Raw genomic sequence first — 57,671 nt, 5'->3', positions numbered from 1 at the left:
TACACAGGGCAAGATTATAAAGGAAATTTCTCATCAGCGCCTTTGTTGAATGATATCTCTGCCATTCAGGCTTTATATGGTGCCAATACTGAAACCCGTAAAAGCGACACAGTATATGGCTTTAATTCCAATACTGACCGTGATTTTATGACAGCAACAGATGCTGATAGCAAACTGGTATTCAGTGTCTGGGATGCGGGTGGAGAAGATACATTTGATTTCTCCGGTTTTACCCAAAATCAGCGCATTAACCTGAATGAAGGTACTTTCTCTGATGTAGGCGGCTTGAAAGGTAACGTTTCTATTGCGCGTGGTGTTGTCATTGAAAATGCGATTGGCGGCAGTGGTGACGATATCATTGTTGGTAACAGTGCAGACAATACTCTGAAAGGCGGGGCCGGAAATGACGTCATTTATGGCGGTTTAGGTGGTGATCATCTTTGGGGTGGGGCAGGCAAGGACACGTTTGTCTATTTGGATGGCAAAGAATCCCTAAAAGACAACCCGGACTGGATCCATGATTTTGTGTCTGGCGAAGACAAAATCGACTTGTCTCAATTTAACTTCGGGGACAAAGGGGATCTTAAATTTGTTGATTCATTCTCAGGTAAGGCAGGTGAAGTTTTACTGGCTTATAACGAATCAACAGATATAACGGATATGTCTATCAGTCTTGGCGGAGAGTTAGCTGACAATGATTTTCTGGTGAAAATTATTGGTCAGCCATCGCCTGAAACTGATTTCATTGTTTAGTCACATTCATTTTAATAAAACAAACTGCTGCCTTTTGTTCAGGCGGCAGCTTTTTATAGGAGGGGCAATGTTACAACGACATTTAGTTTCCTTCAATGCGTTGTTTGCTTTGTTGAAATCTTGCACGTTATCCATAATGTTATCTTTGTTTTTGATTGGAGGATGTATGGCCAGTAGTTTGAATCTCCCTAAACCGGCTGAACTGACAGGATTGTGGCAGATATCGGATAAACATCAGGTGTGCGACGTTGAACTCACGGATACACGTTTGCCAGAAGGGTCTATCTGGGCGCTGAAAAGTGATGCTTGTCTGACAAAACTGGTAGGAAATACTGTGGCAGGCTGGCGACCAGCTCCTGATGGCATCACTTTGACAGACGCGGACGGTAATAGCCGAGCCTTTTTTGGTCAGGAATCTGAGCAATGGGTGGCATACCTTGTTGATGGCAGGGAACTTGTCATGACACTCAAGAAAAAAATGTAATTGTGATAAAGAAAGTGATATTCAAAAAATAATATAAAGATAAAAACATAATTAAACCATTTTTCTTTTGATAATGAAGGGATTTCTGTGAAATTACACCAGCCAAAAGATGAAATGACGGATGTTATCCGTGCACGCAGCAAAGTATTCTGGACGATTGGTTTGTTTACAGCGTTTATTAACTTACTGATGCTGGTTCCCTCCATTTATATGCTTCAGATATATGATCGAGTGCTGCCATCCGGTAACGAGATGACCTTGCTGATGTTAACGCTGATTACGCTTGGTATGTATGCCATCATCGGTGGACTGGAATATATCCGAAGTATGGTAGTGATCCGAGTCGGCAGCCAGTTTGATATGTGCCTGAACCAGCGTGTTTATACCGCGTCATATGAATCTAATCTGAAAAATGGCTCTACGGATGCGGGGCAGATGCTGAATGATTTATCAACAATTCGTCAATTTCTGACAGGCAGTGCATTATTTGCCTTTTTTGATGCCCCTTGGTTCCCTGTTTACCTCGGTGTCATTTTTCTGTTCAGTCCATATTTAGGGTTGTTGGCGCTAATTGGGGCACTGATTTTGATAGCATTGGCGGTATTAAATCAATGGTTATCTCAGTCTCCGCTGGCGGAAGCAAACCAGCTCTCTTTACGTTCCGCTAATCTGGCCAGTACCAACTTACGTAATGCCGAAGTCATTGAAGCATTGGGTATGTTGCCTACATTACGTCGGCGTTGGTTTGGTCTGCATGAGCGTTTTCTCAATTTCCAGCGCATTGCCAGTGAACGGGCGGTATCCATTACTGCAATTACTAAAACAGTACGTATGGCTTTGCAGTCATTAATTCTTGGTCTCGGAGGATGGCTGGCAATTGAAGGCAATATCACGCCGGGTATGATGATTGCTGGCTCAATTTTGATGGGACGGGCATTGTCTCCGATTGAACAACTTATTCAGGCATGGAAAAGCTGGAGTTCTGCCCGTCTGTCATGGCAGCGACTGGATAAGTTACTGCAAGCACAACCAAAGCGTGAAAGTGGTATGACATTACCCGTACCCAAAGGTGCGTTGTTGTTAGAGAAAGTGTTTGCCACTCCTCCCGGTAAAACTAAAGCAGCTCAACCAATTGAAAAGAATCAGAAAGTTTTGCAAGACATTAATTTTTCTCTGGAAGCCGGGGATGTTCTGGGAGTCATTGGCCCCAGTGCATCAGGAAAATCCACTCTGGCCCGTTTGCTGGTGGGCGTTTGGCCTGCTCAAGAAGGAGTAGTGAGACTTGATGGTGCAGATATTTACCAATGGAACAAGGATGAACTGGGCGCTTCCATTGGTTATTTACCGCAGGATATCGAACTATTTGCCGGGACAATTGCGGAGAATATCGCACGTTTTAATGACCTCGAACCGGAAAAAGTCATTGAAGCGGCGCAGAAAGCAGGCGTACATGATCTGGTGCTTAATCTTGAGCAAGGTTATGACACCGTCATCGGTGCGGGAGGAATGGGGTTGTCTGGTGGACAAAAACAGAGGATTGGGTTGGCACGGGCATTGTACGGTAATCCATCGTTAATTGTATTGGATGAGCCTAATTCCAATCTGGATGATATCGGTGAAAAGGCACTGAGCGGTGCGATTGGAGAATTACGGGAACAGGGAAAAACAGTTGTGGTCATTACCCACCGCCCGGCATTGCTTTCCCAAACGAATAAGGTCTTATTGTTAGTACAAGGGAAAATGAAACTATTTGGCCCATCTCAGCAAGTTATGGCGGCATTAGCACAGTCAAAGGTTGCTGAGCGTACAGCATCATGACCTGCCATCTTTTTCATAGCATTAATACAGTTTCAGTATGGTTTCAACATAGTTTTAGCCACTGGCCGGGGAAAAACTTGTCTGGGAGTAAAGATGTCCTATCAGACCAAAATTGTTCAGACTGATATAAAGAGTACACAAGATGATGAGCCAGGATTATTACCGCTGAATGCAAATCACTATCTGCGGCTAGGCTGGTTGATTATCGGCATTGGCATACTGGGATTTTTCATCTGGGCTGCATTTGCTCCGCTTGATAAAGGGGTTGCTTCTTCTGGCATTGTCGTGGTGGATGGTAATCGTAAAACGGTGCAGTCCCCGACTAATGGCATCATCAGGCAGATCCTGGTGACAGAAGGAGAGCATGTCCGTGCAGGCCAGGTATTGGTTCAGCTCAGTCAAGTTCAAGTGAATGCTCAGATTGATTCTTTGACACAACAGTTACATACCACATTGGCCACTGAGGCGCGATTACTGGCGGAACAACAGGAGTTGGATACGCTGGTTTTTCCACCTGATTTACTGGCGCAGCGCTCAGAACCACGGTCTGACAATATTCTGGCGTTGCAGAAACAGCTTTTCATGTCACGTCGGGAAATGTTGAGAAGTGATCTGGCGGGAATACAGCAGGCAGAGGAAGGATTGATTTTCCAGATCAAAGGGCTGCGGGAAGCAATGGCAAATAAACAGCGCCAGCAAGCTTCGCTTAAAGAACAAATGACTAACCTGAGTCCGTTGACGGAAGAAGGCTATTTTCCCCGTAACCGTTATCTAGAACTGCAACGTAACCAAATTGAGTTAAGTGGCAGTATGGCTGAGATGGCCGGGCGAATTGGACAGCTTGAGAAACAGCAACAGGAAACGCATCAGCGCATGATTCAACGGCAGGCAGATTATCAACGTGAAGTACGCAGCCAGCTTGCAGATATTCAGGTTCAGGCCAATGAGCTAAAAAATAAACTGGAAACAGCGCAGTTTGATCTATCCCACACTTCTATTACGGCCTCTGTTGAGGGAACCGTTGTGGGGTTGAAAGTGTTTACTCAGGGAGGCGTTGTGGCATCGGGGGAGAAACTGATGGAAATCTTGCCTGATCAGAGTGCGTTGGAAATTGAGGCACGTTTGATGGTGCACCTGATTGATAAAGTGGATATCGGGCAGGATGTTGATCTGATGTTTACTGCATTGAACCAGAACAGTACACCTAAAGTGACTGGAAAACTATTGGTCATTTCTGCCGATCGTTTAGTCGATGATGTGACCAGAGAATCTTATTACCAAATCCGGGTAAGGGTTACGCCAGAAGGTATGGAAAAACTTGCTGATCTACATATCAAACCGGGTATGCCAGTTGAAGTTTTTGTCAAAACAGGGTCACGCTCATTGCTGAGCTATTTATTTAAGCCATTGGTGGACAGAGCATCTACGTCGCTGATTGAGGAGTAATGGGCATGTTCAGGAATCATCGAATAGCGGAGAAATCTTATGCACGATTCTCCTTGTTGATGAGCTTGTTTTTGATCATTGTGCTGACAATGTTGTGTTCTGGCCCGGCTAAAGCACTTTCTTTGACTGAAGCTTATGTGTTGGCACTGCAACATGACCCAACATTTCAGGCCGCGATCAAAGAACTGGAAGCAGGACAGGAAGAAAAAACGCTTGGTCGGGCAGAATTGTTACCCAAGTTGTCAATTAGCTACCAGAATGCCCCGAAGAATTGGCAGAAAGTGGAAACCAATGTTTCAGAGTGGCGGAGTAATGGGGCTAAAGAGCGTTATGATCGTCAGTACGACAGCTACAGCGGTGCGCTGGTCCTGACCCAACCATTATTCGATGCCGAAGCATGGGCACGTTATCAGACCCGTAAGGTTTATGCGTTGATGAGTGATGCCCGTTTTCGGGCTGACAGCCAGCAACTGGTTGTGAGAGTGGTGAACAGTTATGTGGCTGTCGCTCATGCGCAGGACAAACTGACACAGGTTGTTCAGCAGCGGATGGCTTATGAAAAGCAACTGGAACTTAACCAAAAGTTGTTTGCTTCCGGTGAAGGCACCCGTACTGATGTAGCGGAAACTCAAGCTCGTTATAGTCAGGTACAGGCTGATGCGTTAACTGTGCAGGATGAGTTGGATGCTGCGATCCGTGATTTGCAGTTATTAGTAGGTATTCCGTTACCGACAGACGTACCTGTCATACGTTTATCTGATGCTAAACACTTCAAAGCAATAAAGCTGGAATTTGAACATTATGCCGATTGGGAGCAGATAGCATTACGCCAGAATTCCCAATTAGCGGTTGCCCGCCGGAAAATTGATGTGGCGTATCATGATATTGAACGCAGTCGATCAGGGTTCCTGCCAAAACTGGAGTTATACGCTTCTCATAGTGAGAATAAATCCAGCAATGATAGCAGTGTTAATCAGAAATACCGGACAGATTCTGTCGGAGTGCGTGTTTCCATGAATCTTTATAACGGCAATGCGACATCAGCATTGGTGCGCCAGTCGGCGGCTAATTATAACAAGAGCAAATTTGAAATGGATGCACAAGCCGGGGAAATACTGAATGCACTGCGACGTTATTATAATGGATGCATCAATGGTCAGAAGCGAATACGTGCTTATGAAGTGGCGGTGGAAGCGGCAGAATTGCAGGTTCAAGCCACGCAAAAAAGCGTTTTATTGGGGCAGCGGGTAAACGTGGATATATTGAATGCGGAGCAGCAACTTTATACTGCCCGTCGTGAGCTTTCCCAGGCAAAATATGACTATATGAAATCCTGGATTGGTTTGTTGAATGAGTCCGGCCAGTTAAATAGTGAACACATTAAGTTAATTTCAAATTATTTTGGTTGAGTGATTTGGTCATCTCTGACTTAGATATGAATTAGCCTAATTACGGGGCAGCCTAAGTTGTTGCAAATTACCGTTCAGCGATAAATTAGTTTTTAGCGAAGCAACTTCACGGCAGATATAAGCCATTTCTTTGTCAGAGGCTAATTTGTTGCGCCATTTCTCTGGCTGAGCGTCCAAATGTTGGAATAAATTGTCTAATGAGCCTGCTTGTTGCAACAATGCAACGGCTGTTTTTGGGCCAATCCCCTGAACGCCTGGGATCTTGCTGCTACTGACACCCACCAGCCCCCAATAATCGGGAAGCTGAACAGGAGAAACGCCAAATTCCTGTTGTACAAAAGGCAAATCCAGCCAACGCTTCTGGAAGTAGTCACGGATTTGGATGTTGGGTGATAGTAGCTGGCAATAACCTTTATCCGTGGAAACAATGGTCACCTGATGCCCTGTAGCTGCAACTTTGGTTGCCAGTGTTGCAGCTAAATCGTCCGCTTCATGCCCTTCAGCATGCCAGCAAGCGACGCCTTGAATATCAAATGCTTGCTTAATCAGTGGCATTTCTTGCCGTAAGTCTTCTGGCATAGCAGAACGTCCAGCCTTGTAATTAGGCAGTCGCTGGTGGCGCCAGCTATGGTGTCTGTCATCTTCATCAAATACAGCTACAGCATGGGTCGGAGAAGAATGAGAAATTAATTGCTTCAACGCATGTTCACAAGCGGCAATGCAAGGGCTTCCCTGCACGGCATGGATACGTCGAATCAAATTCAGGGCATCTACAATCAAAAGGTGTATCATGATCTCTAACTATATACTCCATCCGTGGTGTTATTCCGTGGCGACTGCCTCATTGGATTGTTTATCTGATGATCTTATAACATGGTTCATAAGCTGTGCCACCTGGAAGTTTCATGCGATCTTGTTTCACAAAATTTTCCAACAGATTATCCATTCGGCGCATAATTTCTGCATCACCGTGAATTTTGAACACCCCACGTTTTTCAATGGCTTGAATTCCGATCTCTTTCACATTGCCTGCGACAATACCGGAAAATACACGTCTCAGAGCAGCCACTAGTCTTTCAGTTGACTGATTTGGATGTAAATTCTGATTTGCCATATTTTCATGAGTGGGTTCAAACGGAAACTGCAAATCGTGAGAGATTTTTATTGACCAGTTAAAGCTATAAGCATCTCCGGTTGAACGACGGCTTTCTTTAACCTGTGGCATGGCTGTTTTCATCACTTTGGCAACTTCTGATGGGTTTTCCATAATAATGCGATAGTGATTACGGGCCTGTTCACCCAGTGTATTGACGATAAATTCATCCAGGACATGAAAATAATCAGTACTTTCTTTTGGCCCTGTTAATACCAGAGGTAATACCTGATTCTGATTTTCAGGATGCATCAAAATCCCCAGTAGATAAAGCAGTTCTTCTGCTGTTCCAACGCCTCCCGGAAAGATAATAATGCCGTGAGCGATACGAACGAAGGCTTCCAACCGTTTTTCGATATCCGGCATGATAATCAGTTCATTAACCAGTGGATTGGGTGGCTCGGCTGCGATAATTGAAGGCTCTGTAATACCGATGAAACGGCTGTTTTTATAACGCTGTTGCGCATGTCCGACAGCAGCCCCTTTCATCGGTGCTTCCATTGCACCCGCGCCACAACCAGTACACACATTCAGCTCGCGTAAGCCTAATTCGTTACCTACCTTGCGGGCATATGAGTATTCTTTTTCACTGATGGAATGCCCACCCCAACAAACGATCATGTTGGGATCTTCTGCAAGAGGCAGAGCTTTCGCATTGCGCAGAATAGAGAAAACGGTATTAGTAATGTGTATACCATTTTTCAGATTCAGAGAGTCTGCTTTTTGGGCATCAACAAGTTGAGCGTGAACAAACAGAATATCCCGCAATACTGCGAATAAATTTGCTCGTAAGGATCGAATGATCTTACCATCAACAAATGCTTCTTCTGGCGGATTAACCAGCTCCAGTTTGACTCCTCGCTCTCTGCGCAAGACGTTAATATCAAAATCTTTATACTTTGACAGTAATTCTTTACCGTTGTCAGTCTGACTGCCGGAGTTGAGTACGGCCAGTGAACAATTACGGAAAAGACGGTATAGATCGCTGCTTGCGGTGCGTTTCAATGTATCAACTTCAAGCTGAGAGAGTAAATCCATTGACCCTAACGGGCTGACATATGTAATCAAGAAGAGCTCCTTTATACCCCAATGAGGTTTCCTGAATAATGATTTTACCCTGAAATCTGTTGGGTGCTAATTGAACACTTAAATCAGCCCGTTAGGGAATTAGATGGCATTAGGATAAATGCTATCTGTGCTCATTCAATTACTGACGGGCTAATCTTTCGGTTGTTGGTACAAATGTGTCGTTACTCCGCCATGGGTTAATATCCAATCCACCACGACGAGTATAACGTGCATAAACAGTGAGTTTTTCCGGGCTACACAATTCGATTAAGTCGTTGAAAATACGTTCAACACATTGTTCATGAAACTCATTGTGATGACGGAATGAAACCAGATAACGTAATAATTTTTCCTGATCGATTTTTGGGCCTTTATAGCGAATTTGTACTGAACCCCAATCAGGTTGATTTGTGATCAGACAATTTGATTTCAGTAAATGGCTGACCAGAATTTCTTCAACGACAGGCCCGGTTGCTGCATTGTTAAGATAATCGCGATTGAACTCATAATCATCAATTTCAATATCCTGATTATCAATACATTTACCTTCAAAATCGATAATTGGCTGCTGATTGAAGCCATGCAAAGGATGCAAAACAACGTCAATATCACCTTTAGCGCAAGCGGATAAATCTTTTTGCAGGGTCTTTTGCACTGTATCCCAATCACTAAAGCGGGTTTGGTTAAAACTATTCAGATAAAGTTTAAAACTTTTGGATTCGATAAGATTTTCGCTGGCCGCATTCAGGCTAACGTGACCAATGGCGACTTGAGGAACACCCCGTGAATTGAGCCAGGATAGCTCGTACATTGTCCAGATATCAGCCCCGTGAAATGGGAGGTTATCGGGAAACAATCCAAGCGGCTCACGGTTCATACTACGAGGAACGGCTTGTAATAATGATGGTTCATAAGTATCGCAATAGGAAGTGGGTTTTCCGAGAGTAAGTTCGGTGAGGGCCTGATTATTTTGATACAAAGACATAAGATTCCTTAAAGATAATTACCCTGCATGTAAGAGCTATCGGGTAGAGATTATTGTTGTTCAAATAGCTTGTAGTGTATCAAGGAATGTTGATGATTCGTATTTTTATTGTGCATTAATCATTACTTACCGTATGTCACTTGAAGGGGACTCAGTCCGGCTCTTGTGATCTGATTCATCATCAAATCATTAAGCGGACTGAGTTATGTCAATAATCAAATATCAAAAATCAGTTTGTTCTTGGTTGTTCCATATATTCCTGAAGAGAACCATCAAAGGCAATTCTCCCTTTGTCGACTTTGATAACCCGCTCTGCAAGTTTAAAGATACGTGGATCATGGCTTATCATGAGTACTGTTTTACCATGAACGATATTATTCAGTGCTTCTGCAAAGTTATTTATTTTACTATTATCCAGATAAGTGGTCGGTTCATCAAAGAGCAGTATTTCCGGCGTCTTAAGGTACAGACGCGCTAAACCAACAACTTGCCTTTCACCACCTGACAAAGAAGAGCCTTTTTCATCAATATGTGAATCCAGACCATCTTTCAGTTTACCTAATAGTTCACTGCCACCCGCTTTAATTAACGCAGAAACCATATCTTCTCTGGTTGATTCTGTATTGGCGATGTGCAGATTATCGTATAACGTGCCCTTTATAATCTGAGTCTGTTGTGACATCACACCAAATTTTTGCAACCAACGCTGATTGTCGGGGTTATCCAGAACTTCACCAAAAATTGAAACATAACCGTCAGTTAATGGGGTTAAACCAGTCACAATATCAAATATCGTACTTTTACCCTGACCGTTATCACCAACAATAAGGATACGTTCACCTTTTTGTATAGAGATGTTCATATCTCTGAACAAAGTATCTCTGTCGTTATAGGAAAACGTATTGATGTTGATATCAATAGTATCAGGGCTGTAATTGCCTGCTGATTTATTGTGTCTTTTGGGAGTTGGCTTATAAGAACCTAATAATTCGAAAATCCTGTCTAACAGCGACTTGAGTGAAGCAAATTTATTTAAGTGATTGCTGTATCTCTTAATCGAATCAGACATTAATTGCTCGTAGGTAAAAGCAGCAACAAAGTTACCGGGATTGATCGTTCCATCCATCAATAACAAGCCACCATACCAAAGTACGGCAATTGTTGATGCTAACTGTGCAAAAAAGCCAAGCGGAACAGATAAGGACATAAATAACCCTGTGATCCTCTCGACGTTTTTTACTTTAGTATTGGCATCATTAATTCTCTTTTTTTCTGACTCTTCAGAATTAAAAATTTTGACAGATTTGATCCAAGAAAGAGACTCTTGTATCACCCCGGTTAATCGTGAGTTATAGATTTGGAGAATTCTTTCATAAACTGCGACTCGATTAGTGATCGGTTTGCTGATCAAGGTAGTCAGACAAACCATCATAAATGCCAAAATGGCTAATTTAATATCAATCAGAGCCATGGCAATAAATGGGCCAATTATAGATAGCGTGTCATAGAGAAATTCGCTATATAAATCTCTGACCCTATCCGATACGAGATAAGTATCGTTTTTTATTCTGAATGCCAGATTCGCTGAGTGAAATTTTCTGGTTATATGGTAGGGAAAAGAGAGGAAAGAATCGACCAGCGATTTCCTCATGTTATAACTCAGTTCTGACGCATTAATTGTCTGCATCCAGATAATAATAGCGTGACTAATAACAATTAATAATGATACTCCAATTAGAGAAGCAATTAATTGATTAAATGAGAAGGAGAGAATCAACTTGTCCTTCAACAAGGTATTAACTAATTCCTGTACAAGAAATGGAAATACCACCTCAGCTAAAGCTGCCACTATAGTAAAAACAATAGCCAGCACTAATGCTGTTTTTTGTTTCCGTATAAAAGAGTAAAGGAATGTAATATATTTCATATACTGATCACTGTTAAGTTATCAATTTAACTAGTATAGGCAACATGTTAAAACTTACCATCCTATAAAAAGGCAGCCGACTCCATCCCTGGAATATACCCGTTGTCTTTCAAATTGCAATTTAAAATCCATAGGGTATATATATCCTATAAAATACAGGCGGTTTTAAATGTCATCATGGTGCTATATATAATGGATTAAAAACCCAATAAGCACGAGTATAATATAAACCAAAGATACTATTTATATTGTAATTAACTCAATAACTATGAGTGAAAACGATGTGATCAATATTATCGCTTTGTTTATCACAATATTATATTACCTGTATTTTGTGAGAATATCTATTTAAATGCATAACCATGCAGGAAAGTAGTGCACCGCTCTTCATATATTCAGATAAGTTGAATAGTTTTGGCGTTAATGCCAGTTTGGAACAAATTTTTTCCAATTCATGGTTTTTGTTCATTTCATAGATATAATCCTCCGTACCTGCTTTCAGGTCGTTAATATTGGATGAACAGAGAACATACTGATTAACTCTGACAGAGTTACAGATCCCACTGTAAGCGATATCTTTACTGATGCTGATAATGTTGGTAACTTTTTCCAGTTCTTTCAGTTCGTCACTGCTGAACCCATCGGTATATACGAGAGTATTTTCTTTATCCAGAGAGAAGATACTGCAATCCAGATGGTAAAGATAAGGATCTCTTTCTTCAACTTTCACGATTTTAAGACCGAATTTCTCTTCCATCCAGTCGAAAGTTCTGATGTCACTTCTGATTCCATAACCGCCGACCAATACATTATCATGCAGATATTTTAACTCAGCTTCACCCTCAAAAAAGTAAGGCGCAACTTCAGTTTTATAGCCTAATGATTCAAAGAAACGCACCCCAATAGGTGTTTCTGATCTTCTGATTTCTGATGCAAAATTGGCAACTATTGCTGTTGGATCTTCGTCACCAACAATAATTCCCAAGTTAGCAACGTATACTTGATCTTGCAGCTCTTGATGAGTGTCAGATGGCAGCAAATAAACCAATGATTGTGATGACATAAAGCTGTACAGCTTATAAAACTGTCTTAATGCGACATTGCTGTTAACAGTAATAGCGGATTCATCAAGTTCCTCCATCCAAATATTATTTCTTACGTTGGTATTTAATGAAAATGGAGGAGCCAATAAAAAGGCTGGCATTTTTAAATCAGAAATGATATTGGGAGAATTCTTTAACATCTTAAAACCTCAAATCTAGTTTATATTATTCGTTTATAGAGAGTTTATTTATAGAGAGCTGTCATTGATTCTGACTAATTTAGTCATGCCACCCGTGACATGTTCTTTTTCAGTCACTAATGAGGTTAATTCATCATCATCAGTAACGGGAATCACTAAGTCGACTTGTGAACCATACCGAATCATTGAGAATCTATCACCCTGATATACTGGTTTATGTTGCTGTATATGGAATGGTGTGATTGTATCGACATCATAATCACCAACCTGAACCATATAGTATTCTCTATTAATACCAGGGGAATAGACTTTATTGACAACTCGCTGATTCAGAGATAAATAATCGTCATAAACTAACTCGATATTCTCTTTATAAAAAATATTATTCTCTACATCGATCATTGGTAGATTGTTTGTTTCTAGAGGTTCATGTTCCGAGTAACTAAGGATGCCATCATAGGGAACTCTATTAATATGTACGTCATAACATGTCATAAAGATACCAATGACAAGTGAGCGCTTATCATAATGTTTATCTCTAATGATATCCTGAATGCTATATTTTTTCCCTTTTACTTCGGTAATCGCCTCATCCGGGTTTATTATTCCGCTATAAATAACGAACCCATCAGCAGGGGATAAAAAATACCTGTCATCTGTATTAATAGTTCTCGCCGGATCCCTGAAAAAACCTTCTTGAAAATAGGTTTCATGTGGGATATCAGGTAGCCCATTAAATATCGATTTAATGGCTGCTGTCATTTTGTTATTCATTATTACCTTCTAAAAAAATGTCTATCAACTGAAACATGAAACAAAAAAAAGCAACATAATGTAAACATTTACAGCGAGATATAATACAGCCTATTATTAATGATTCAATTTTATTTTGTTTGGGGGTATCATTATTTTTTGTTGGTCAGTAAACACAATTTCACCTAAGTTATCTGGAACGATAGATTGCTAACTAAATGTAATTATATTGATAATATAAATTATGACCGTTAAGGTAGTTTATTATATATATCTGTCAGTGACATTTATCACAAATGCGGAAAAAAGTTTAAATAATCTGTTTGTAATAGGAAAAAATTTATTTTTTATCCTTAATTCCCGATAATTAAAATAACTTAATTAACCTCTTTATACATATAATTAATTATATATTGTTACTTTATCATTTGGTTATTATTTCAATATCTAATTTTATTTAGTTGGAGTGATTCCCTATATCACACAAGTTGTAGAACAAAGTCTACAACTTGAACAACGAAAAGAATCTGGCTATAACATTTAGTGTTACTTGACTAAATGTAATTTTTTATTTACCGAAAAGTAACCTTTCTAATAATGGTGATCTGAACAAACCATAGGGGTCAAATTTTTTTAATGTGTTAACAGTTGAATGCCAGTTAGTATCAGTGGGTAATCCATCCGTAAACAAAGCCGGAATTTTCTTGGTTAATACATCTTCGTCATCCCATGCTGCATTTTTACTGTATGCCCAGCCTTTACTCCATTCGACACGAATAGATGCGTAAGAACCGTCAAACTCTTGAAACAACCATTGTTCAAGTTTGTTATAAAAATCAGAGGCATATTTCGCTCCTGGCAGGGTTAAAACATCAAGCCAAATAGCGACCTCCCATTCCGGATGATCCGGGCGTGGGCGTATCGCAGATAAACTTGGCACAACAGCATCTTTTTGTACGACTTCAGAAGGTGTATCCAAACCTGAAACACGGATCTCGATTGGCCCGTTGATAGGATATTTTCCATTTCTCTCATATTCTTTTATCAACGTTTTCCATTGTGAGTAAAAAAGACTGAGGACTTTCTGAATATTATCTCGACGGGTTAATATTGCGTAACCATTTGCAGTAACACGTAATGTAGTCGGCTTGACATAGTGTAATAAGTTTTTACTCCAACCCCAGAGGTCGGCTCCCCCAGTTAAAAAATAACTTGCTATGATAAAATATTGGCCTGCCCCAAATGCCGGCGTGATATTTGGGAGGTCATGGGTTAGCTTTTTGATTAAATCAGATAGCTGAATAGGAATATTATCGGAAAATGGATAATTGTACGGTTGTGTAACCTGGACGCTGGAAAGGGGTTTTTCAGGTGAAACACTCCATACTTTTAACCAAGGATGAATTGTAAATGGAAATAAAATGGCTTCAGCACGACCACTTTTATCAAGAAAGTGGCTGAAAGTTCTTTTATTTTTTGCGTCTTGTACGGGAGCAAATAATTCTGCTGCCGGAATATTAATAATACTTTCACACCGAAGGCGTTGGTTTTTTCCTGCCTGAAGCTCGACATTTAAAATCAGAGAACACCCTAAGTGAACAAGAAGAGGCGCACAATTCGGATCATTTCGTTTAAAACGCTTAATGACATATTGTGCATTTTTTTCATCCCACACTACAGCAGATAAAGACAATATAGCGTTGCTGAGTGAACCATAACTGTGACCTGGCTGCGATTTTTCATTAAGTGCTTTTATACCTGTTCCATGACCTCCTATCGCCAGTACTCCCCCCAGTGTTAAATCACCTGGTGCAGGGATAGCTGTAAAGCCTATTTCTTGTTCTTCCATTTTTGTTGTAAGTGTCTCCATCAATACGCCAGTTTGTGCGGTAACAATTGAATATTGAGGAAGGTGCTTAATACTTATTTGTGTAAAATGTTGTGTGAGATCGATAAGTATAATGCGGTTGCTATTCTGACCTTTCGGTGGAATGATCAGGGGAGACCAGTTATGTGATTCACCCACAACTCTCAGTTTATAATTTTGTTTCCAGGCCCAATTGACAACAGAAATAACATCTTTTTCAGAATCAGGTATACAGCATGGAATATTCTCTGCATAAATTTCTTCTGACCAATTGGTAAAACGGCGATACGTTAGTTTTACATTTTCAGGGAAGTTAATTAAACTGTGTTTTTCCTTAGTATCAGTATATTCTTTATGTAGTTCACGATCTTTTTTATTTTCCGCATTCATCATGTTATTGACCTATATTATTGAAATAAGATCACCATTCTAATTTCATGTTTTTTATATGAATATACAGTGATGTTATTTTTTATATTAATATTATGTTTATTTTATTGCTTGCAGGCGTTTTTTATTGACTATTTCCAATAAATTTAAATCGAGTACAAAAGATATATTACTTGAAGAGAATTAATTTTCTTTGTAACTATAAGTCCGTCATTCCGCACCGTATTTCTGATTTAAGAATAGTGTGATCTTGCACAGGTTTTTTGCATTGATGACACCGGTGGGATTGACGGTAATCGCCCATTTTGATCTATTATTTTTATTTGCCGGAAAGTGAATATGTCCACACCCGTACCCGCCATTAAACGTCTTGATCATCTTGGCCTTTTATGGCAGCCAAAGCAATACTGATATGGACCGGGCCAGTGAACAAAGCGGCTTATACGTTCGGTGTGGGATTGTTGAGCGCACAGAGCCATGGCCCAATGGCAGCAATTATGGCGGCGGGCATGGTTATCTACAACTTCTTAAATCTATTAATTATTTTATATGTATAAATTTAATGGATTTAGGGAAACTTAAAGCTCTCCAAAGTAAGAACAAAAAACAGACATTGGCCATGGTCTTTATACAGACTAAATTAAAACCTACTATTGAACGTAATGTCACTCTAAGTGGCGCGAGCAGGAAATGTTCACCAGGAGATTTAAATGAAAATTGAAACTATTTCCTTTATAAAAAAGTATGCTGCAACACTAGAATTATCAGAACCAATATTAGTCACTCAGAATGACTTACCAGCTTATGTAATTGAATCATATTAGGAAAGAAAAAAAATAGACAATGCAATTGCATTATTGAAACTATTGGCAATTTCTCAAAAAGATAAAGATGCAAGAAAACTATATTCACGCGAACAGTTATTGGAAGATCTGTAAATAATAAATGGTTGGGAAAAATTCCTGATATTTTAATTAAGTATACGGAAACTTCTAAACATTCTTTGGGTGAAATTACATCATATTTGCGCGCAAAAGAACTTAAACCATGACTAATCATTCGAAAAGCATTGGATGAGTTTAAGAAAAAATTCAATTTTTCAACAATCTGCTGCCAAATATCATCTGAACTGGCGAAGTTTGTTGTAATAGACTATCGTGAATGTAATACTCAAAATGGTTATAAAACAATTTATTCTATTGATTATTACGAGTCTTCAGATATTATTATTGCACACGTCATTATTCATCAAAGACAAGATATACAGGCGTTGTCTTTTTAAGAAAATTATTACTTACTGAGATAACTGTTATGGATAATACTCAATTCAATAATAAATAGAGTATTAACTAATTTTAATTCATTTAGAATATTTTATATACCTAAATACGGATAAGAGATTTTAGTATCACATGATCTTATTACGATTTCTATTAAATAGATAACGATCTTTCATCTAATAATGAATATCAAATTACTTCCTATAATAATTTTAAATCAATGTGATACAAGTTAAGTATCACGTATCTTCAGGTTTATTGGGTACATATAAGATATGTTAATAAATTAATTTTAGAAATCTAAATCTGTTATTACGTTAAAAAAATGATATAATCCCTCATTATTACGTTAAAATAACACGTAAAATTATCACGCATTTACTTATTAGGAAAAGGGATAATGGCTAATATTGACAATATTGCATACTGTTACTCGTTCCCTGCTGTGCGCGGGATTCAAGCTGGTCGCCCTTTTTATATCGCTACTTGTCCAATGAGACTTATCCCCAAAATTTTCAGTTTTGATGAAACTGAAGTTCCTCCTGAACTCCGAGCACAACGTGTATTAAATAAAGCACGTATTCCAGAAATGGCACGGTACTTGGTTGAAAATCCAAAAGATTATGTTTTTTCAGCATTAACAGCATCTATTGCTATTAATGTTGAATTCGCCGAATTTTATGGCTCCAATAATCTCGGTATTCTAAAAGTACCTATGGAAGCACAAATTTTGATTAATGATGGTCAACATCGTCGTAAAGCCATTGAAACTGCTTTGAAAGAAAATCCAGATTTAGGGCAAGATAATATTCCCGTACTATTTTTTGTTGATGAAGGTTTACAGCGCAGCCAACAAATGTTCGCCGATCTAAATAAATACGCGATTAGGCCGAGTCCTTCATTATCAACACTTTATGACCACCGGGATATTAGTTCAGAATTAGCTCGCTATCTGGCGATGTCTGTCAGGCCATTTATTGGGTTAACTGAATTGGAAAAATCCAGCATAAGCAAGCTTTCAAACAAATTATTTACATTAAGTAGTATCAAACAAGCTACGCGTGCTTTGCTTGGAACAGATCCTAAAGATGGCGATATAAAAGAAAACAAACGACTGGCTTCCCAATATTGGCAAGCGGTTTATAATGCTATGCCTGATTGGAAAATGGCGTCTAATAAAGAAGTATCTCCCGCCCAATTACGCCAAGAATACGTTCACGCTCACGGTATTGGCCTTCATGCACTGGGACTTCTTGGTCGCAATTTGTTGGCAGAATACCCTGATCAATGGCAAGAAAAACTTGCCAAACTGAAAACATTCGATTGGCGTAAAAGCAATCCCGAACTGATAAAAAGAGCAATGTCACACGGAAAATTGAGTAAAACCACTATGGCTATTCAGCTCACTTGTAATGCTCTTAAAATTGCATTAGATATTCCCCTTACTGCTGAAGAACAGCAACTTGAAGCTCAAATGGTTGTCTCATGAGTAAATTAATTCAGACCCACGATTTGGGCGATTATGAAGATTTTATTAATCAGGAAATGTTTGCTGGTCGACCACTAGCAGAATATATTTCTGAAATACAACGTATTTATTATAGTGATAAACGCCCTTGGGTAATTGGTTACAGTGGAGGAAAAGACTCTTCAGCTGTAATTACATTGGCTTATCTTGCGCTACTTGGACTATCCCCAGAAATGCGCCACAAACCTGTTTTCGTTGTCTCATCTGACACACTGGTTGAAACTCCTGTTGTCGTAGATTTAATCCAAAAAACAATGTTGCAGATTGAATCTGGAGCTAAGCGAGACGGGCTTCCAATCACTCAGCACCCTGTTATACCTAAAACACACGAAACATTCTGGGTCAACCTGTTAGGCAAGGGCTATCCCGCTCCTACGCGTAGCTTCCGTTGGTGCACAGAACGCATGAAAATCAATCCCGTGAGTAACTTTATTCGCGATAAAGTCAGCCAATTTGATGAGGTTATCGTTGTTCTTGGTTCACGAAGCAGCGAAAGTTCATCACGTGCTCAAGTTATTGCAAAACACAGAATTGATGGGTCTCGTCTTGCTCGGCACACTACCCTTGCTAATGCATTTATATATACCCCTATTGACACATGGGATGTTGAGGATGTTTGGAAATTGCTGCGTGGTGCATATCAATATTCTCCAGATGATATAGAAGAATGGGAAAGCCCGTGGGGTGGCAATAATCGTCCTCTTTGGACTCTTTACATGGACTCATCAAATCAAGGAGAATGCCCTCTCGTTATTGATGACAGCACTCCTTCTTGCGGTAATTCTCGTTTTGGTTGCTGGACTTGCACTGTCGTTACAAAAGATAAAGCAATGGAAAGTCTTGTCCAAAATGGGGAAGACTGGATGTTACCCTTACTAAAATTTCGCGATTTACTCGCTCTAACTACTGATCCCGCACAAAAAGACACTTATCGCAATTACAAACGCCGTACGGGTAAGGTCAGTTATCAATATGCGAAGGAAGGGGAAGACATTGCGGCAGAGCGTAAACACGTCCCTGGTCCATATTGGTTAAAATATCGACAATCATGGCTCAAACAATTACTAGAGATAGAACGAGAGTTAAATCGACAAGGACGCCAGATAACTTTAATCACAGAGCCAGAGCTCCATGCTATACGTCAAGAATGGCTCAAAGATCCTAATGAACCTGACTGGAACGATACATTACCCGATATTTATCGTTCCGTTTATGGACATGATTTGAACTGGATTACTGATGATCAATCTAGATTTGACTCTAGTGATGCCGAATTGCTTGCCCAAATTACTCAAGGATTCGATGTACAACCAGAAATGGTTATGAAGCTAATCGAACTGGAGATATCAATGGAAGGACTAAGTCGCAGGCAAGGGATCTTTGATAAGATTGGCACAATTTTAAAACAGGACTGGGGTAGTTTAGAACAAATCAAGCAGAAGCAATCTGCACTACAAAAGCGTAATGAACGTGATATTCACCTTGAAGAAGTCATGAAGATAGAAGCTGAAATTAAAGAAATACAACGCAGGCTAATTAACGCTGAAGAAAAATTTGTATTTTCCAGTGAGGCACAAGAGAATGTTAATTAAGCAATTGGTTCTGCGTAATTTTCGGGTATTTAGTGGAACACATACTATCGATCTAGCTCCGAGAAAACGACAGCATGAGATCCATGATCGCCCAATCGTTCTATTTGGTGGGTTAAATGGTGCGGGCAAAACATCTATTTTATCCGCTATTCGCTTATCCTTATATGGTCGTTTAGCTTTTAACCATACCATTCAACAACAAGAATATATTGAACAGTTAAGTGCATTAATCCATAACGGCAATAGCCAATCTGAACGCCCAGAAGAAGCCTCAATTGAGCTAACTTTTACCTATAATAAAGAAGGCAAAGAATCTGAGTTCACTGTTACACGTAGTTGGAAAAGAGGAAAAAAAGATCTCCTATCGCTGCAACAAGATGGGCAAACTCTTAGTGAGCTAAATTATGAACAATGTCAAGGTTTTCTGAATGAACTCATTCCCAATGGAGTAGCAGATTTATTTTTCTTTGATGGTGAAAAAATCGCTGAATTAGCTGAAGATGAATCAGGAAATATTCTGCGTACGGCAATGCGCCGCTTACTTGGATTAGATTTAATCTCTAAGCTACGTAATGACCTAATAATCTATATTAAGCGCCAGCAATCTACTCAACTTGAAGGAAACCTACAACAGCATCTTTCTGAATTAGAAGTAAAATCTAAGGAAATTATGTGCAAAACAGAAGCATACTTGGAAGAGGCTGATTTCTTAAAAGCACGAATTGATCTATTAACAAGAAATATTATTCAAAATGAAGGATTATTAAGTGCTCAAGGTGGTTCTTTTGCTCAAACCAAAGAACAAGAGCAAAAGAAAGTTGACGAGCTTATAAAAGAAAAAGAGCGAATTGAAAAAGCATTACGCCATGAATTCGATGGTACACTTCCATATGCTTTAGCACCTAAGACGTTATCTCTTCTGCTTGAGAAAATTTCTCAGGAATCCGAGATTAAACAGGCCAAAAGCTTTGAAAAAGAACTTAGTAATTTCCTCAACATGCTAAAAAGTGATCTTGCCCTTCGTTCTAGTACAACGAGCAAAATCGCTACCGAGGCTATTACTGACAATCTAAATGAGTATATGGCTAATAAACCAAAAGGAGAGTTACTGTTTGATATTTCAGATCGTGAAGTTGGTATGCTACAGCAGTCGATTGAGCAGGATAGCCAAAAATCCTGGGAACGATTTGATGAGTACCGGATTCAACTGACTAATATTGAACAACAATTAGAGCAATCTGCTGCTAATATCGCTCGAGCTCCTGACAATGAACAGTTAATGGATATTTTCCAAAAAATACGAGAGTTAGATAAAGAACGTAATGATATTCGTAAAAAATATATTACTGTATTAGAAGAAGCGCTGAAGTGTAAACAGCAGCAATTAGATTGCGCTCGCCAAATACAGAAATTACACGATTCTGCCCGAAATAAATATGGCCTTATAAGTGCTCTTAAGCATGCTGAAGAAACGATTAAACTGCTAGAAACATATAGTGAAGTTTTAACTCAGGCGCGTGTTAAAAAACTGACAAAAAACCTCGAGGAAGCTTATCAGAAGCTCGCTCGTAAAGAAGATCTTCAACTTCATGCACACATTAACCCAGAAACATTCGATGTCGAATTAATTGATGAAAATCAGTCGATAATTAATCGAAAATCACTTTCTGCTGGTGAAAAGCAAATTTACGCAATTGCTATATTAGAAGCATTAGCTAAAACTTCTGGTCAAGAGTTACCTGTCATTATTGATACTCCATTAGGACGTTTGGATTCCAAACATAGAGATAATTTGATTAATTATTATTTCCCTTATGCCAGCCATCAGGTAGTACTATTATCCACTGATACTGAGGTTGACGAGCGTTATTTTGTTGATCAATTACGGGATGATATTTCTCATACCTATCAAATTGTCTTTAATGCAAAAACTAAATCTTCATCTCTGAAATCTGGCTATTTCTGGGAATTGACTAAGGAGACTGTTTAATGCTCCCTAATAGAATGCAACTAAATCGACAAACAGAAGAGCAACTTAAAAAGCTCAAAAATTATACTGGATTGACACCAAATATTTCTGCTAGACTAGCTTTTTTCCGATCTGTTGAAAGCGATTTTAGATATTCAGCGGAGCTGAATAATAAAAAACTAGATGGCTCATTAGTATTAGATAAAATTACTTGGCTTGGGGAAACTGTGCAAGCCACTGAGCTGGTGCTTAAAATGCTATACCCTAATCTCGAACAAAAAGATTTCATCAAAGTATGGGCTGCTCATGTTGAAGATGGGATTTCTGCATTAAGGAATTATCGTAATCTTAAAGATTTCGCTCAATCTTTATAAAATATAGTAAATTTTAATTCCTATAATAGGAGCCATTTAATAAATGACTCCTATTGCTTATCATTCAAAGAAATTTTTATCTATTTCATAATAGTTCATATGATCTTACTTTCGCAACCCCCATACCATATTGGACTAGAAATTCACACAATTTCTCTCTATATACTAAAGTAATACTCATACCTTGTGCTTTTTCTGCATTTATTACAGCTTGTTCAGTAAAACTTAAAGATGAAAAAAATACACCTTTACGTGCTCCTTTCTGAGCCATTGCTCCAATAAATTCTCGGATTTCACTCGGTGGCACTTTTTTATTACTATATCTTTTAATTACTATATCTTTTAGCTTGAAGATAAATTTTACCTAATCCTAATTTACCCTCACCTATAATACCATCTATTCCTTCACCTCCTGTCCCTCCAACAACTTTTCCTGCAAAAGTTTCATCCCATCTGTATCCCATTTTTAATAGAAGCTTGACTACTAATCGATCAAAAAATGCAGGTTCAGAGGAGTTAATTGCATCCAATAGTTCATTTTTAATATTATTTCGATGTTCTTTATATTTTCTATGGACAACTTCCTCTGGTAATTGATCTTTATTTATCCTTTCATTTTTCATTGAACCAATTTTTGGTATTTTCCTATTTTATATAACGATTTAGATTGATGTCCTAAATTTTTAACCTCAATGAATATTTTTGGGGAGATGAACTTGGAAAATTAATCCCATAGCAGCGTTTTCTAATTCTCCCCCTGACTACAGATATAGGATCTTTAGCACCAAAAGAGTAGTAAGAAGAGCTTATGATTTTTTCATATACATCTTTGTGAGATAGCGGTTTCCCACTATCCCTTAAAACCTAAACAATAGCTTCTGTAATATTCATTTATAACTCCCAAAAAGCCTTATCTCTCATTTTTTGGATTTTTTTATTTCCATCAATATACAAACTAAAATGCTTCTCAAGACACCGTATTTGTTCCATTAGTGATTCTTGTTCACTTTTATCATCAATATTAAACAACACCTTGATGTCGCTGTTTTTTATTTCAGAAACACGATGAACAACCCAAGTTAAAATATAAGGGGAATAATTATTTTCGTTAGTTTTAAAGTGTGTAAACTCTTGTGTTGATAAAATAACTCCAACTCCATATTCACGCCCTTCTTTTAGAATTTTACGTAAACTAGAAAAATTATGTCGCATAAAGTTGTCGGCTTCATCTACCAAAATCATTTTAGTTATCTGGCGATAATCACCTTGTATAACTGGCTTACCACACTTTTGCATCTGCACATAAAAAAGATCTAAAGTTAATGCCACAACCAAATTTTGTATTTCTTCCGAATAACCAGACAACTTTATAATTGTTATCCCATCAATCAGATCATACAAACTAACCATTTTATTAGTATCTGTTTCAAATATCTTAAATCCGGTTAAATTATAAAGAGCGGCGTATAGAGAATCCTCCTCTACTCTTTCCTGAGATAGATAATGTTGCCAAATATCCTCTATTGTAGGTGCAACGAGATTCCATGTAGTATTATCCTCAGGGAGGATTCCGGCAGCCTCATAACATTCCATAATCAAGGTTACGAGTTTCAATCGTTGTTTTACACCTAAATTGTATGCTCGCCCCATCGTTTCTGAAAATGCAATTGCCGTATGTCTCGGTAACATAGGCATATCACCAAAAAGAGATAATGGGTTATAAGGCAATAAAGATAGCTGATACTGTTTTGCTTCTGTCGCTACCAGAAAAGCTTCATCATCTGCATAATCGGGTTTATAATCAAAAATCAATAAACCTATCGGTTTCCTATTTACATTATTATTCTGATTACGCACCAATTGAGTAACTAGTGATTTAGTAAACTGAGTTTTACCCGTACCCGGCGTACCTATGATACCGGTATTAGTATTCATAAATTTCGCGGTATTTGTCGGCTCCCAATAGAGTGGTATTTGTCTTAAAGATTCATGACCAAATAATACCTGTAGTGGAATTTTATTTTCAGTGGTTGCAGCAACGGTAGAAGTATCAGTTGTAGAAATAACAACAGTTTTATCAGATTCAATAACAACTTCAGATTGAATCTCCGATTTTTCACTTAATTCAGTATCATCAATTTGTTCTTTATCTACAGAAATAGTAAGTATGAAATGCTTAGGAACATTACAGATAGTTACTAATTCGTCTAGTTTATCTACACAATCAGCTGCCAGTAGAGAAGAAAGCAAAGCATACGGCAATTCAATTTGTAAAATTTGTTTTTCTGTTATCTGGTATGAAGGCCCAAAACAGCTATTACTATCAACATGGGCAAGCACAATACCATCAACATAATTGCGCAATTGGCTCAGTTTATACCTTCCTGTTAACCACCATTCTCTACGTGATAACAATGGTTCTAACATCTTACTATCCAGAGCTTGATAAAGTCGCAGCTTCTCTACCTGCATAAGGATTTGACGAACAAATAGAGCGCGATAAAGGCGTGCAGCCATAGTATCTTTACCCAGCAAATCTTCTTGCAAATAGCGTCTAAGTTCACTCGCTTGTTGACCTGCATAACGATAATCTGGCCGACTACCTGTTTTCACTTCTAAAGGAAGTAAATAGAGTTTGTCATCTTTAAAACCGACAAATAATACATCATCAGAAATAGCACCCTTACGGTATCCCTGTAAATTACGGGAAAAATCACTTTCACTCATCTTAAGACCGATATTGCCGGATACTCGTATCATTTCAGCTACAGAAAGTGGGATCCAACAAATATCTGAATGCCGTAACATCGCCTGAACAAATTTATAAGCACCAATAATTCCGTGTTTTTCTTTACGTTCTTTATCGGTAGAACGCAACATTTTGAGCAACCATTCACCATTAAAAGCATTGAACTCAGAAAGCAGTCTATCATTACCTACTCTATATTCTTTCCTATCATTACTTTCCATACTGATTAAGCGCTGGAAAAGATCTACTTGTTTAGTCACAGTAACAGCATCATATCCAGTGCAACTGGTATATTGATCTGAGTAATGGATCAATACCACGTCTTTTTGGCTAGTGAAAAAATCAAGAGTAACTTTAGGATCAATAACCGTTGTCCATAAAGAACTATTATAAGAACGGTTAAGTAATTCTTTGAAATTGGCACTAACAGCTAACCCAATCCCTAACCCCGAATGTTGAGTATTACTTTGGCGAGCAGGTTGCCATAACATGCCTAATAAACGGGCTATACGCAAAGACCAATATGGTTGCACATCAACGTGACGCAAACCAAATGCGGTAAAATAAGCATCTCCCAAAGTTTCCGCACCTTCACCAGAAATTAAACCATTACAAAGCACACCACTTAATGCTTCATCCATACTGATATAACGGCAATCAACAGAAACACTATTATTGAAAAATGCTAAATGAGCATAAACTAGATCACTATTATCTGCTGGTATTGTAAATTTACTAAAAGTAAGGCGACTACGAATTAAATCAATCAACAGATCTGCATCTTCCCGCTTTAATCCCAGCCAATTTTTAAGATCATCATAGGATCCTATTTCTGCAAAACGATCAAAATCATTTTGCATTAACTGCTCATCGTAAAAATTAACGTGAATAGCTATCACGTTTTCTTTATTCTGTTTAAAGTAATCAACAAGCCCCAAAAATAGCTCTTTTGCAATACCTTGATTAATAGCGTTAATTATCAAAGCACTATTACCTATGCCACTAAATAATCTGGAATATGCTTCGGTGAATTCATTGAGCTTATCACGCACCAAACGCTTAACATAACTGTGACTAACTTGACGTTGGGGGACGACATCTATCCAAAAACTATTATCTTTAATTGGTTGTAATTGAGCGAATTCATGCTCGTTATGATAAACAAAAGGCATTAATCCAGAAGCAACTAAACGATCAAGAGTAACGTCAGGTAATTCCGAAAAAGAGGCATCACATTCTTCAACTAATTGTAGATGGTAAGCCAATACTAACGGGTGCAATGGAGAGAGACGCTCATCACCTTCGTTACAATGAATCCCTAAGCGTAATAAGAATTTTTCATCATCATTAAGTACTTTGTTTAGATTAATATCACTTAATGCTGTTTCAAATGCATCCAGAATGGCAGTTACTAAACCACAGTATTCATCAGACCATACCACTAAACTTGGTAGAGTTTTGCGTTGCCGATAGTAAGTAAACAAAGCATTATACGCATTATATAGATTCACATTAATTGTGTGCAATTTATCCACATCATATACTTCACCAGAAGCAGAAACATAAAGCAGACTGTTATCCACCATCTCGGCTTCCATTCCTAATAGCTGTAAACGTACACCAACTATTGTATGTTCAGTATTATCAAAGATAACTCGCCGTTTGGAGCGATTATATTCAGCATTCCCTTCTTCTTTGAGTAACTTATTAAAACGACTTTGATCAAAAAGTAATGGCAACGTTATTTTTTCTTCTGCACCTGGGCCTTCAACATTAATTGTCAGATAATTTTCGCCAGAAATGAGTTTAAATTTAATTATCTCACTTTGGTTTGCCAATGCTTCAAAATCGATTAGTGCACATTTATAGATATCAATCTCATCTTCATCACTCTCCAAGCTACAAATACTGTCACCATTTTGTGCAATGCGTAATTGGTTTTCTTCTAGTTGAAGAGTAATCTGTTCCTTACCGGGTTCAATACGATAGTAAGTTTTAATCTCATCAAGATAAAAACTATTTTTCTCGATTACTAGAATTCTAAACTTGTATTCTTCTGCTCTATTATCACGATTAATCAACTCCAAACTAAAAAAGATTGGATGCCTATCAAAAGGAATCATAATCTTTATGCGGGAATTCTTACCCCCAGCACGACTGACTGACCAAATTTGCTGTTTTTTTAATCTTCGGTTATGGGTGATTTTTATTTGGTTATCTTGTAGGTCATTACCTAAGAAAGAAAAATCCAACTCTACAACTTGTTGAGATACTGGAGCCTGAACCAATAGGTTGATATCTTTTCGCCCTGCTTTGGTCTCGCTTTTTGTCCGTTGCCAAACTAGAGTACCTGTAGATGCAGTAACTGTTTCAAACCGTAAATTTTGTGTTTGACAATCTTTTTTTGCTTGAAGATAAACTGAAAAATCAAGTGACCGCCAGTCATTCTTTTCTTCAAAATGTTCCTGAATGAATTTTGGACTAAATTCAGTCAATACACTTTCAAGCTGATCACCATAGCGTTCAACACTATCGGTTATGGAGCTATATAACTTACGGTTTTCATCAAGACGGCTTCGAATCTGTCCCTGCGTAATATCCATGTTTGTAATAGTCGGATCATTAAATAACCCCAGTTCTGAAAACTCTAAAAGACCATTCTCCAAAGAACGGTCATGTTCCCAATGGTTAGATCGGTGATGAGATGTAGTATTCACGCTCAATGAACGTACCTATCACTTTGTCGTGCATTTCTTCGGATTTGGAATAACCTATTGTCTTTCTATTCAACCTCTTTATCCGGATACGAAGCGTAAGATTCGTTCTCTCGATACGTTGGGTAAATTTCTTTCCCGTGAGGTGTTTTTTCTTAGGCAGGTAATCGTAAACGGCATAATCATCTGTACAGTAAAACCGGATAGTAAAAGGAGATAGGAGTGCCAGCAGCTTTTTCAACGTCTTCCTGCTGCGATCCCCAAACACATGTGCCACTACCCGTTTCCTATTCGGCTCCCACGCATACCAGAGCCAGCGCTGATTTCTTTTATTACCGACAAATGACCACTGCTCGTCTATTTCACAGACAATATGAATTTCACTGCCCGAAAGCGGCAGCGTAGTTACTTGTCTTGGCGTGAGTTTTTTAATGTGCGAATGACCGTGTTAATACCGACTTTCAGAACCCGAGCCGTGTCCCTGACACCAGCGTTATTCATGGACATATCAATAATTCGTTCTTTCATGCCGGGGTGGCAGGCTTGGTAGGTATAGTTCAGTTGGAAGGTTTTACGGCAAGCATAACAGTGATAGCGGGGGTGCCCAGTACGCCCTTTTCCATGCCCTTTAACCTCGTCTGTTTTATGACAGTAACGACAAACCACATCAACTTTAGCCATATCTCACCCAGAATAAAAAGTAAGGAGTTTATCACAATATCTAACCATTGGGAGCATGACCCAAAGAACGATAAAGTGGAGCAAAACCAAATACCGTAGCCCCTTCTTCAAGGATCATTGACAATTGATCATCTAGTAAACAACGAGATAATTCATATCCTTTATTACCTGCTCTTATTAGGGTTTCAAGCTTTTTACTAAATGTTTCTGGATGCCAGATGGCTTCTTGTGCAGATAAATCCTTAGTACTATTTAGCAATGTATCCAACATACTATTGTGAATTATTAACAACGCAGATTTAGCAAAAGTACCGTCACGACCAGATACTCTGTCACGTAGATGGGATATATAGTTTTCAGTAAACGCCAAACCTCCCTCACCTTGTAAAACAGGAATTAGCTGGATACCATCACGACAACAAATACAAGGTGCTAATTGTTTAGTTTGCTGATTACCTGCAGGTAGCGCGAAAGTATACCCATCAGATAAGGCAGCAAAAGCCTGATACAGCGTTAATGCATTATCAGCATCTGGTGATTTAAACTGATAACGCTCACCTGGTTGGATAAAAGTATTTACCCATTCAAGAAAAGATTGAGCCAGAAAAGTTTCATACTGTCTTACGGACATAAACGGCGTCTCCACTATCACTCATGCGTTCCACATTTCCCATACGCTCATAAAAAGCAATCAATGCTAAAGAAGATTGGTTATCAAGATAAAAACCGCGTTGCTCAAAACAACGTAATAACTCATGAAAGCGTAACTTTTCATTTTTTCCTATAGCAAGGTTGGTCAATAGTAAAAGTCGATCTTGATTGAGGACTAAAACTTTCCCTGCTCTTCCACGGGCTTGAATAAAGCCGGAACAAATTTCTCTTTCTAGTTCATTTATATATTTTCGATTAACGCCTAAACGAGATGGATATTTGCTACTAAATTGTTCAATAGCTACAGATAAAAGCTGTTTAAACGCACTTTCTACACTCAAAGATGCCTCTCTTTCTGGTAGTTTTCGATCAGCAATAAAGTCTTTAAGATAAGTATTGATGCGGGATAAAATTGTAGTTTTTTCTGGGTAGTCCAGAATATCCTGATAAATTTGCCATAAAGGGCGTTTTTTCCCATTTTTTTCATTCCACTGTAAAACTTCAAGTGCAGAAAGAATCGGAAAAAGTTTTTCTCGCTCACTTTCAAAGAGTCTATAACCAAATCGTTTTATTTTTTCCCTTTCTGAACTGGCCTTTTCTGTATCCAAAATAAAGTACAAAGACTTGCTTTTAGGCTCTCCACTGCTCCAATCCTCCAAATTTAGAGCTAGCTGGGCACAGTAAGTAAAAGCGTATAACCGGAGCATATTTCCAAACTCTTGCAGAAGATATTGAGGATGCTCTACTAAGAACTCGAGATCTTGCTGAAAACATGTTACCAAATACGGTAAATAAGCTTGCTCCTCGGCAAACGGTCCTTTACCTAATACTTGTAGATTTTTTTCCAAAACTGAAAGCATGTGCTGCTCAAGAAAATTAAGTCGATCACGCAAGGGCTTATCAAAACTGAAATTTCCCATCAAATTGGTAAAGAGTGTACCTAAACGCCAATTTGCTGCCCCCAAAACACTTTTACCTGAGCCAGTCCCACTAAACTGAGCATGGAACAGTAAAAAAAGAGGAGATATTTTAAAGATATCCTTATTAGCGAAATACATACGTTCCAAAACAGACCAAAATGCAGATTCATCAAGCTGCATAAGCAGGTATTCTTTGCAATCCTTTTTAAAGGTCTCAAAATCATACTCTTTGATCTGCCGTTTGAGGGTATAACTTAAAACTAATCCTATTACTATATTCCAATCAAAAGCATTATTTTTATTACGAACAGGAAGATAACTATCTAACTGATTGTTACCAACTACTAAATTTTCTGCTATAGGGTACATTTAAGCTACTCCATTCATACCGCTGATAGTGATCATGTCATCGTCTTCCTTGGCAATATAAATCCGTTTCCCGTCATAAAATTTAAGAGATGAACTTGATTTCGCCTGTTCAGTGATTTGTTCTATTATTTCATCTAATAACACTGTGGCATTTTTATCATATTTATTAGGACGATAACCGTTATTCAACTTGCTTAATAACTCAAATAAATTCAGGTTAATACTTATTGGTTTCAGTGGATGATCACCAATTTTAAGATAAGCATCAAAACAAGCAGGTTTCGTGACATGTTTCTTTAAAATTGCATCATAATCTCCCTTAAGAGCTACAGGTGCAGTAACTTTTATTGAGCCAAATGCACCCAAAAATAACTCATCTTTATTGGTAGTAAGTTCTGGTGCCTTACGATTAGCATAACTTAGGATCGCTGCAATAAGTTCCGAAGAATAGAAACGACGTAATTCCATTTTTTGGATACGATCACCAGTATAATTTGCATGTAAGTGCCAAATACAAGCATACTTTTCCAACAAAGTTTCTTGGAAAAATGATTCAAATTTTCTGTGATAGTTATTTCCAAATTCATCTGCTCGTAACAAACTGAATAAACGAATCAATGATGCTGCATCCCCCGGCTTAGCTTGACTTCTTTCAAAATAAATATATTTTTTTGCCAATTCCTTTAAAAAATCATCTAACTCAGAATCAGCTAACCCCAACTCATAGCGCAAAACAAACTGATCTAATTCATATGTATGCAAACTAGCAGGATCAAAATCCGCTATTCTTTGTACTAATTCATTCTCTTCACCAATAAAGAGATTATCAAATAAATAACCGGGCCCAAGTAGCAAATGATGAAATAAATCGAGTAGCGCACGAGTCGTAACAAACTGATCCTTCATTAAACGAACTTTAAACAACTGTGTAATAATGACATTTTGTACACTAGGAATACTCAACAATTTGAAATTAGCAATAATTTGTCGTTCACTATCAGCTAAACCAGCTTGCTCATCATTTTTTTTAGCAATGACATAAAATAAGTTTTCATCATTCTCTTCAGTCAACTTAGTCATTAACTCTTTAGCAAAAAAAGAATAATTTTTATGCTCGTTGAACTGAAATTTTGGGTAATGTTCAAAGTCAAAAAAATAGAGCCCATCTATATAGTACGGCATTTGCGTGTTAGAGCTATAATTGAAAAAGTAATCAATAGCAGATTTAATATCGTTATGGCACTCTGAACCTTCCATTGAAAAATTGGCGAGCATACCAGTATTAATTCCCAATACTAATGGACGATTCCCTTCCTTATATGCATCAAAAAGTTTGTCCAGAGTCTCTATTGCTGACTGATGAGGGGAAAAACTATGCGTAGCATCTAGATGAAAATCACACTTATGTTTATAATGATTATAGCAACGGGTAAGAATTTCTGATTTGCCATCACCACTACTACCACAAAGAAAAACAATTTCCCTGCTGTTCAAAGAACCCAAACATTTTTTGATATCTGATTCAATTTTCTGCTCAACAAAAAGTCGTTGCTTTAGGTCATCAAGTGCATTTCTGCGTCGGTTTGTAAGTGTTACCACCGAAAACGATGACGATTTTGCTAACACACTTAGAGCCTTTCTCAATGTGAGTGAACTCATAGCTTAATGTTCTCTTATGTAATTTTTAGAACATTTTATACAATCCTCCTCACAAGCTCTATATGCAGAGATCAATTAAATGGAATCTCTACAGCTAATACGCCAACTTTATCGCACTGTTATCACCTACTTAATGTGGCCTCATGATATACCTTGTTTAAATTGATATGTCAGCAGGTGTACTTTCTCTGCATCTTCTATATTAAAAAATAACTGATGAGTTTTAAGAACAACAAAAAATAAAATGAATGAATTACTATTATGAATAGTTTATTTATATGGAAATTCCTTTTTAAGCAGCTTATTTCTTATGAATGGAATGTAACTAACACACTCCTATTAATTATCTGAATTAATGTGAGTAGCTGATATAAAAAAACATAGAGATAAATATTGTTATTCTTCCTATTGAAGAATAAGTAAATTAATCTAATTCTTAGATTCGCCTAATAAGTGAAATTTCTAAGAAAGGCGGTCAGTTGCTATAGTAAGCATCTTTCTCGCCAAAGGAAAATGCACTATGGCCTATATGCAACTGACCGAAATAGAAAGATATCAGATTTTCAGTTTAAAAGAAGCCGGTTTTACACGACGTCTTATTGCAACGTCGCTTAATCGAGCCCCATCAACGATTAGCCGCGAATTGAAAAGAAACCGGAAAGCGCAGAAATACTACCCTAAACAAGCCCAGCTTAAAGCATCAGAGCGCCGCCGTACTGCGGTAAAAGCCGTCAAAATGACACCGGAGATAACAAAGTGGATTAAAGTTAACTTGGCAGATTTAAGCCCTGAACAAACCGTCGGTTATCTTAAAAGGGAGAAGATAATATCCTAGCATCATGAAACCATGTATAGATTGATTTATAAGGATAAAATTAATGGTGGTGATTTATGGCAGCATCTCAGGATGGCTAAAAAACTGTATCGTAAACGCGATGGAAGTTATGAGCGCAGAGGAAAAATCAAAAATAGGATCAGTATTGATCATCGCCCAAAAATTGTTGATAAAAAGCAGCGTATTGGTGATTGGGAAGGTGATACTATCGTTGGAAAAGATCATAAAAGTGCATTATTAACATAAGTTGAATGAAAATCGCTATTTACTGTCATAATTAAACTTGAAAATAAAACAGCGGAAGGTGTTGCAAAAGCGACAACAAGGAATTTATTAGATATAAAACAAAATGTTAAAACCATCACCTTTGATAATGGATTGGAATTTGCCGAACACAAACTTATCAGTAAAAATTTAGAAGCAAATATTTATTTTGCTCACCCTTATTCACCTTGGGAAAGAGGATCAATGAGAATACCAATGGATTAATCAGAAATTATTTCCCAAAAGGAACTGATTTTAATAAGGTATCAGAGCGAGAGATAAATCTCGTCGCAAATCGCTTAAATAAACGCCCACGGAAGACACGGGATTACAAAACACCGGATGAATTATTCAAAGGAATACCCACTCGTTTACTTCGTTTATAATGGTGTTACACTTATTATGTGAATGCAAGATATCAGGCATAGAGATGAGAACTATCCAGAAATGCATTCATAAATCCAAGAAATTAAAAACAATTAATCGATAGGCTTCAAACTCATAGCCAATGATAATGTCGTAAAAATTATACTTAATCAAATTTATCCAAATCTGAAGAAATTAGGTATTGAATATAAGTAAAATCTTTAGCAAGATCCTCTTTTTCTAATATAGAAAAGACCTCATTTACGAATAATTAATAATCACTGAAAAACCTAAAAACCATACATGAGGCCTGAACGAGATCACTACAAAATACCTACAACTTCCATACAGGTCTTAGCAGGTAACCACATTTCGAGATTTGAATTATCTTCTGGTTCAGCCCGTAAGAAACCATACTGCTGATAAAATGGAATAATGCTTGGATTTGTTGGATCAACAAATAACCCAATAACTGAGACTTGTTGTGAAACTAATACTGTCCGACGGATAGCATCAATTAGCAATTTCTCGCCTAATCTTTGCCCTTGATATAAACGATTTACAGCGAGACGAGCTAGTTTTATTGCATTGAGAGGATGTGGATACTTTTTATAATCTTTATGAACAGGGGGAATTAACACAGAATAACCTGTAAGTGTATAATACCCCAAAATAGTTGTTGGCTCTGAAGCCCGACAGGCAACATACGTTTTTGAGATATGCTTGATAGTTTTCTGTCGGGCTTGCTGTTGTAAAAATTTATTTAACTCATAAACACCACAATCAAATACCTTACGATTATGTTGTTGAGTTATTTCTTCAATTATCATGGACATTCACAACATCCTTGTAATTTTTTGCTGCTTTCATTAATTTCTCATTTGCTTTTGGCGGATTTTCTAACACCGCAAATAGTGCATCTGCACCAGCTATAGAGAGTTGTAATGTTTCAGCACGCTCAATAACATTTTTGGCTCTATCCATTGCCGCTTCAATAAGGAATTGAGAAAGCGTTGCGCCAGAATAATCGGCTGCTCTTTGTATAAACTCTTGTATTTCTAAAGATGTTCGCGCAACTAAACGGGTTTCTTTACGCTCTGAGTAGATGGACATAATCTTACCTTTTGGATATAGATAAATCATAGGTAGTGTCATTATGGCACACAAAATCAATCTCCACCAAATTGTATGTCATTATGGCATACAAAAACTCATTATCTCATTACAGCAAGCCCACCAACTCCACCGACTCCCTCACCAATTGACCCACCTTCTTCCACGCCTTATTTCGGATCAACCCCCTTGTGTCACTGTCTGCGGTACAATCGCGCCTTTATGCCGGATCACAACCCCTGCGAGCTGATGCCCCATTAATGCTGAATCATGAATCGATTTCCTATTTAACAGCCCTGCGATAAAACCCGCATTAAAAGCATCACCTGCCGATGTGGTATCAACGACAGGTGTAACAGGTTGAGTCTTAATATGTTGTGTAGCATTGCAACCACTTAAGTCACGATAAAAACAACCCTGTCCGCCCGCTTTTATAATGGCTTGTTTGACCCCCATGCTTTGCAGGCGATGAAAACTTTCCTCCGTTGACGTATCTCCCCAAAGATTTGCTTCGTCATCGTCAGTGACTAACGCGATATCAGTGATGGCATACATTTGCTGATAACATTCACGAGCTTGTGTTTCATTTCCCCATAAGGCCGGACGATAGTTACTATCAAAGAAAATCACTTTTCCTTCAGAAGATAACTGTTTCAAATCAATGAGCAGCAATTGACGATCATGTTCGGGCAAAATAGCCAGGCTGATCCCACTGAGGTAGAGCACATCCATGTTCTGTAATTGCTGACGCAATCTGGGATAATCAGGATGCTGCAAGAGATAACGCGCCGCCGAGTCATTTCGCCAGTAAAGAAACGTGCGCTCACCTTTTTCATCAAGCTGGATCAGGTATAAACCGGGCTGATGTGCATTATCACGCAACACTAACGATGTATTAATTCCCTCTTGCTGCCAAGATGAGATCATCCCTTCGCTCAAGGGATCAGTCCCCATCACCGTGACGAAATGGATATCAAACTTATCGCCTCCAGCACGAGCCAAATAAACCGCGCTATTCAGTACATCACCGCCATAACTTTGTGTCATGGCACCAAATGGGATGCCATTTAGCTCAATCATACATTCGCCAATCAGAGCAATTTTCTGCCTCTGCATCTTTTAATCCTTCACAGCCTGAAAATAACGTTCAGCATTATTGAAGCAGATATCCTGAACTATCTGCCCCAGCATTTTTTCATCATAGGGAATTTCACCATTTTCGACCCAATTCCCCAACATGTTGCAGAGAATGCGACGGAAATATTCATGGCGGGTATAGGATAAGAAACTACGTGAATCTGTCAGCATACCGACAAACTGACTTAATAAGCCTAATTGGGAGAGTTGCTCTAATTGACGCTGCATACCGTCTCTTTGATCGTTAAACCACCAGCCCGATCCAAATTGAATTTTGCCCCCGATATTTTTACTACCTTGCGCAAGGCTTCCACCCTGAAAGTTGCCCGTCATAGTAGCTATCACTTCATTATCGCGAGGGTTTAAGCAATAGAGAATGGTCTTCGGTAATTCATCTGTTTTATCCATCTCATCCAGCAAGCGAGATAATGGGTAAGCGATAGGATTATCCCCAATGGAATCAAAACCGCTGTCTGGCCCTAACCGTTTAAACATACGCGTGTTGTTATTACGCAAGGCGCCAATATGCATCTGCATCACCCAGCCGCGTTTTGCATACTGTTTACCTAACCAAACCAACACCGCTGTCGTAAATTGTGCGAGTTCTAATTCACTGAGTGATTGCCCTTGTCTGCGCTTTTGCAAAATAATATCTAACACTTTTTCGTCAGGTATCGGCGCATAACGCAACTGTTCAATCCCATGATCCGATGCCACACAACCGTGATCCTGAAAGTGTTCAAGACGATGCTCTAATGCCTGCAATAAATCAGCAAAATGCCCGATAGCAACATCTGCGGCTTCTTCTAATCGTTCGAGATAGTCACAAAAACCCGGAAATTCAATTTTGAAGACTTTATCCGGGCGCCAGCTTGGTAATATTTTGATGGTAAAGTCTTTATCTTTGGCGATCTGTTGATGATATTCGAGAGAATCGATGGGATCATCCGTTGTTCCTGCCATTCGTACCTGCATCTGCTGCATAATGCCACGGGCAGAAAATTCACTTTGAAAGAGTTTTTCGTTCGCCTCATGCCAGATAACCTCTGCGGTATCAGGCCCAAATAATTTTCCGCTAATGCCAAACGGGCGTCGTAATTCCAAATGTGTCCAGTGATAAAGTGGATTGCCGATCGTCAGAGGAACCGTTTTCGCCCATGCAAGGTATTTTTCGTAGTCACTGCTTTCAGCACCAGTAATCAGCGCCTCTTCAATCCCTGCCGCACGCATCGCCCGCCATTTATAATGATCGCCCTCCAGCCAAATTTGACCAAGATTGTGGAAACGGCGATTTTGCGCAATCTCTTTGGGATTAAGATGACAGTGATAGTCATAAACAGGCATCAACGCCGCATAATCATGATACAGGCGGCGAGCAACGTCATTATTTAACAGGAAATCTTCACACATAAAGGTTTTCATTACATTTCCTCTATGGTCAAAGGGCTGCAACCGCTTGGCGGGCGCCAACATTGAGTAAGTTCTGGTAGGCTTTGGTGACGTTATCGATAAAGTCACGGTTTTTGGCTAATTCCTTACCGAAGATCGATTCAATTGCCAGTAGCGCTTCCACCACAGCAACAGAATGACCATATTTGGCAAAAATCGCCGCAAAAGTCTCTTTTAATGGATCACGCACATCAATCGGTTGGCCTTGTTCATCCACGCCACTGATATAACGTATCCAACCCGCTACACCGAGCGCTAAATGGCGATAATCATTTCCCTGCACAAGGTGCCATTCAATGGAATCAAGCACGCGTTGTGGCAATTTCTGGCTGCCATCCATCGCAATTTGCCCTGTCTGGTGTTTTAACGCTGGATTAGTGAACCGCTCGATCAATTTATCTGCGTAAGCCATTAAGTCGCTATCTTCTGGCATCGACAGTGTTGGCGCTTGTTCGTTTAGCATCAGTGCGTAAACTGCCTGACGATAATCAGCATTTTTCATGGTATCGGAGATATACGCATAGCCGCCCAAATAGCCCAGATAGGCCAGAAATGAATGAGCACCATTTAACATGCGCAATTTCATCATTTCAAATGGCGCCACATCATCCACAAATTGTGCACCGGCCAGATCCCAATCTGGACGCCCATTCACGAAGTTATCTTCAATCACCCATTGACGGAAAGGTTCGCAGGCAATAGCACACGGATCTGCAACACCTAGCTGTTGGGCAATTTCGGTTAACGTTTCTGGTGTAGCAGCCGGCACAATACGATCCACCATCGTGCAGGGAAATGTCACTTGCTTTTCTATCCATTGTGCCAATTTTTCGTCCTGCAAACGTGCCAGACCTAACACAGCCTCACGGGCAACATGTCCATTTTCCCGGACGTTATCGCACGATAAAATCGTCACGGCAGGCAGGCTTCGTTCAAAACGCAATTTTAAGGCCGCAGTGATATATCCTATGGCTGATCTCGGCACAGCAGGATTAGCAATATCTTTAATAATCAGCTCATTATTTGGGTCTAAACGCCCTGTTGTGGCATCGGTACAATAGCCTTTTTCAGTGATTGTTAAAGAGATGATTGCGACATCAGGGTTCGCCATTTTTTCGATAATTGCCTGAGCGCCGTCAATTAATGGGTGCATCCCTTCTTTCATTGAGCCAATAATTTTTAATGTGGTTTTCCCCTGCCCTTTCTCTGAGACGGTATAGCGCATGGATTGTTTTTTAAGATTTTCGATCAGTGAAACACCGTTTAGCGTCAGGTTCACTTCACAGTATCCCCAATCACTGTCCGTTTGTTCTAATACGTGATGGGTATAAAGCGCCTGATGTGCACGATGGAATGCACCGCAGCCTAAATGCACAATACGGGAAGTCAGGCGTTCGGTTGTCCAGTGAGGGCATGGGACAGAGGTTATCGCATTAACAAGATTTTTTCCCATAATGGCACGATGGATACCCAACTCAAGGCCACGAATTTCAGCCAGCCCTTTCAGGCGGCCGATTGCGGAATAGCCGGGGTTAATTTTCTTTTTCAAATCATCAAGTATTTGATGACCGTGATCAGGCCGCATTGGAATAAGGTGATTTTCACCCACTGACAACCTGCGATGCTCTTCTTCCGCAACCGCTTTGATCACTTCATACATATCTACATCACCAGCAAGATGTGCCGCTTCGTGGAACGTGAATGGGTTTTCTTCACGTACAGTTGAACGCAAGTGGAGGAAATAGATACGGGAAGCAAATGATTTGATCATCTTCACCAAATCATTATCCGCGCGCACGCCGTAAGATCCGGTGCACATTGTGTAGCCATTGGCATTGCTGTCTACCGTTTCGGCTATCCAATGCATATCCTCTATCGTAGAAACAATGCGTGGCAGGCCTAAGATCTCACGCGGGGGATCATCAGGATGAACCGCCATTTTGATGCCGAGTTCTTCCGCAACCGGAATGATCTTTTGCAGGAAATAAGCAAAATGCTCACGCAATTTGGCTTTATCAATTCTTTTATAACGTTTTAGGTGTTGGCGAAATTGTTCTAAGGTATAGCCTTCCTCTGCACCGGGCAGACCAGCGATGATCGTATTTGTCAGTTTTTGTTTTTCTTCTTCCGTCATTGAAGTGAAGCGTGATTGTGCTTGCACAATTTCATCATCAGGATACGCCTTTTCTGCGCCATCACGTTGCAAGATATAGATATCAAAAACAGCAAATTCGATTTGATCAAAGCGCAACGCTTTTGAGCCATCAGGTAATTCATATTCAAGATCAGTACGTGTCCAATCCAAAACAGGCATAAAGTTGTAGCATATTGTTTTGATCCCGCAAGCAGCAAGGTTACGCAAGGTTTGTTGATAGTTTTCGATCCATCGATTGTACTCTCCGGTATGCGTCTTAATATCTTCATGAATGGGAACACTTTCTACAACTGTCCACTCAAGTTGACTGGCTTCAATCAGTGCCTTACGCTGTTTTATCTCCTCAATAGGCCAGACTTCGCCATTAGGAATATGGTGTAATGCCGTCACAATCCCTGTTGCTCCTGCCTGACGGATATCCGCTAATGAAACAGGATCTTCAGGCCCATACCAACGCCAGGTTTGTTTCATCATTCCCCCTATAACTTATTCAAGACTAATTCAGGTAACCATAAACTCAATTGCGGCAGATATGTCACCAGCGCCAGTGCCGAGATCAGCGCAACATACATCGGGAGCAGTGGTTTCAGTACCTTATCAATGCTCACATCCCCCACAGAGCAACCCACAAATAAGGCACTGCCTACAGGCGGAGTACAAATTCCAATGGCCAGATTAAACGTCATAATGATGCCAAAATGAACAGGATCGATCCCTATGTTCATCGCAACGGGCAAAAAAATCGGTGTGAAGATCAAAATGGCAGGTGTCATATCCATAAAGGTCCCCACAATTAGCAGGATGATATTAATGACTAGCAGAATGGTCAGCGGATTATCAGAAACCGTCATCAATGCATCCGCAATCAGATACGGCAGATCAGCATTAGCCATCGCCCAGGACATGCCCATTGATACGCCAATCAGCAGTAAAACAATAGATGTGGTCACGGCAGAATCAAGAATAATTTTGGGCAGTTGTTTGAAACTTACTTCACGATAAATAACCACTGCGAGAATAAAACTGTAGAGAACGGCGATAGCTGATGCCTCTGTCGCCGTGAATATCCCCGCAATAATCCCACCCATAATCACCACAATGAGCATTAATGACGGTATTGCTTTCCACGCTGTAGCAAAAAATTCTTTCCAAGTTGGCCGAGGTGAAACAGAATAGCGCTTCTTCTTGGCAATAATGGCAGACACGACCATGAGTGAAATTCCCATAATAATGCCGGGGATATAACCTGCCAGGAACAAGGCAGCAATAGAGGTTCCCCCCGAAACCAGCGAGTACACAATCAAGGTATTGCTAGGCGGGATCAGCAAACCAGAAGGACAAGAAGCGATGTTTACAGCAGCTGATAACTCAGGATCGTAGCCTTCTTTTCTCTGCATCGGCGCCATTGTTCCCCCGACCGCAGCAGCAGATGCTACTGCCGAGCCTGAAATTGCCCCGAACAACATGTTCGCCATAATATTGACGTGCATTAATGATCCCGGCAAACGGCCGCCAATCACTTTAGCCAGATTGATCAAACGTGCAGCAATCCCACCCTGATTCATTATATTTCCAGCAAGGATAAAGAATGGGATCGCCAATAAAGAGAAGTTATCTACTCCCGCAGCCATACGCTGTGCGACAACCGTGATCGCAGATTCCAGCGGCAATGTCATCGTAATGGCGACTAACGAAGATAAGCCGATTGCAAAAGAAATAGGGACACTCAATACCAATAATATTGCAAATGTGCCAAAGAATGCGGCAATGACAGACCAATCCATACTCTAACCTCTTATCTACCCTTCATCTTTCAACTTAATGATTTTCAGACACAACGGTTGGTTGACCAGAAAAATGCTGAACAATTGAGATCACATCAACAAGTGCATAGAAAATCATCAATATTCCGCTAACAGGCAAACATAAATAGACGTATCCCATCTTCCAGCCTAATACAGGTGTGATTTGTCCATTTTCCAGTGTCGATAAAACAAGCAGGCTGCCACCATAAAGCAGCACAATGGAAGAAAATGAAATAATTGCTGCCTGAATAATCAGGCCAATAATACTTTTCTTTATTCCTGTTAATTTCATCATCAGTAACTCAATAGCAAGATGGCGATGCTGTCCGGTTGTATATGCAGCGCCAATCATTGCGACCCACATAAACAGATAACGTGCTAATTCATCTGTTTCGGTGCTCGGTGCATCTAAGACATAACGTGAAATGACCTGCCACAACACACATAAAACCAGAAAGGCCAGCAGGCAGATGGTAAAAAACGCCAAACTTTTATTGGTCATCTCTACAAAGTTTTTCATTTATTCCATTCCTGTCATTTTGGTTTACCAACTAAAGACCACATAGAGATTATAATCTATACTGATCACACTAAAGACATTGAAATAAGTATGTGAAAAAGAATGTAATAGATTACGAAACAAAAAAGGTAAACCAATAACATCTATTTTTGTGACAATGGCATACCAATTTTGATTTTTCTCTTTGCTCAATAAGTGAAAGTCTGACTATTATTTACCCAAACAAGAAAATAACAAAAACCTATACTCATCTCTGGAGAACCAATCATGCAGAACAAAAAACGACAGGTTTTAGGTATAGTAAGCATAGCGACTGTTGTAATGCTTATGCTGAGCGCCTCTCAGGCTTTCGCCGTGACGACACTGAAACTTAGCCATAACCAGAATCGGGACCATGCAGTCCATAAAGCCATGACCGAGTTCGCTAATGAAGTGAAAGAAAAAACCAACGGGGAAGTCCGTATTCGCATCTATTCTGATTCTCAATTGGGCAACCAACGTGAATCCATCGAATTGATGCAAAATGGCGCTTTAGATATTGCTAAATCCAATGCGGCAGAATTAGAAGCCTTCTCTCCGGCTTATTCCATTTTTAACCTGCCCTATTTATTCCGCGATAAAGCGCACTATCAACAAGTCATCAATAGTGATATCGGTAAAGAAATCCTCGATTCAAGTCAAAATATGGGGTTTATTGGCCTCACTTACTATGATGCAGGTGCACGCAGTTTTTATGCGAAAAAACCGATTAAAACGCCTGAAGATCTAAGAGGCTTGAAAATTCGCGTACAACCCAGCCCGACGGCTATTACAATGGTGAAAAGGTTAAAAGCGAGTCCAACACCATTAGCTTATGGTGAACTCTATACCGCATTGCAACAAGGGGTTGTCGATGCGGCTGAGAACAACATGACTTCTTTCACGTTAAGCCGCCATAGTGAAGTGACAAAATTCTTTTCCCTGGATGAACATACGATGATCCCTGATGTCCTGTTAATATCAAACAACTCATTGAATAAATTAACTACTGAACAGCAAGAGATTGTCAAAAAAGCAGCTCTGAATTCCTCAAAGTACATGATTCAACTTTGGGAAAAATCAGAACAGGAACAACGTGCAAAAGCAGAAAAACAAGGTGTTGAGTTTATTGTCGTGGATAAGACCCTCTTTCAAAACGCGGTTAACCCTATGTATGACGATATTGCTAAAACTCAACCGGAATTATTCGAAATGGTAAATAGGGTGCGTAAAATAGAATGATTTTCTCTCAATACCCTCTGTTGCAACAAGAATAGGTGGTTATATTTCTGGCATTGATGTCTTAGAATAACATCATTTTTAGTCGTTCCATTTAAGTATATGACCTTACGGCGGCATTAATGATGAACTTTGCAGACTCCAGGCGTCCCTATCATGAAGTAGCCCAATCACTACGTCAGATGATTATAGATATGGATTATTCTCCCGGTGATCGTCTACCTACAGAACGTGAAATTGCAGAAAAGTTCGGCGTTTCTCGTACTCTTATTCGTGAAGCGTTAATTGTATTGGAATTGGAAAACCTCATTGAAGTACGCAAAAGCTCCGGTATTTATCTCATCCAACTGCCATGCTCTTATTCAAGCGATACGACTATCAATGCCGCCGGGCCTTTTGAGTTATTACAAGCGCGCCAATTATTGGAAAGTAATATCGCTGAGTTTGCAGCGCTCCAGGTGACTCCGGTCGATATTGCCAATATGCGCAACGCGCTAGAAAAAGAGAAAAAAGATCTGATTTCGGGAGCAAGTGAATCCGGTGACAGGGAATTTCATTTGGCCATCGCGCAGGCAACGCATAACAGTATGCTGGTTGAATTACTTAAACAATCCTGGGCGTGGCGTGAGAATAACCCTATATGGATGAAACTACATAGCCGAATTACCAATACTGACTATCGTAAAGCGTGGTTGAGTGATCATCAGGCAATTTTGGCGGCTATGATCAAAAAAGATCCCGCGGCAGCGAAGCAAACGATGTGGCAACATTTAGAAAATGTGAAACAGAGTTTGCTGGAATTATCCGATGTAGATGATCCTAATTTTGATGGGTATTTGTTTGAGTCGTATCCGGTGGAGATTGGGAAGTGAGTTTTTGACGCTGAGCTGGCTGAAAATCTCAAGACCTCGGAAGATCTGAGCCAGCTTTTCCGCTTCTTTAAAAACTGACCGTTTTGAAACCACTTTTAAGGCTGAATTCTGGCTGCTTATCTGGGGCATGAAAAGCAACAGCCTAAATTTGGTTCTAATCCCTGAATACCATTTCCATTGCTTCAATACCATCAGCTGATAATTGAAACGCTCCTTTAGTTAACATTATTTTTATTATTAATAAGTTGCATTGAAATTAAAATAACCAAGATCGCCATCACCATTTCATAAAATGACCTAAAACCTCACTTTACATTCTGACTCTTTGGCAATACATTCCTAATAATACAGATAATTGACATTATTTATCATCATCACAAAAAATAATTAATAGCTATAAAACAATCTGGTAATAAAAATTATATTAGTTCGTTTTATTACCAAGATTAAATTATTTTGGTAAAGATTTAATATTAAAAAACCAAATTACTTGGCTCATTAAATAATAAAAATAACATGAATTCATTTGATGTTATTTTTTTACTTAAAAAGCTGAATCGTTTCAATTAATTATAGGAAGATAATTATCAATGTTTCATCTATTGTTACAAGATATCCATCTGGCAGCATCTGCTACCAATAAAGAAAGTGCTATTCGCCAAGCCGCCACAGCTCTCACTGCGGCGGGATATGCCAGTAAAGAATACGTCGAAGGAATGCTGGAACGTGAAACACTCTCTTCAACCTATCTGGGTAATGGTATTGCCATCCCACATGGCACCCATACAACCCGCAACAACGTACTGAAAACCGGCGTACAAGTGATGCAATTTCCGAACGGAATCGACTGGGGCGATAACCAAACCGTCCACCTTGTTATCGGCATTGCGGCAAAATCCGACGAACACCTTAATCTGCTGCATCAGTTGATCCCGATCATTCGTGATGAAAACCGCGCCAGCCGGATGGCAAAAACCACCGATGTAAATGAACTCTATCATTTATTAATGAACACCAAATCCGCCTATGTACTGGATAACTCCACGCTCACATTGGATATTGACGCACATGACCTGACAACCTTGCAGGCAATAAACATCTCTCGGCTACAACAAGCCAATGCAGTGAATGCAAAATTTATGGCCGATGTCTTTACCAAGCCACCAATACACCTTGGCCAAGGTATTTGGCTCAGTGACAGTTCGCAGGGCAATTTGCACAATGCAATTGCCATCTCCCGCCCAAAAACGCCTTTTACTGTTGATAAACAACCCGTTGGATTATTATTAACCATCGCTTGCGCAGACGATCAACTGCACAGTTTTCTAGATAATCTCAGCACCCTGCTGCAACAAGGTAAAGGTGAGTACCTGTTACGTGCCCAAAATAGCACAGCCATCGTAGAACTACTGACAATGGATGTAGCACAAGAAACGATACTGCCTCAAAAAAACGTACTGACCGCAGATTTTATCCTGCCTAATAAACATGGCCTGCATACTCGCCCCAGCGCACTTCTGGTTAATACCATCAAACAATTCCATAGCCAAATCACCATCACCTATCTTGATGGAAACAGCATTCCCGTTGATGGAAGTAAGCTGATGCAAGTTGCAGGCTTAGGCGTTAAACAAGGCGAACGAATTCGCTTTACCGCGGTCGGCTCCGATGCCAAAGAGGCCCTGCTCGCCATTGAATCTCTTATTAACAAAAACATGGGCGAGGAAATGGCATGAACAAAAAAGTCGCGACGATCACTCTGAACCCTGCTTATGATCTGATTGGACGGGTTGAAAACATCAAAACCGGCGAAGTCAATCTCATCCAGACCGTGGGATTATATCCGGCAGGCAAAGGCATCAACGTTGGCAAGATCCTAAAAACACTCGGTATCGACGTCACCGTAGGGGGGTTTCTGGGCAGAGAAAACCAAAATACCTTTCAAAAACACTTTGCAGAACTAGGTATCGTCAATCGATTCCAGGTTGTAGAGGGACGAACACGCACCAACGTCAAACTGACTGAACAAAATGGCTTGGTTACTGATTTCAACTTTTCAGGATCCAGCGTCAGCAAAGAAGAGTGGCAACGTTTCGCCAAAGATTCCATCCAGTGGCTGAGTGAATTCAATATGGTGTGCGTAAGCGGCAGCCTGCCAACGGGTGTAGAACTGGATGACTTCACTGAATGGATGCAACACTTACGCGAAACCTGTATGTGCGTGGTATTTGATAGCAGTCGAGAAGCCCTGATTGCCGGACTCAAGGCTATTCCGTGGATGATCAAACCCAACCGCCGCGAACTAGAGATCTGGGCGGGGCGGCCTTTAGCAACATTCGAAGATATCATCACTGCCGCCCATCAACTGCGTGCTACGGAGATCTCGCATGTCGTCGTTTCATTGGGCGAAGAAGGCGCGGTTTTGGTCAATTCAGCGGGAATCTGGCTCGCTAAACCACCGCGTTGCGAAATCGTCAGCACTGTTGGCGCTGGTGATGCAATGGTCGGCGGACTGATTTACGGCCTGATGATGGGGCAAGACAGTGAGCACACATTACGCCTTGCTACCGCCATCTCCGCCATGACTGTCAGCCAAAGCAACATTGGGAACATCGACCGTCAACAACTCGCCCGACTCATGGCAAAAGTCGAACTGACTGCGTTCCCCCCCCCTTATCCATCGAAAAACAACAAATAAGAAGAGAACATCATGAAAACTCTCATTATCAGCAACGATACACAAGGACAGGCGCGCGCTTACCTCGCTAAACATATATTGGAAAATACAGCCGTCAGGCATGAACTTTCTCTTGTTACCGATGTGGACAATGCCGAGCTGGTGATCATTATCGGTGAATCTGCACCAACCTCACTTAACCTGCAAGGCAAAAAAACCTTCACAGGCCCTGCTGAACAAGCGATCCGTGAACCAGAAGCATTTATCCATCATGCCAAAACAAAAGCCAATATTTGCCAACAGCAAAATATCGTCAGCACGGATCAACAAAACCCCATCAATATCATCGCCATCACCGCCTGTCCGACAGGTGTTGCCCATACATTTATGGCAGCCAAAGCACTGGAGACCGAAGCCCAAAACCGTGGCTGGCAGATCAAAGTAGAAACTCGTGGCTCCGTGGGAACCAACAACGCGATTACCGACGTAGAAATTGCAGCAGCGGATTTGGTGATTGTAGCGGCAGATATTGATATAGATCTCTCGCCATTCTCCGGCAAACGCCTCTATCGTACTTCCACCGGCGCAGCCTTGAAAAGAACCGCTCAAGAACTGGATAACGCATTGACTGAAGCCGAGATTTACACAGCCACAGGCAGCATTTCCACCTCCAGCGCTTTCAATCCGTCCACCAATAAAAAACAGGAAAGCCTCAGTATCTATCAACACTTGATGACCGGCGTATCCTACATGCTGCCGATGGTTGTCGCAGGCGGATTGTGCATTGCACTGTCATTTGTATTCGGCATTGAGGCCTTCAAAGAACCCGGCACATTAGCATCAGCACTCATGCAAATCGGTGGCGGCTCTGCACTTGCTTTAATGGTGCCCATACTTGCAGGTTATATCGCCTATTCCATCACAGGACGCACCGGATTAGCGCCCGGACTTATTGGTGGTATGCTTGCTGTCAGCACTGGTGCGGGATTTCTCGGTGGTATTATCGCGGGCTTCCTTGCGGGCTACGTTGCCAAACTCCTGACAACCAAACTGCATCTACCGCAAAGCATGGAAGCATTAAAACCGATTTTAATCATCCCATTAGTCGCGGCGTTAGTCACCGGATTAACCATGATTTATATCGTGGGTAAACCCGTAGCCACAATTATGGAATGGCTGACCCACTGGCTGAAATCAATGGGAACCACCAACGCGGTGATCCTTGGCATGATTCTTGGCGGCATGATGTGTACGGATATGGGCGGTCCAGTTAACAAAGCGGCTTATGCGTTTGGTGTCGGGTTGTTAAGTGCACAGACCTATGGACCAATGGCGGCAATTATGGCCGCGGGGATGGTTCCACCATTAGCAATGTGGCTGGCAACCATAATTGCACGGAATAAGTTTGAGCAAAGTGAGCGCGAAGGTGGAAAAGCGGCACTGGTATTGGGGCTGTGTTTTATTACCGAAGGGGCGATCCCCTTTGCGGCGAAAGATCCGGTTAGGGTACTGCCAAGCTGTATTCTGGGTGGTGCAGTGACGGGGGCGCTTTCGATGTACTTTGGTGTGCAACTCATGGCACCACATGGTGGATTGTTTGTATTATTAATTCCGGGAGCGATTACGCCTGTATTGACTTATTTAGGCGCTATTTTGGTTGGTGCAATACTAGCGGGTGGCATTTATGGGGTGGTAAAGAGAAAGGAGATTGGGGTATAACCATCATTATTCGTAGCATATCTTTTGTTATGCCACCATTTCAAATGTATCTGAGTCTTTCATGGATGTTTTATCAGCACTATGCCAGAAGACAGAATAAATTTCGTAGTTATTTTAATACGGTACGAGAAGAAGGTCATGGCGAGTTCAGAGCAACTTAAAGCGTTATTGCAATCTCATCTGGAAAAAGATGACGACAGATTTATGTCTGTCACTTTGCAAATCGCTGCTCATGAGGCTCGCCAAGGACATGGTAAACTTGCCCAAGGATCCAAATTGGTTATTAGGCGACTTCCGCAATAAAGGCTCTATTCACAAAGATGTATGGATTGGTAGCGCAGCAGAATTAGCAGAACGTGGAATATTAGCTATCTATCCAGCTACGGGATGGTGGAAAACCCGTAAGAAATTAGGAAAGTATAACAAAATGGCTCGTTATTCCTTAATTGTTTCGATTGAAACAGCCTCCACAGATATTGATTTATATACACCAATACAAAATGAAATGAAAAATAGAAATACTGTAGATGCTGAAATTAATATTAACAATCATTAACTCATATAAACTTGATCTGGCAGTTACATAATTTTGTAATTGTCAGATAAAATATTATAAATAAAAATCATATTCACCTATCTTTCTAAAAAAAATAACAAAGCTATTTAACTGAAAAATTCCCATCGTAAAAATACCATTCCACTACTCTTCTAATCAACTCCTCCGTAGCATCAATATACTCGACTTTATTACTATCCCTCTTAAGAATAACTGGTATTTCACTACATCCCATAATAAATCTTTCCACCCCAATATTTTTAAGCTGAGAAACAATCGATTTCAATAACTGATATGCCTTTTCCCCATTTCCACTTTTATATGCCAAAATACTTTCCATAATAATTTCCTGTTGAATATCATCAGGAATAACAAATTTTATATTCTCTTTTGTCAATCTATTTTGATAAAGCTCTGCTTTTATCGTTCCTGTCGTAGCCAGAATAGCAATGTTATTCATTCCTTCATTGATAACTTTATTACAAGTAATATCAATCATATTAAGAAAAGGAACTTTGGTTTCTGCTTTTAATTCCTTATACCAATAATGCGCGGTATTACAGGGCATAATAATACACTGAGTCCCTGCATCTTCTAATATTCTTAATGCGGCTATCATTTGTTTTAATGGTGACTTTTCCCCAGAGAGAATATTCTTTGTCCTGTCAGGTATATCAGGAAAAGAAATGGCAATAACAGGAATATGTTCCTGATCACAAGTTGCTGGTGTATTTTTAATTATCTTTTCCATTGCATCTACCGTTGCTGCCGGTCCCATACCACCGAGTATTCCAATAATTTTTTTCATACGCCACCTCAGAAGATAATTATTATGCTGACACAGTAATTACGGTTAGTAATTGCAATATTTCTATTCGCTATGTTGAATTTGCATAAGGCTTTTCATTTATTGAAATCAACAAGAGTGACTTTATAGGGCAGATTTTATATTCAATAATATTGAACTGAAATGGTTATATGATGCTATAAAGAAATATATCCCTATCATCTTTCAGCAAGGGAATACAGCAAACCTTGATTCAATCCTCTTGGTTGGTAATCGCTTTTTCTTGTGATTCCGGCTTAGAATTATTCTATTTTTCCTCCATTTTATTTTCTTCCATTTTAGCAATCACCGCAGTAGAAATACTGTTACCAACCACATTGGTTGCTGTACGCCCCATATCAAGGAGCTGGTCGATGGCAAGGATCAGCAAGATACCCGCTTCAGGCAGCTTAAACATAGGAAGGGTTGCAGCAACGACCACAACAGAAGCACGCGCGACACCAGCTATACCTTTGCTGGTGATCATAAGCGTCAACATGATCAGGAATTGTTCTGTGATACTCAGATCAATATTGTAAGCCTGTGCAATAAATAGAATGGCAAAGGATTGATACATCATCGAGCCATCAAGGTTAAAGGAATAACCCAGAGGCAATACGAAGCTAGAGATTTTTTTCGGGACACCAAAGCTATTCAGTGCATTCACCGTTTTTGGGTAAGCAGATTCGCTGCTTGCTGTGGCAAAGGCCAGTGTCACAGGCTCCCTAATCAACCTCAGTAATAAAAATATCTTCTTGCCGAGAAAAAGAAATCCAACAATAAATAAAACCACCCAGAGTAAAAATAACCCAAGGTAAAAAAGACCAATAAGTTTGCCATAATCATAAAGCAGACCTAACCCTTGCACTGTAATGGCCGAAGCAATAGCAGCAAAGACCGCAATCGGCGCCAATGACATAACGTAATCAGTAATACGGAACATAACACGCGCTAAATCTTCAATCATAGTTACAAGAGGGCTTTTTTCCTGGCTTTTCCGGCAAATATATGACAGTGCCAAGCCAAAAAAGAGAGAAAAAATCAGGATCTGTAAGATCTCATTGTTCGCCATAGCCGCGGCAAAACTGCTAGGGAATATATGGCTAATAAAGTTTTTCAGAGAAAATCCGCGGGCATTGAGGCCAATATCGATATTTGTCTGTTGAGGTATAGCAATATTCAACCCAATACCCGGCTGGAACAGGTTAACTATCAGCATACCAATACTAATCGAAACCAAGCCAGCGATAATAAACCATATGATCGCCCTGATGGTGATCCGCCCTACCGATGATGAACCACCGATTGACATTAATCCGGTAACAATCGTAGCAAATATGAGTGGGGCAATAATCATCTTTATCAGACGAAGGAATACATCAGTAATGATGTTGATATAGGAGGCAACTTCTTTTGTCTGACCAGCATCAAGGTATTGATGAAACCCCCAACCCGTTATCACTCCAAGCAGAATAGCAATAATGAGCTGCTGCATAAGTTTTTGCCTATTCATACTAACTCCTCATTCTCTGTAAACACTAAAATCAGTTATTCTGTTTCCTGAATTTCACTCCAATAACTATTTAATTTTCTTTAACTTTTAATGAAAAGCAAATGAGGGATGAGACATGCAAGATACGCATTCATGTTGGAGATTGATATATCGCTATAAATGATTATTTAATATTTTCTTTAAACACAAATTGAACAGGACTTAAATAAATTAAGCAGTGATTTTTAAAACAGCCAGATCGGGATATTGGTGCCAACCGTTTTACATTTTCAGTATACAAAAAATAGGTAAGAGCTACACATATAATATACTCCCTCAGATAACCATCATGGCATATGGTATTTTAGAATAACCACTTAGTCATAAAAAAGTGATTGAAACAGAGGAAAAAGTTAAAGAAAAAGTTCTTAATTTAGTAACAAAGGTGATTATCCTATTTTGGTTTTTCATTTACGTATCAATCAGTTATTGGTTGTTATTCACATTTAATAAAAATCCATGAAAATGTATTAGGAGATTTATCGAAAAACATTGTTGTAATTGTTTTGATATGATCACACTATAAAATAGTTTACTTAATTTACATCATCATGGATTTTAAGATTATTAATAGCGAGAGGGATTAACAAATTATTCGAATTATATTTTCTTGATACAAGATATACCGAATGTTATTTTTACATTCATAGACAAATATGATTTATAACAGTTTATAAATTTAACTATCGGGTAAGCTCCCATTGATCAAATTGTTCCTTAATCTCTTTAATGGAATTCAGTCTTATCTTGGGTATGGTCAGTTGTTCAAATATTGCAGCATAGCGTTTCCTGCTTTTTGGTGTAACAACAGTGATATGACTAAGCATTTTCCATTTGATACTGTCTTTACCTCCTTCTAAAGCACCATAACGATTACTTTGAAGCAGAGTTCTATTTACGTAACGTAACAAACTTGATGGCATTGAGATATCTAATAAAATAATCCCCGTTGCTCTGGATAAGCGTTGTGGCAGGCATCTTGTATAATTCCCATCAATTATCCAACTTTCCTCTTTTATTGCCATATCATGCAGTGAGATAAATTCTTCTACGGTGCGTTCCTGCCAATTTGTATTTGGTAAATGGAAAAGCTGATCCAAATGAATGACTTTCAAATTACATTTTGTGGAGATTGCATTAGCAAGTGTAGACTTACCACTATTCGAAGGCCCCATAATGCAGATTCTATTTCCTAAATCTGAAAGTTGCATAACATACTCCAGTGTTGTTAATCGGGGTGACAACCATGCTGACAGAGGAGGCATACTGTTTCCACTACTTATGGTGACGATGCCAAACGACGAGCTGCCTCAATAACAGAGGTTCTGCGTCTAGCCTGCTCTTGCCGATCATCAGAACCAGTTAGCATACGTGCCACTTGGGGGACAGCCGACCACCAACCGGCCAATGCCAACACCAGAAAGATCAGATGGTCGGGTTCTAAGGTTCGTGTAACTGTACCTTGAAGTTGACCATCGACTATGGCTTGGATTTTGTAACCATAATATTCACGTCGCTGCTTCTCATCCGGAACTTCACCGTCGAAAATCAATCCTTCCCAACGCATTAGACGACTAAGTTCGGGATGCTCACAATGGTAGTCGTAAGCCCTGCCAGCGTATTCCCCAATATCTTCGGCTGCGAAAGACAGAATAGGTACGGCTTGCGCTACTTTAGCTAATTCTCTACGCAGCACGGCCGAGAATAGCGCTCGCTTGTCACCGAAATAATTATAAATACGTTCCTTATTCACTCCAGCTAACTTAGCAATTTTTTCGACCGTTGTACCATCAGGACCGAATCGGGCGAACTCTATCACCGCAGCTTCCAAAATCTTACGCTTTGTTCCTTCGATATCCCAAGCCATTGTGAATACTTTCTCATCTATCAGTTGTTATCGTCGCTAAAATAATACTATAATAAACTCCAACGCTCTAGTTGGAGTTTAAATTATGAAGCATACCATACTAATTTGTGGTTACGGTCCAGGAATCTCTCACGCCGTTGCGCAGCGTTTTGGTAAAGCTGGACATTCCGTTGCCCTTATCGCTCGTAATGCACAACGTTTGACCTCTGCCGTGGCGGAATTTGCCGCCGAGGGCATCCAAGCTTGGGCTTTTCCCGCTAACCTAAATGATATTGAGGAGATGAAACTAATTGTTACAGAGGTACGTTCTGCATTGGGGCCAATCGGCATCCTGCACTGGAACGCTTTCCTTGACATTGAAGGCAATCTACTGTCTACCTTACCTTCAGATCTGAGCAAAAGTTTCGAGATCCGTGTTACTAGCTATATTGCCGCCGTTCAGGAGTGCTTACCCGACCTAAAAGCACACAAAGGGTCCGTACTCACTACCAGCGGTATCATGGCTCTCAGTGATCCTAAAATCGACATTTTTGCTACCGGATATGCTGCGCTTGCTATCAGTGTAGCTGCCCAACACAAAGCTACCAGAATCCTGACTCACACTCTTGCACCATACGACATCCATGTGGGCGAAGTAATTGTCAATGGTTTTGTCAACAGAACACCGGGAGGGGTCGGCAAGAATAGTACAATCGAACCGGCAGATATCGCCGAACAGTTCTGGAAACTGTATACAACACGGCAAACTCATTCCATCATTTTCGGTGCAACGATACCAATATCGGAGACAGTAGCTCATGAGTAACCAAACACATAACATAGGGAAGCTGAATGATACAGGAAGCAAATCAGCATCACTCGATCAGATCCACACCGCAAATCGTAGTGTTGTTATTTTACTAGCTACTATCGCCCTGTTCGTTCTGACACAGCTTTATCTGGCAATTCCTCTGCTCACACATGTTGGTCAGGATTTCGGTTCAACAAATCCAGAGAGTGTCACATTTGCTCTCGCGACAAGTTTTAGTCTGGCTTATGCCTGTGGTTTCCTCATTTGGGGACCGATATCAGATCAGTATGGTCGCCGACCAGTGATGCTAGTGGGATTGATTATTTTGTCGATCGCCACATTCGCATGTTCCTTCGCCCCATCATTATCATGGCTAGCAGGGCTGCGTATATTGCAAGGTCTGGCAGCATCCAGTTTTGCACCGATAGCATTAGCCTATCTTACCGAAGCAGTACCGATACGCTATCGTGCTACTGCTATTGGTACTATGTCCACATCATTCCTTATAGCGGGCATCTTCGGGCAGGTGTTAGCCGCTTGGATAGTACTACAATGGAATTGGGGTTGGGTATTTATAGTGACTGGGGGATGTCTGGCAGTTGCTATTCCGCTATTTGCAGCAATGGTCAAAGAGCCACCGCGTGCTGTTGTTGATGGACATCTGGGGCATCGCTTTGTGGCATTAGGCAGAATTATCATGCGGCCAGCAGTATTACTTCTATCGTGTGCTCATATCACGCTACTACTGTCATTTGTCGCCATGTACACAGCATTGGGTTCTCATTTGTGGATGCTGAACATTACTCCAGACAAGGTTATTTTGCTACGCTTAATTGGGCTACCCGGTATGTTTGCAGCACTACTAGTTGGACCACTTTCTGCCCGATTTAGCATGCCGATTATCTCGATTATTGGTTACGTGACTGCAGCATCAGGTCTGGCACTAGAAGCAATGTTGTCGCAATCCCTGCTCAGCATCGCCGCCAGTAGCTTGATTTTCGTCACTGGTATAGCTCTTGCCGTCCCGGCAATGATCACTCAGTTTGGTTCTATAGCAGCATCCAATCGTGGCGCAGGCATGGCCTTAAATGGGTTCATTCTGTTCATCGGTGCTAGCATCGGCCCGCTCATTGCAACAGGGATACCCAGTTTTGTTACGTTATTAGTTGGAGCTGCGTTGATGCTTCTTTTAGCCGTCTTTTGTGTTACTGGTAGTGCGTTACTTACATCTTCCTTGAAGAAACCATAGAACTCACTATCTTCAGCTTTAGACATTCGATGCAAATCACTGCATTTTACTTGAACGCTGATGTCCAGCGTTCTTACTTGGCTAGCCATTATTCAGTAATTTTTCTGCATCCTATCATATTTTCCCCTGCTTTTAATTGACTAATGCTCATTATATACAGGATAACTTCCACTATTTCTCCCATTTATTTGTGCAACAATATCAACCATCATGCATTAAAGTAATAATAATTTAGCCAGTACAACGGATTTACGTTCTGATGGAATATACATAATCATGATTTCTCCATCGTCCTATCAATATTTTTAATAAGGATGTCAATGATAATGACAAAAGTAAAAATCAATAAGATTAGTTTTTTATGAGTGAACATAAAATTATCGCGATTATGTATTATCATTTTATTTGAGATATCTTTAGACATTCCAAAAAAATGGAACATTTATGTTTTTATCCTATTGAAAATAATGAATAACTTACCTTAGCAGATTACTGATTATTTTAATGCATTAATATCTATCCCTAAATTAAAAATTTGAATAAATATAATTAACATGGCTTTTAATAATATCTATTTAAATATATTTTCAAAAATAGAAACATTTTTATATAAAAGTGATATAACAAAAAGAATTCATAAACAGGAGGGAATGACATGACTTTGAATTGGCTAATCGAACGCTGCAATACATTTAATAAAACTGAAGCAATTATTTTTAAGAATAACCGATATTTTTACTCAGAGTTATATTCTGATACTATTGAAGTTATAAATTACTTAAAAGACATTGGTCTCCCTGAGGGAGCGATTGTATCTGTAGAAGGAGAGTTTTCTCCAAAAACTTTTGCTATTATTCTGGCACTTGTTAATAACAATAATGTTATCGTTCCAATTGGCGACATTCCAGAAATAAAACTCAGTGAATATTTGGAAGTTTCTCAAGTTGAAGTAAGAATTAAAGTTAGTAATAACGATTATGAACTAAATGATACTGGTCGTATTTCTGAACATGAATTATATAAAAAAATATATGATGTAAAACATTCTGGTTTAGTGCTTTTTAGTTCAGGCACTACTGGGCAACCAAAGGCGTCTGTATTAGACTTCAATAAATTAATCGATAAGCATTTAGAAAGAAAAATTCCCAGAAGAATACTTTCATTTCTTTCCGTAGACCATATTGGTGGTATTAATACTCTATTACATACCATTAGTCATGGGGGAACATTAATTATTCCTCTACTACGTACACCTGAAAGTGTATTCAATGCCATAGAAAAATGGGCTGTAGAAGTATTGCCCACTACCCCTACCTTTTTAAATATGGTTCTTATATCAAGAGTTATTGAAAAAACAAATACATCAAGCCTTAAATTAATTACTTATGGCACGGAACCAATGCCTCCTGTTACTTTAAAAAGGATTAGCGAAAAATTACCAAACGTTAAGTTAAAGCAAACATATGGTCTATCTGAAGTAGGCATTTTACAAACTAAATCTAAAAATAATAATGAATTATGGATTAAACTTGGCAATAATGGATTTAAATACAAAGTCCTATCTAACATTCTGTGGATAAAATCAGACTATGCTATGTTAGGATATTTAAATGCTCAATCACCTTTTGATGAAGAGGGATACTTCAATACTGAAGACGTTGTTGAAGTTGATGGAGATTATGTAAAGATATTAGGAAGAAGATCAGAGATTATTAATGTTGGAGGTGAAAAAGTTTATCCGCATGAGGTAGAGAATATCCTTTTGCAAGCTAACAATATAGCTGATGCAACAGTAATAGGATTTCCAAACACAATTACAGGAATGGGAATTAAAGCTATTGTACATTTGAGTAAACCTGAAAATTATGATGATTGAAGATCTCGATTATATGTTCACTGCAAGAACTTTCTTGAAGAATTTAAAATTCCAATGACTTATGAGGTTTCAATAACACCCCACTATTCTAGTCGATTTAAAAAAATGCGTTCTTCACTGAAAATAAAGGAGCATAAGAATGCTACTACCTAAAACTGTAGTCATCAGCGGTGGCAGCAAAGGACTTGGAGCTACAATGGCATCAGCCTTTCTTGATAAAGGTTATCGTGTTGCTACTTTTAGCCGTCATTCAAATGAGTTTATAACTCAAAAACAATTGTCTGATGCTAATTTTTTCTATTGGGAATCTGTTGATGTTAATGATTTGAGTAAAATAAAATCATTTGTCAATAATGCAAAATCAAAATTTGGTCATATCGATATTTTGATAAATAATATTGCAAAACTAACTGAAGGGTTATTAATTTTTTCTTCAGACAATGAGATTATTTCTTTACTTAATACAAACATACTAGCACCCATAATACTGACAAGAGAATGTAGTAAGAGCATGCTAAAGAGGAATACAGGGGTTATTCTCAATGTTTCTTCTATAAATGCAATAAAGGGTCATAAAGGTGTATCATTATATTCAGCAACCAAAGCCGCTCTTGATGGTATGACTCGTAGCTTAGCGCGTGAATTTGGCCCTGCTAATATAAGAATTAACTCTCTAGTACCAGGTTTTTTTGATAGTGAGATGGTGTCTTACCTTTCTGAAAACAGACGTAAACAGATATTGAAAAGAACACCTATTGGTCGCTTATCAAAAATTGAAGAAATTAGTAAAGTAGCATTGTTTATTTGTTCAGATGAAGCTGCATTTATCACAGGTCAAAATATTGTTGTTGATGGAGGAATATCATGTTAAAAGAGTTAAATCTAGTTAAAGAAATAATAATAAAAGAAGTAAAATTTATTTTTAATCAAGCTAACATTAGAGATGATTATAATAATATTTTAATAGATGAGAGTTCAAATCTGATCGACGATTTAGCTTTTAC

44 protein-coding genes and 6 pseudogenes (2 of these 50 cut by a window edge) are annotated in these 57,671 nt (G+C 39.4%); 23 read left to right on the top strand and 27 right to left on the bottom strand.

Annotated elements, in window-relative coordinates:
- The 5 genes from AAC852_RS09665 to AAC852_RS09645 all read left to right on the top strand — a co-directional run.
- Positions 1 to 753, top strand: the 3' portion of a protein-coding gene (locus tag AAC852_RS09665; RefSeq protein WP_340620846.1) for a serralysin family metalloprotease. Its footprint begins 684 nt before the window's first position; the window shows 753 of its 1,437 coding nt (coding positions 685-1,437); its start codon lies off the left edge, out of view; its stop codon occupies positions 751 to 753.
- Positions 754 to 919: 166 nt separating this feature from the next.
- Complete coding sequence (locus AAC852_RS09660; protein ID WP_340620845.1) at positions 920 to 1,237, top strand: protease inhibitor Inh/omp19 family protein; 318 nt, start codon at positions 920 to 922, stop codon at positions 1,235 to 1,237.
- A gap of 114 nt (positions 1,238 to 1,351) precedes the next feature.
- Entirely contained in the window at positions 1,352 to 3,055 is a 1,704-nt protein-coding gene (locus AAC852_RS09655; RefSeq protein WP_340620961.1) for a type I secretion system permease/ATPase, read from the top strand.
- Positions 3,056 to 3,148: 93 nt separating this feature from the next.
- Positions 3,149 to 4,501, top strand: a complete 1,353-nt coding sequence (locus AAC852_RS09650; protein WP_340620844.1) for an HlyD family type I secretion periplasmic adaptor subunit — start codon at positions 3,149 to 3,151, stop codon at positions 4,499 to 4,501.
- A gap of 5 nt (positions 4,502 to 4,506) precedes the next feature.
- The gene (locus AAC852_RS09645) at positions 4,507 to 5,910 is read left to right on the top strand and encodes a TolC family outer membrane protein (protein ID WP_340620843.1); all 1,404 of its coding nucleotides are present in this window, start codon (positions 4,507 to 4,509) and stop codon (positions 5,908 to 5,910) included.
- 36 nt (positions 5,911 to 5,946) lie between these two features.
- Here the strand turns inward: AAC852_RS09645 and xni are convergent, their stop codons facing one another.
- The 7 genes from xni to AAC852_RS09610 all read right to left on the bottom strand — a co-directional run bounded on the left by xni (position 5,947) and on the right by AAC852_RS09610 (position 15,299).
- Positions 5,947 to 6,705, bottom strand: coding sequence for a flap endonuclease Xni (gene xni / locus AAC852_RS09640; RefSeq protein ID WP_340620960.1), 759 nt, complete (start codon positions 6,703 to 6,705; stop codon positions 5,947 to 5,949).
- 58 nt (positions 6,706 to 6,763) lie between these two features.
- The gene (gene ppnN, locus AAC852_RS09635; protein ID WP_340620842.1) at positions 6,764 to 8,131 is read right to left on the bottom strand and encodes a nucleotide 5'-monophosphate nucleosidase PpnN; all 1,368 of its coding nucleotides are present in this window, start codon (positions 8,129 to 8,131) and stop codon (positions 6,764 to 6,766) included.
- 139 nt (positions 8,132 to 8,270) lie between these two features.
- Complete coding sequence (gene queF, locus AAC852_RS09630; RefSeq protein WP_340620841.1) at positions 8,271 to 9,116, bottom strand: NADPH-dependent 7-cyano-7-deazaguanine reductase QueF; 846 nt, start codon at positions 9,114 to 9,116, stop codon at positions 8,271 to 8,273.
- A gap of 229 nt (positions 9,117 to 9,345) precedes the next feature.
- Positions 9,346 to 11,043 carry an ABC transporter ATP-binding protein gene (locus AAC852_RS09625; RefSeq protein WP_340620840.1) on the bottom strand — a complete coding sequence of 566 codons (1,698 nt, stop codon included), beginning with the start codon at positions 11,041 to 11,043 and terminating at the stop codon, positions 9,346 to 9,348.
- Between the two features lie 316 nt (positions 11,044 to 11,359).
- Positions 11,360 to 12,286, bottom strand: a complete 927-nt coding sequence (locus AAC852_RS09620) for a dimethylarginine dimethylaminohydrolase family protein (RefSeq protein WP_340620839.1) — start codon at positions 12,284 to 12,286, stop codon at positions 11,360 to 11,362.
- Positions 12,287 to 12,334: 48 nt separating this feature from the next.
- A complete protein-coding gene (locus tag AAC852_RS09615) occupies positions 12,335 to 13,060 on the bottom strand; it encodes a phosphatidylserine decarboxylase (RefSeq protein ID WP_340620838.1) in 726 nt (241 codons plus the stop codon).
- A gap of 547 nt (positions 13,061 to 13,607) precedes the next feature.
- Positions 13,608 to 15,299 carry a cholesterol oxidase substrate-binding domain-containing protein gene (locus AAC852_RS09610; RefSeq protein WP_340620837.1) on the bottom strand — a complete coding sequence of 564 codons (1,692 nt, stop codon included), beginning with the start codon at positions 15,297 to 15,299 and terminating at the stop codon, positions 13,608 to 13,610.
- A gap of 397 nt (positions 15,300 to 15,696) precedes the next feature.
- On the opposite strand from AAC852_RS09610, the pseudogene AAC852_RS09605 reads away from it, so the two are divergent.
- From AAC852_RS09605 to dndE, 6 genes and pseudogenes are all read left to right on the top strand, one after another.
- Positions 15,697 to 15,811, top strand: a pseudogene (locus AAC852_RS09605) (hypothetical protein); the annotation flags it as partial.
- A 195-nt stretch (positions 15,812 to 16,006) separates the two neighbouring features.
- Positions 16,007 to 16,234: pseudogene (locus AAC852_RS09600) on the top strand (type II toxin-antitoxin system Phd/YefM family antitoxin).
- 742 nt (positions 16,235 to 16,976) lie between these two features.
- Complete coding sequence (gene dndB / locus AAC852_RS09595; RefSeq protein WP_340620836.1) at positions 16,977 to 18,065, top strand: DNA sulfur modification protein DndB; 1,089 nt, start codon at positions 16,977 to 16,979, stop codon at positions 18,063 to 18,065.
- Entirely contained in the window at positions 18,062 to 19,696 is a 1,635-nt protein-coding gene (gene dndC / locus AAC852_RS09590; protein ID WP_340620835.1) for a DNA phosphorothioation system sulfurtransferase DndC, read from the top strand. The genes dndB and dndC overlap by 4 nt, the downstream gene beginning before the upstream one ends.
- Positions 19,686 to 21,686 (top strand): DNA sulfur modification protein DndD, encoded by a 2,001-nt coding sequence (gene dndD / locus AAC852_RS09585; RefSeq protein ID WP_340620834.1) that lies wholly within the window; start codon positions 19,686 to 19,688, stop codon positions 21,684 to 21,686. The genes dndC and dndD overlap by 11 nt, the downstream gene beginning before the upstream one ends.
- Positions 21,686 to 22,039, top strand: coding sequence for a DNA sulfur modification protein DndE (gene dndE / locus AAC852_RS09580; RefSeq protein ID WP_340620833.1), 354 nt, complete (start codon positions 21,686 to 21,688; stop codon positions 22,037 to 22,039). Before dndD ends, dndE begins: the two co-directional genes overlap by 1 nt.
- 85 nt (positions 22,040 to 22,124) lie before the next feature.
- Here dndE and AAC852_RS09575 read toward each other — a convergent pair whose 3' ends face one another.
- From AAC852_RS09575 to dptF, 7 genes and pseudogenes are all read right to left on the bottom strand, one after another.
- Positions 22,125 to 22,346 carry a restriction endonuclease gene (locus tag AAC852_RS09575; RefSeq protein WP_340620832.1) on the bottom strand — a complete coding sequence of 74 codons (222 nt, stop codon included), beginning with the start codon at positions 22,344 to 22,346 and terminating at the stop codon, positions 22,125 to 22,127.
- 19 nt (positions 22,347 to 22,365) lie between these two features.
- Complete coding sequence (locus AAC852_RS09570) at positions 22,366 to 22,662, bottom strand: restriction endonuclease (RefSeq protein WP_340620831.1); 297 nt, start codon at positions 22,660 to 22,662, stop codon at positions 22,366 to 22,368.
- Positions 22,663 to 22,930: 268 nt separating this feature from the next.
- Positions 22,931 to 27,511 carry a DNA phosphorothioation-dependent restriction protein DptH gene (gene dptH, locus AAC852_RS09565; RefSeq protein ID WP_340620830.1) on the bottom strand — a complete coding sequence of 1,527 codons (4,581 nt, stop codon included), beginning with the start codon at positions 27,509 to 27,511 and terminating at the stop codon, positions 22,931 to 22,933.
- Positions 27,477 to 28,183, bottom strand: a protein-coding gene (locus AAC852_RS09560; RefSeq protein ID WP_340620646.1) for an IS1 family transposase whose coding sequence is annotated in 2 segments (ribosomal slippage) — positions 27,477 to 27,934 and positions 27,934 to 28,183 — 708 coding nt in all. Because the reading frame shifts where the segments join, the coding sequence is not laid out codon by codon here. Before AAC852_RS09560 ends, dptH begins: the two co-directional genes overlap by 35 nt.
- A gap of 61 nt (positions 28,184 to 28,244) precedes the next feature.
- A pseudogene (locus tag AAC852_RS09555) lies at positions 28,245 to 28,814 on the bottom strand (DNA phosphorothioation-dependent restriction protein DptH); the annotation flags it as partial.
- Positions 28,795 to 30,123 carry a DNA phosphorothioation-dependent restriction protein DptG gene (gene dptG, locus AAC852_RS09550; protein ID WP_340620829.1) on the bottom strand — a complete coding sequence of 443 codons (1,329 nt, stop codon included), beginning with the start codon at positions 30,121 to 30,123 and terminating at the stop codon, positions 28,795 to 28,797. The pseudogene AAC852_RS09555 and the gene dptG, both read right to left, overlap by 20 nt.
- A complete protein-coding gene (dptF, locus tag AAC852_RS09545; protein ID WP_340620828.1) occupies positions 30,124 to 31,782 on the bottom strand; it encodes a DNA phosphorothioation-dependent restriction protein DptF in 1,659 nt (552 codons plus the stop codon).
- Positions 31,783 to 32,302: 520 nt separating this feature from the next.
- Here dptF and AAC852_RS09540 point away from each other — a divergent pair.
- Positions 32,303 to 33,267 (top strand): annotated as a pseudogene (locus AAC852_RS09540) (IS30 family transposase).
- Positions 33,268 to 33,570: 303 nt separating this feature from the next.
- Here the strand turns inward: AAC852_RS09540 and AAC852_RS09535 are convergent.
- The 8 genes and pseudogenes from AAC852_RS09535 to AAC852_RS09500 form a co-directional block, all read right to left on the bottom strand.
- Positions 33,571 to 34,083 carry a GNAT family N-acetyltransferase gene (locus AAC852_RS09535; RefSeq protein ID WP_340620827.1) on the bottom strand — a complete coding sequence of 171 codons (513 nt, stop codon included), beginning with the start codon at positions 34,081 to 34,083 and terminating at the stop codon, positions 33,571 to 33,573.
- Positions 34,067 to 34,402, bottom strand: coding sequence for a type II toxin-antitoxin system TacA family antitoxin (locus tag AAC852_RS09530; RefSeq protein WP_340620826.1), 336 nt, complete (start codon positions 34,400 to 34,402; stop codon positions 34,067 to 34,069). The genes AAC852_RS09535 and AAC852_RS09530 overlap by 17 nt, the downstream gene beginning before the upstream one ends.
- Before the next feature lie 138 nt (positions 34,403 to 34,540).
- Positions 34,541 to 35,476: a sugar kinase gene (locus AAC852_RS09525; RefSeq protein ID WP_340620825.1), complete on the bottom strand. Its 936-nt coding sequence runs from the start codon at positions 35,474 to 35,476 to the stop codon at positions 34,541 to 34,543.
- A gap of 3 nt (positions 35,477 to 35,479) precedes the next feature.
- On the bottom strand, positions 35,480 to 36,919 hold the full coding sequence (uxaC, locus tag AAC852_RS09520) for a glucuronate isomerase (RefSeq protein ID WP_340620824.1): 1,440 nt from the start codon (positions 36,917 to 36,919) through the stop codon (positions 35,480 to 35,482).
- Positions 36,920 to 36,935: 16 nt separating this feature from the next.
- Positions 36,936 to 38,399 (bottom strand): fructuronate reductase, encoded by a 1,464-nt coding sequence (locus AAC852_RS09515; protein ID WP_340620959.1) that lies wholly within the window; start codon positions 38,397 to 38,399, stop codon positions 36,936 to 36,938.
- Positions 38,391 to 39,572 (bottom strand): annotated as a pseudogene (uxuA, locus tag AAC852_RS09510) (mannonate dehydratase); the annotation flags it as partial. The pseudogene uxuA and the gene AAC852_RS09515, both read right to left, overlap by 9 nt.
- 8 nt (positions 39,573 to 39,580) lie before the next feature.
- Positions 39,581 to 40,885, bottom strand: coding sequence for a TRAP transporter large permease (locus tag AAC852_RS09505; RefSeq protein WP_340620823.1), 1,305 nt, complete (start codon positions 40,883 to 40,885; stop codon positions 39,581 to 39,583).
- 34 nt (positions 40,886 to 40,919) lie between these two features.
- Complete coding sequence (locus AAC852_RS09500; RefSeq protein ID WP_340620822.1) at positions 40,920 to 41,426, bottom strand: TRAP transporter small permease; 507 nt, start codon at positions 41,424 to 41,426, stop codon at positions 40,920 to 40,922.
- A 267-nt stretch (positions 41,427 to 41,693) separates the two neighbouring features.
- Between AAC852_RS09500 and AAC852_RS09495 the strand changes: the two genes are divergently transcribed.
- The 6 genes from AAC852_RS09495 (at position 41,694) to AAC852_RS09465 (ending at position 48,507) form a co-directional block, all read left to right on the top strand.
- Positions 41,694 to 42,686 (top strand): TRAP transporter substrate-binding protein, encoded by a 993-nt coding sequence (locus AAC852_RS09495; protein ID WP_340620821.1) that lies wholly within the window; start codon positions 41,694 to 41,696, stop codon positions 42,684 to 42,686.
- A gap of 119 nt (positions 42,687 to 42,805) precedes the next feature.
- Positions 42,806 to 43,555 carry an FCD domain-containing protein gene (locus tag AAC852_RS09490; protein ID WP_340620820.1) on the top strand — a complete coding sequence of 250 codons (750 nt, stop codon included), beginning with the start codon at positions 42,806 to 42,808 and terminating at the stop codon, positions 43,553 to 43,555.
- Positions 43,556 to 44,145: 590 nt separating this feature from the next.
- The gene (fruB, locus tag AAC852_RS09485) at positions 44,146 to 45,291 is read left to right on the top strand and encodes a fused PTS fructose transporter subunit IIA/HPr protein (RefSeq protein ID WP_340620819.1); all 1,146 of its coding nucleotides are present in this window, start codon (positions 44,146 to 44,148) and stop codon (positions 45,289 to 45,291) included.
- Entirely contained in the window at positions 45,288 to 46,253 is a 966-nt protein-coding gene (gene fruK, locus AAC852_RS09480; RefSeq protein ID WP_340620818.1) for a 1-phosphofructokinase, read from the top strand. Before fruB ends, fruK begins: the two co-directional genes overlap by 4 nt.
- A 12-nt stretch (positions 46,254 to 46,265) precedes the next feature.
- Positions 46,266 to 47,951, top strand: coding sequence for a PTS fructose transporter subunit IIBC (gene fruA, locus AAC852_RS09475; RefSeq protein ID WP_340620817.1), 1,686 nt, complete (start codon positions 46,266 to 46,268; stop codon positions 47,949 to 47,951).
- A 190-nt stretch (positions 47,952 to 48,141) separates the two neighbouring features.
- Entirely contained in the window at positions 48,142 to 48,507 is a 366-nt protein-coding gene (locus AAC852_RS09465; RefSeq protein WP_422824281.1) for a hypothetical protein, read from the top strand.
- A 103-nt stretch (positions 48,508 to 48,610) separates the two neighbouring features.
- Here AAC852_RS09465 and cuyB read toward each other — a convergent pair whose 3' ends face one another.
- The 5 genes and pseudogenes from cuyB to AAC852_RS09440 form a co-directional block, all read right to left on the bottom strand.
- Positions 48,611 to 49,315, bottom strand: a complete 705-nt coding sequence (gene cuyB, locus AAC852_RS09460) for a cysteate racemase (protein WP_340620815.1) — start codon at positions 49,313 to 49,315, stop codon at positions 48,611 to 48,613.
- A gap of 286 nt (positions 49,316 to 49,601) precedes the next feature.
- Entirely contained in the window at positions 49,602 to 50,846 is a 1,245-nt protein-coding gene (locus tag AAC852_RS09455; protein ID WP_340620814.1) for a dicarboxylate/amino acid:cation symporter, read from the bottom strand.
- Between the two features lie 722 nt (positions 50,847 to 51,568).
- On the bottom strand, positions 51,569 to 52,096 hold the full coding sequence (locus tag AAC852_RS09450; RefSeq protein WP_340620958.1) for a P-loop NTPase family protein: 528 nt from the start codon (positions 52,094 to 52,096) through the stop codon (positions 51,569 to 51,571).
- Positions 52,097 to 52,164: 68 nt separating this feature from the next.
- A complete protein-coding gene (locus AAC852_RS09445; RefSeq protein WP_231571330.1) occupies positions 52,165 to 52,581 on the bottom strand; it encodes a TetR/AcrR family transcriptional regulator in 417 nt (138 codons plus the stop codon).
- Positions 52,582 to 52,590: 9 nt separating this feature from the next.
- A pseudogene (locus AAC852_RS09440) lies at positions 52,591 to 52,752 on the bottom strand (TetR/AcrR family transcriptional regulator); the annotation flags it as partial.
- Positions 52,753 to 52,837: 85 nt separating this feature from the next.
- On the opposite strand from AAC852_RS09440, the gene AAC852_RS09435 reads away from it, so the two are divergent.
- The 5 genes from AAC852_RS09435 to AAC852_RS09415 all read left to right on the top strand — a co-directional run.
- Positions 52,838 to 53,557, top strand: coding sequence for an SDR family NAD(P)-dependent oxidoreductase (locus tag AAC852_RS09435; protein ID WP_340620813.1), 720 nt, complete (start codon positions 52,838 to 52,840; stop codon positions 53,555 to 53,557).
- A complete protein-coding gene (locus AAC852_RS09430; RefSeq protein WP_340620812.1) occupies positions 53,550 to 54,791 on the top strand; it encodes an MFS transporter in 1,242 nt (413 codons plus the stop codon). Before AAC852_RS09435 ends, AAC852_RS09430 begins: the two co-directional genes overlap by 8 nt.
- A gap of 655 nt (positions 54,792 to 55,446) precedes the next feature.
- Complete coding sequence (locus AAC852_RS09425; RefSeq protein WP_340620811.1) at positions 55,447 to 56,667, top strand: long-chain fatty acid--CoA ligase; 1,221 nt, start codon at positions 55,447 to 55,449, stop codon at positions 56,665 to 56,667.
- A 139-nt stretch (positions 56,668 to 56,806) separates the two neighbouring features.
- On the top strand, positions 56,807 to 57,538 hold the full coding sequence (locus tag AAC852_RS09420; protein ID WP_340620810.1) for an SDR family NAD(P)-dependent oxidoreductase: 732 nt from the start codon (positions 56,807 to 56,809) through the stop codon (positions 57,536 to 57,538).
- Positions 57,532 to 57,671, top strand: the start of a protein-coding gene (locus tag AAC852_RS09415; RefSeq protein WP_340620809.1) for a phosphopantetheine-binding protein. Its footprint extends 148 nt past the window's final position; only the first 140 of its 288 coding nucleotides appear in the window; it begins with the start codon at positions 57,532 to 57,534; its stop codon lies beyond the right edge, outside the window. Before AAC852_RS09420 ends, AAC852_RS09415 begins: the two co-directional genes overlap by 7 nt.

The sequence above is a fragment of the Xenorhabdus siamensis genome (assembly GCF_037996745.1).
In the GTDB taxonomy this organism is placed as follows: domain Bacteria; phylum Pseudomonadota; class Gammaproteobacteria; order Enterobacterales; family Enterobacteriaceae; genus Xenorhabdus; species Xenorhabdus indica.
Note: the sequence above shows the minus strand (reverse complement) of the source record. Positions and strands in the feature narration are given on the sequence as shown.

What these genes read in the sequence shown, in the direction of transcription:
- AAC852_RS09525 (WP_340620825.1), bottom strand. Translation starts at nt 35,476, where the DNA reads ATGCAGAGGCAGAAAATTGCTCTGATTGGCGAATGTATGATTGAGCTA.
- dptG (WP_340620829.1), bottom strand. Translation starts at nt 30,123, where the DNA reads ATGTACCCTATAGCAGAAAATTTAGTAGTTGGTAACAATCAGTTAGAT.
- AAC852_RS09535 (WP_340620827.1), bottom strand. Translation starts at nt 34,083, where the DNA reads ATGTCCATGATAATTGAAGAAATAACTCAACAACATAATCGTAAGGTA.
- AAC852_RS09490 (WP_340620820.1), top strand. Translation starts at nt 42,806, where the DNA reads ATGATGAACTTTGCAGACTCCAGGCGTCCCTATCATGAAGTAGCCCAA.
- AAC852_RS09650 (WP_340620844.1), top strand. Translation starts at nt 3,149, where the DNA reads ATGTCCTATCAGACCAAAATTGTTCAGACTGATATAAAGAGTACACAA.
- dndB (WP_340620836.1), top strand. Translation starts at nt 16,977, where the DNA reads ATGGCTAATATTGACAATATTGCATACTGTTACTCGTTCCCTGCTGTG.
- AAC852_RS09450 (WP_340620958.1), bottom strand. Translation starts at nt 52,096, where the DNA reads ATGCAACTTTCAGATTTAGGAAATAGAATCTGCATTATGGGGCCTTCG.
- AAC852_RS09660 (WP_340620845.1), top strand. Translation starts at nt 920, where the DNA reads ATGGCCAGTAGTTTGAATCTCCCTAAACCGGCTGAACTGACAGGATTG.
- fruB (WP_340620819.1), top strand. Translation starts at nt 44,146, where the DNA reads ATGTTTCATCTATTGTTACAAGATATCCATCTGGCAGCATCTGCTACC.
- AAC852_RS09620 (WP_340620839.1), bottom strand. Translation starts at nt 12,286, where the DNA reads ATGTTAAAGAATTCTCCCAATATCATTTCTGATTTAAAAATGCCAGCC.
- AAC852_RS09495 (WP_340620821.1), top strand. Translation starts at nt 41,694, where the DNA reads ATGCAGAACAAAAAACGACAGGTTTTAGGTATAGTAAGCATAGCGACT.
- AAC852_RS09655 (WP_340620961.1), top strand. Translation starts at nt 1,352, where the DNA reads ATGACGGATGTTATCCGTGCACGCAGCAAAGTATTCTGGACGATTGGT.
- queF (WP_340620841.1), bottom strand. Translation starts at nt 9,116, where the DNA reads ATGTCTTTGTATCAAAATAATCAGGCCCTCACCGAACTTACTCTCGGA.
- fruK (WP_340620818.1), top strand. Translation starts at nt 45,288, where the DNA reads ATGAACAAAAAAGTCGCGACGATCACTCTGAACCCTGCTTATGATCTG.
- AAC852_RS09430 (WP_340620812.1), top strand. Translation starts at nt 53,550, where the DNA reads ATGAGTAACCAAACACATAACATAGGGAAGCTGAATGATACAGGAAGC.
- dptF (WP_340620828.1), bottom strand. Translation starts at nt 31,782, where the DNA reads ATGAGTTCACTCACATTGAGAAAGGCTCTAAGTGTGTTAGCAAAATCG.
- cuyB (WP_340620815.1), bottom strand. Translation starts at nt 49,315, where the DNA reads ATGAAAAAAATTATTGGAATACTCGGTGGTATGGGACCGGCAGCAACG.
- dndE (WP_340620833.1), top strand. Translation starts at nt 21,686, where the DNA reads ATGCTCCCTAATAGAATGCAACTAAATCGACAAACAGAAGAGCAACTT.
- AAC852_RS09645 (WP_340620843.1), top strand. Translation starts at nt 4,507, where the DNA reads ATGTTCAGGAATCATCGAATAGCGGAGAAATCTTATGCACGATTCTCC.
- AAC852_RS09615 (WP_340620838.1), bottom strand. Translation starts at nt 13,060, where the DNA reads ATGAATAACAAAATGACAGCAGCCATTAAATCGATATTTAATGGGCTA.
- AAC852_RS09625 (WP_340620840.1), bottom strand. Translation starts at nt 11,043, where the DNA reads ATGAAATATATTACATTCCTTTACTCTTTTATACGGAAACAAAAAACA.
- uxaC (WP_340620824.1), bottom strand. Translation starts at nt 36,919, where the DNA reads ATGAAAACCTTTATGTGTGAAGATTTCCTGTTAAATAATGACGTTGCT.
- AAC852_RS09455 (WP_340620814.1), bottom strand. Translation starts at nt 50,846, where the DNA reads ATGAATAGGCAAAAACTTATGCAGCAGCTCATTATTGCTATTCTGCTT.
- AAC852_RS09515 (WP_340620959.1), bottom strand. Translation starts at nt 38,399, where the DNA reads ATGGGAAAAAATCTTGTTAATGCGATAACCTCTGTCCCATGCCCTCAC.
- AAC852_RS09465 (WP_422824281.1), top strand. Translation starts at nt 48,142, where the DNA reads ATGACGACAGATTTATGTCTGTCACTTTGCAAATCGCTGCTCATGAGG.
- AAC852_RS09500 (WP_340620822.1), bottom strand. Translation starts at nt 41,426, where the DNA reads ATGAAAAACTTTGTAGAGATGACCAATAAAAGTTTGGCGTTTTTTACC.
- dndD (WP_340620834.1), top strand. Translation starts at nt 19,686, where the DNA reads ATGTTAATTAAGCAATTGGTTCTGCGTAATTTTCGGGTATTTAGTGGA.
- fruA (WP_340620817.1), top strand. Translation starts at nt 46,266, where the DNA reads ATGAAAACTCTCATTATCAGCAACGATACACAAGGACAGGCGCGCGCT.
- AAC852_RS09420 (WP_340620810.1), top strand. Translation starts at nt 56,807, where the DNA reads ATGCTACTACCTAAAACTGTAGTCATCAGCGGTGGCAGCAAAGGACTT.
- AAC852_RS09505 (WP_340620823.1), bottom strand. Translation starts at nt 40,885, where the DNA reads ATGGATTGGTCTGTCATTGCCGCATTCTTTGGCACATTTGCAATATTA.
- AAC852_RS09530 (WP_340620826.1), bottom strand. Translation starts at nt 34,402, where the DNA reads ATGACACTACCTATGATTTATCTATATCCAAAAGGTAAGATTATGTCC.
- AAC852_RS09425 (WP_340620811.1), top strand. Translation starts at nt 55,447, where the DNA reads ATGACTTTGAATTGGCTAATCGAACGCTGCAATACATTTAATAAAACT.
- AAC852_RS09435 (WP_340620813.1), top strand. Translation starts at nt 52,838, where the DNA reads ATGAAGCATACCATACTAATTTGTGGTTACGGTCCAGGAATCTCTCAC.
- AAC852_RS09570 (WP_340620831.1), bottom strand. Translation starts at nt 22,662, where the DNA reads ATGAAAAATGAAAGGATAAATAAAGATCAATTACCAGAGGAAGTTGTC.
- AAC852_RS09610 (WP_340620837.1), bottom strand. Translation starts at nt 15,299, where the DNA reads ATGATGAATGCGGAAAATAAAAAAGATCGTGAACTACATAAAGAATAT.
- dndC (WP_340620835.1), top strand. Translation starts at nt 18,062, where the DNA reads ATGAGTAAATTAATTCAGACCCACGATTTGGGCGATTATGAAGATTTT.